Origin of the sequence: Streptomyces sp. AK02-01A (assembly GCF_033795305.1) — a bacterium.
Classification (GTDB): domain Bacteria; phylum Actinomycetota; class Actinomycetes; order Streptomycetales; family Streptomycetaceae; genus Streptomyces.
Map to the genome: position 1 here is coordinate 1 of NZ_JARBAE010000005.1, position 57269 is coordinate 57269.

Here is a 57269-nt window from a genome sequence, read left to right on the forward strand (position 1 = left end):
TGGGGCTACCTCACGCCCCACGAAACACGCCTGCGCTACCAGCAGGGACAGGCCCTCGCGGCATAACGGAAACGTGTCCATGATCACGGGGAAACTTCACGTCGCCGACAACGTCCTGGTTCTGGTCCGCATCGACCACGAGGAGCCCTACTGGGCCGAGGAGGCAGCCAAGCACCTGGCCGCCGAGGGCATCACCGTCGAGATCACCCCTCGACTCCGTGAGGCCATGGACGAGGAATGGACCTGGGCCAACTACCCGATGCCCTGGTGCACCCGCAGCGAAATCCGCGAGATAGCCAACGAAGCCCAGAAAATCCACGACGACATCCGCCACGGCCACCTCCTCATCCACGCCCACGCCCACGACGGCCACACCACCGTCGCGGTCGGCACCTACCTCGGCCGTCACGGCAAGTCCGTCTACCTCCACGGCGAGGACCACCTGCGCCAAGTCGCCGACACGTTCGACTCACCCGCTCAAGCCCTGCTCGCCTTCGAGAAGGTCCACGCCGCAGACCTGCGCCCCGGCCCGGCACCCCTGACCGACAGCGAACGCGCCGCCGCCGAAGCCCGCACCCCATTCGCCCTCACCACAGCCAAGCCCGAACCGGCCCGCCCGAAACCGGAGACCGTTCCGGCCTACCTGGCAAATGCCGGCGACCACGACGCCCTCCTCGACACCTTCCTCGATGCACACGGCGAGTGGGAGAAGTGGCGCACCTGGTCGGACGAGACAACTCACGCCATCCACGAGTCCCAGACCCTGCGCATCGAGCGCGTCCACGAAGCCCCGGCCCACGAGACCGCGTGGACCGTGGCCGCCTACGCGACACCCGTTTCCGACCGCATGTGGGTTCTCACCGCGACCGGCGCCGCCCCTGCTTCGGTGATTCAGGAGCTACTGGACCACCTCGCCGACGGCGACGGCTGGGACACGGCCATCGGCGCCCCGGTGGACGAGAAGACGGTCACCGCGGCCACGCAGCCTCTCAGCGACGCCGGATGGAAGCACACCATGGACGGGCGATGGATCCGCTGGACGTCCCCCACCGGGGACGCAGGCGTCCAGTTCGACGCCTTCACCGCCCAGCACCCGAGCCAGAACCTGGCCACCTGGACCGTCTGGGCCGGTCCGGACCCTGGCCGACCCACCTGGACCCTCACCGCGTCACCGCACACCCCGAGTTCGCTGCTGGCCGACCTCTGCGAGACCCTCGCCCACGAAACCGGCACCCGCCAGGTTCAACCCGCGGGCCGCGAACGCGGGACGATCCTCGTTACCACCCCGGCGGTCGCGGCCAACGCGGCTGCCAGCCGTTCACGCTGACCATCGGCACGCAAGAGCGGGGCAACATAGCCCGCGATCACCGGTTAGCCAAACCGGCGATCCCGCGCATCATTGATAGTCCACCGCCACAACCTGCCCGTACGTCGAAAGGCACTACCTGACGACCACAGACGAATCGCGAAACGCTCACAGCCAAGGTGCCGTCGAGCAATCACGCCGCTGCGTAGCTCGCCCGGAACAGATCCTGCGCACGCTCCACGTCCCTCGGCGTGCGGAGCTGCACCTCCAAGTCGCCCGTCCCGTGGTGGCCGAGCCCGGACACGTCCCGGGTGAACCCAGGAACGAGGTCGACGCGCTTCGGGTCGACCTTCAGGTAGACGAGGAGCTTGCTCCGCTGAGGCGGACAGACGCAGGCGAAGTTCCGCAGACGCTGATACGCCCGGTACTGCTTGCGCTCAACACGGTTCACGCCGTCCCCGAGACCGAGCAACTCCTCGTCGACCGCGTTCGCCAGCGCGACCATCGACGCACCCTGGACGCTGACGACCGCCCGGGCGACCGCCTGGCGACGTGCTCGCCTGGCTGCCTGCGTGCCGCCGCTCACGGACGCCACGGTCTCAAGCCCGAGCAGGTCGGTGCCGAAGAATCGGTAGCGGACCAGGTCGATCGACCTCCGGTGCTCGCGCACGGCGTGCACGTCGTACCGCGTGAAGTCGCCGGCGATACAGACCAGGCGCGGCCCGCTCCACCGCACCTGGGACGCCGCCGTAGCCCCGAGCCGGTCGCGGACCAGGTGCTCGAACTCCGCCCGGTGGTCCATCAGCCACGAGAGGTAGAACAACCCCTGGTGGATCACCCCCGCGTCAGTCGAACGCTTGTACTCAACGATGACCGGCGACCCGTTCTCGTCCAGCCCGATCGAGTCGATCCTGCCCCCGTGCACCGGCCCGGTGCCGTACTCGCTCACCAGAAACCGGACGCCCAACAGCGTCTCCATGTGCGTCTCGACAAGGCCCTGCACATCCGCCTCGACCTCAGCAAGACGCGGCGTGACCTCGGTCATGCCGCTTTTCATCGTGTGGAACAGCTTCAGGCCCGACACCTTCCCCTCCTCGATTCGGAGATCAACAACGTCGGGCGGGCGCGGATTTGTTTCCGCGAGGGCCTTCGGAGCCGTGAAGAAAATGTGAGCGCAAGCCGCTCGACGATACCCGCTTCCTCCCTTGCGAAGCTGCCGCCCACAAACCAGCACGGGGGCCTCACCGGCATCCCAACATGATCCCAGCACGGTAGGGGCGAGCAGGGGTGATGACGGGTGACGAGGGGTCAGGTTTCCCAGCACCATCCCAGCACGGGAAAAAACCAGGGGCCCACTCGGAAGAGTCGGACCCCTTCTGACCTGCACACTTGCCAGATCAGCGATGTGGTGCTATGTCACCCACTACACGTTGAAGCGGAACTCAATCACACTCGCCCGTCCGTCGAACGCACGATCAAAAAGATCGAGACCTGGCGAGGCGTCGCCACTCGCTACGACAAGACCCGACGAATGGTCACCCTCATCCCAGAGCCACGCGGGCTGGAAAGTGGGAGCGGGGTTCGGGCAAGAGACTTCGCTTCCGCTCGTCTCGCCGGGAGCTGGTGAAGAGTGGCCAGTACTGCCTCGCACTCCTCCTGTTGAAGCTTGGCCAGAACCGCAGTCATCACCTCGTAGGTGTGCACCATTATCCCTCTCGCCGGTAGCGCTCAGAAATTATGGCCACTGCCCCCAGGGGATCGCTAGCGATCTCCGTCGCCGAGAAGTAGATATTTCCCTTCACCTCTGGGTACTTCGCGCAAATGTCGAGGTGTCGGGATAGTTCGGCAGGGTTCTGCCAGCCCTTTGGCTGCGCTGGATCGCCCACCTTGTAGAGCGCTTCGCCCACGTAGAGGTCGACGCCAGTACCCCTCACAACGTCCGCCCACCAGTCGACCAGGACCGTGTAGTTCGCAGGAACCCGCAGGTCAAGCGGTTGTGCCAACCAGTACAGCTGAGGGACGATGTAGTCGATCCAGCCCTTCCTGACCCACTTCCGCGTGTCGGCGTGCAGATCGTCGTAGGTCTGCACACCGGCCCGGGTGTCCGAGCCGGCCGGGTCGGTGGCGGCGTTGCGCCACACTCCGAACGGGCTGACGCCGAACCGGACATGCTTCTTGATCTTCTTGATGCGTTCGCCCGTCTCGCGCACCAGCCGGTCGGTGTTGTCCCGCCGCCAGGCGGCCCGGTCCCGGAAGCGGCCGCCGTAGCGCGCGTACGCGGCGTCGTCTCCGAAGGCCTTTCCGGCGACCGGATACGGATAGAAATAGTCGTCCCAGTGCACGGCGTCGATGTCGTAGCGGCGGACGGCGTCCAGCATGGCGTTCTGGACGAAGCGTCTGACCTCGGGCAGTCCCGGGTTGTAGTACAGCTTGCCGCCGTACGGCACGACCCATCCCGGATGGACCCTGGCGGGATGGGTCCTGGCTAGCCTCGACCGGTCGGTGTGGTTCGCGACGCGGTACGGGTTGAACCAGGCGTGCAGTTCCAGACCGCGCGCGTGCGCCTCGCGCACCGCCGTGCCCAGCGGGTCCCAGCCGGGGTTCTTGCCCTGCGTGCCGGTCAGGCACTCGGCCCAGGGCTCGTACGGCGAGGGCCACAGCGCGTCGGCCGTCGGCCGGACCTGGAAGATGACGGCGTTCAGCCGGCGGGCCACGGCCGTGTCGAGATGCTTCAGCAGTCCGGCCCGCTGCCGGGCCGCCGTCAGCCCTCGTTGCGAGGGCCAGTCGCGGTTGGCGACGGTCGCGAGCCACATTCCGCGCAGTTCCCGGCGCGGGGCACCGTGCCCGGCGACCGCCGTGGCGGCGTCCGCCGCCAGCACCGAGGCCACCACGCCGGCCGCGGCCGTCACGAATCCTCTTCTGCCGATCCGGCCCACGCCGTGTCCCGTGTCGCGCATGCGCTGTCCCTTGTCAGGTCCGCGCGGCCGCCGAGGCCGACGGGCCGCCGTACCCGCTGATCCTTGCCCGCCCCGGACCCCGCTCCACACACCTCGGCGGAGTAACGTCGTGGCCCGGGCGGGCGCCGGAATCACCCGGGGGACCTGCCGGAACACGGACCAGCGAAAGGCACGATGTGACCGACTCCCTGACCGATATCGCCCGCGTAGGAGTGGTGGGCTGCGGCCAGATGGGCGCAGGCATCGCCGAGGTCGCCGCCCGTAACGGCCTGGAGGTGCGGGTCGCCGAGACCACCGGTGAGGCCCTGGAGATCGGCCGCACCCGCCTCCACAATTCCCTCTCGAAGGCCGCGGAGCGCGGCAAGATCACCGAGAAGGAGCGCGACGACGCGCTCGGCCGCCTCAGCTTCACCACCGACCTCGGAGAGTTCGCCGACCGCGATCTCGTCATCGAGGCCGTGGTCGAGAACGAGCAGGTCAAGACGGAGATATTCCAGGTGCTCGACCAGGTGGTGACCCGCCGGGACGCGATCCTGGCGTCCAACACCTCCTCGATTCCGCTGGTCAGACTGGCCGTCGCGACCTCCCGTCCCGACCAGGTCATCGGCATCCATTTCTTCAACCCGGCACCCGTGCAGAAGCTCGTCGAGCTGATCCCCGCGCTGACGACCTCCGAGGAGACGGTCAAGCGGGCCGAGGCCATGGTCACGGGAGTGCTGGGCAAGCACGCGATCCGTGCCCAGGACCGCTCGGGCTTTGTGGTGAACGCGCTGCTCATCCCGTATCTGCTCGCCGCGGTCCGGATGTTCGAGTCGGGCCTCGCGAGCCGTGAGGACATCGACAACGGCATGGAGCTGGGCTGCGCTCATCCGATGGGCCCGCTCAAGCTCTCCGATCTGATCGGCCTGGACACCGTGGCCTCGGTCGCCGACTCGATGTACGCGGAGTTCAAGGAGCCGCTGTACGCCGCTCCCCCGCTGCTCCAGCGGATGGTGGACGCGGGCCGGCTCGGCCGCAAGACCGGCGCGGGTTTCTACCCGTACTCCTGATCCGTACGAGCGCGCGAGGCGGGCGACCGGACCGGCGGGATCCGACCGGTCCGGCCACCGGCCGGCTCGGTCCCGGGCCGAACCGGCGTCAATAGCCGTCAGCCGAGCCGTATGTGATGCAGCATCATCAGCCCGGCCGCCATACCCGCGGCCGGGATCTCACCGCGGGCGATCATGTCCGGCACCAGCTTGAGCGGGATCCACTCCCGGCGCGAGGACTCGAAGTCGTCCTCGGGGTGACCGGTGTACGTGGCGTCCTCGGCCCAGTAGAGATGGTGCCGGGCGTCGGTCAGGCCGTTGGACGGCTCGACCGTGAGCAGATGCCGGAGCGGTCCGGGACGCCATCCGGTCTCCTCCTCCATCTCCCGCGCGGCCGCGCTCTCGATGTCCTCGCCGTCCTCGACGACACCGGCGGCCAGTTCCCAGCCCCAGGTGTCGGTGATGAAGCGGTGCCTCCAGAGCATCAGCACCTCATTGGCCGCGTTGACCGCGGTCGCCACGGCGACCGGGCGGAGCCGGATGAGGAAGTGGTCCAGATGCCGGCCGTCGGGGAGTTCGACGTCCGCCAGATTGACCCTGAACCAGCGATTTTCATACACGGTCTGTTCGCTAAGTTTCGTCCACTGCACGGTTCTGCCACCTTCCGACAAGTTGATGGCAATATCGCAGCAGTCGCTTACTCAGAGGAGGAGTCACACGGGGACTCACAGAGGCACGCGCAGCGCTCCGTCGATGAGTTCGGCCGTCTCCTCGGCGGCGCTGGATCCGCTGGCGATCAGTTGCTCGCTCACCTCTCTCAGCCGGTCCCGCAGCCGCCGGGACTCCATTCCCCTGGCCCGCTCGGCCATCTCCCGCGCCGTCCCGGCGGCGCGGTCCGCCTCGCCCTGCCGCAGTTCGACATGGCTGAGCATCGCGAGCCGGTGGACCCGGCCGCGGTCGTGCGCCGGTGTTTCCACGGCCGCCGCCGCGTGCGTACGCGCGGCCGCCAGCTCACCGAGGCTCAACAGGGCCTCCGCCACCTGGACATTCACCAGCCCCGGCTGGACATAGTCCGTCTCGTCCGGCTCATGTCCCGGACGGATGCGCTCCGCCGCCGTCTCGGCCCGGCGGATACATCCGAGCGCGCCGGCGCCGTCTCCAAGATGGGCATACGACTTGGCCTGCATCGCGTACAGGTCGGCGGCGAGCGCCGGAGTGATCTGGCGTCCCGCCGTACGCAGCGCGGCCTCCGCGAAGGCGACGGCCTGGCGGTACTCCCCCATGAACAGCGACTGATTGACGAGCAGCGCGATCACATACGCGCCGAATCCCCGGTCCCCGCTGGCCTTCGCCAGACGCAGCGCCTGGTGGAAGTAGCGCTGGGCCAGTCCATGCGCGTCGGAGTCGTACGCGCAGATACCGGCGACGGCGACCAGACCTCCGGTGGCCCGGTGCAGTTGACGGCCCAGCGAGTCGCTGTATCCGCCGCGCAGCAGCGGGGCCGTCTCGGTGTTGAGGAAGCCGACGATCCTGGCGCGGGTGGCGACACCGCCCGCCCTTCGGTACATCAGCTCGTAGTGCGCCCTGGCCGAGCGCAGCAGTTCGATGTCGGCGGGTCCGACGCTGGTCCCGCCGCCGCGCGAGACGTCGGAGTCCTCCGGAGGGTTCTCCCATTCCCAGACGGGCATCACGGCGGGCGTGCCGGTGACGGCGGGCGCGTCCACTATGTGCGGCCGCTGCTGTTCGTCGCAGCGCCAGAGCGCGGTGGCCCGCTCCACGAAACCGGAGAGCGGTGTGCCACCCGGTACGGGCGACTCGCCGGACACACCGAGCCCGATGTCGTCCAGGGTGAGCGGCCGGCGCAACCGGTCGCTCAGCACTCCGCAGATCAGATCGGGCACCTGGCCGCGTGGCCGCTGGCCCTTCAACCACCGGGCCACGGCGGTGTGTTCGTATCGCAGGGCGAGACCTCTGGCCCGGCCCGCCTGGTTGACCCGGGCGGCGAGACCGGCGTGCGAGACACCGGCTTCGTCCAGCAGGGAATCGAGCAGGGTGTTGGGCTGCATGTGCCCCTCCGGTGGCTCGGCCGAACCAGCGTAGTGCAACGGGAAACGCACGGGGTGTGAACGTAATGCCCGGATCCGCGCCATGTGCACCCTGCCGCCGGAGGCGCCCGGTCGGTTGACTGAAGCACCTCGTAAAGAGGCGGCCGGGCCGTCGGCTCCCCCTCGTACAGCTCGACGGCCCGCTACCGCGTCGTCTGTCCCGCTGACCTGCCCGCTACTCCGCGGCGGGGCAGGCGACGCGATCCGCGCAGCCGGACCGGCCGCCGCCGGAAGGACACCGGACACGGTCGTCCGGGCCCGGCTGCGCGAGGCTCCGATCGCGTCGATCGCTCGTGATCGCCGCTGTGCGTTCGCTCCGGCTTCTCACCTGAACGGATGAGGGGCGTCTCCGGAAGATCCGGAGACGCCCCTTCTCACAGCCTTTCGAGCAAGACGGTCACGCGCCGCGCAGGACCGCGCCGGTCCGGTCGGCGGCGAGTGCGACAGCCGCGTCACGGGCGGCCGTGGCCTCCTCGACCGTCAGCGTGCGGTCCGCCGCGCGGAAACGCAGCGCGTAGGCCAGCGACTTGTGGCCCTCGCCGATCTGCTCGCCCGCGAAGACGTCGAACAGCCGCAGAGACTCAAGGAGTTCACCCGCGCCCTCGCGCAGCGCCCGCTCCACCTCGGCGGCCGGCACCTCCCGCGGCACGACCAGCGCCACATCCTGGGTGGCGACGGGGTAGGCGGAGATTCGCGGCGCCTGGAGCGTGCCGGAGCCCGCCTGCTCCAGCAGGTCGAGTTCGACCTCCATCGCGCAGGTACGGTCCGGGAGTCCGAGCGCCTTGACGACCCTCGGGTGCAGCTCTCCGGCATGCCCGACGAGCGTCTCCTCGCCGTTCACCGTGGCGAGCAGCGCCGCGCTGCGGCCGGGGTGCCACGGCTCGTGCGGGTCGGCGCGGACGGTCAGCTCGGCGCCCGCCTCCCGGGCGACGGCGCGGGCCGCCTCGATGGCGTCCGCCCAGTCCGCCGGGCGGCCCTTGCCCCACCAGCCGGCCTGTTCGCGCGCTCCGGCCAGGACGGCCGCGACACGACGCGGCTGGCGCGGCAGCGCGGCGTTGAGCGCGGCCACCTCCTCGTCGGTCGGACGCCGGTCGACGGGCAGCCGCACCGGTACGGTCTCGTCGCCGGTCGGACGGAAGACCAGACCGGTCTCGAAGAGGGCCAGGTCGTGCGAGCCACGGCCGTCGTTGCGGCGCAGCGCCGTGAGAAGGCCGGGCAGCAGCGTGGTGCGCAGCGCGGGCTCCTCGTCCGAGAGCGGGTTGACCAGCTTGACCGTACGGCGGCGGGCGTCGTCGGCCGGCAGACCGAAGGCGTCGAGCACCGCGTCGCCGATGAACGGGTAGTTCAGTGCCTCGACATAGCCGGCGCCGGCCAGGGCGCGGCCGACGCGGCGGTGCAGCCGCTGCCGCTCGGTGAGTCCGCGGCCGGACGGCGGAGTGGGCAGGGTGGAGGGGAGGTTCTCGTAGCCCTCCAGGCGGATGACCTCCTCGGCGAGGTCGTTGGGCGCGCCGAGGTCGGGCCGCCAGGACGGGACGGTGACGACCAGTTCGTCCTGCCCGTAGACGTCGCAGCCGATCTGCTGGAGCCGTCGTACGACGGTCTCGCGGCCGTAGCCGACACCGGCGACCCGGTCGGGGTGGTCGGCGGGCATGGCGATGGTGTGCGGCGCGGAGGGCGCGATGATCTCGGTGACTCCGGCGTCGGCGGAACCGCCGGCCAGCAGCACCAGCAGATCGACGGTCCGCTGCGCGGCGGCGGCCCCGGCCTCCGGGTCGACGCCCCGCTCGAACCGCTTGGACGCCTCGGACGCCAGCTTGTGGCGGCGCGCGGTGCGGGCGATGGAGATCGCGTCGAAGTGCGCGGCCTCGATGACGACCTCGGTGGTGCCGTTGGCCTCGCCGGTCTCGGCGTCGGTGGCGAGGTCGGCGATCTCGGTGTTCGCGCCGCCCATCACGCCCGCGAGGCCGATCGGGCCGCGGTTGTCGGTGATGACCAGGTCCTGGGCGTCCAGGACCCGCTTCGCGCCGTCGAGAGTGGTGATCCGCTCGCCGGCCTGGGCGCGGCGGACACCGATCGGCCCGTCGAGCCGGGCGCGGTCGTACGCGTGCAGCGGCTGGCCCAGTTCGAGCATCACGTAGTTGGTGATGTCGACAGGAAGCGAGATCGGCCGCATTCCGGCCTTCTGGAGCCGGCGCCGCAGCCAGATCGGAGAGCACGCCTCCGGGTCGAGACCGGTGACCGTACGGGCCGTGAAGCGGTCGCAGCCCATCGGGTCGGCGACCTTCACCGGGTGGCCGAAGGAGTTCGGGGCCGGGACGTCGAGGAGGGCCGGGTCGCGCAGCGGCAGGCCGTACGCGATGGCGGTCTCGCGCGCGACTCCGCGCAGCGAGAGGCAGTAGCCGCGGTCGGGAGTGACGGCGATGTCGAGGACCTCGTCCACCAGCTCCAGCAGCGCGATGGCGTCGGTGCCGGGCTCGTACTCGGGCGGCAGCACGATGATGCCGCCGGAGCCGTCGTCGCCCATGCCCAGCTCGTCGCCGGAGCAGATCATGCCGTGCGAGGTCTTGCCGTACGTCTTGCGCGCGGCGATCGCGAAGTCGCCGGGGAGGACCGCGCCGGGGAGGACCACCACGACCTTGTCGCCGACGGCGAAGTTCCGCGCGCCGCAGACGATCTCCTGCGGCTCGCCGGTGCCGTTGGCCGTACCGACGTCGACGGTGCAGAAGCGGATGGGCTTCTTGAAGCCCTCCAGCTCCTCGATGGTGAGCACCTTGCCGACGACGAGCGGGCCCTTGAGGCCGGCGCCGAGCTGCTCGACGGTCTCGACCTCAAGACCGGCGGAGACGAGCTTGGCCTGGACGTCACGGCCGGTCTCCGTCGCCGGCAGGTCGACGTATTCCCGCAGCCAGGAAAGCGGGACGCGCATCAGATCTCCATCCCGAACGGCCGGGTGAACCGGACGTCACCCTCGACCATGTCTCGCATGTCTTCGACGTTGTGGCGGAACATGAGCATCCGTTCGATGCCGAACCCGAAGGCGAATCCGCTGTATTTCTGAGGGTCGACACCGCAGGCGACAAGCACCTTCGGGTTGACCATGCCGCAGCCGCCCAGCTCGATCCAGCCCTCGCTGCCGCAGGTGCGGCAGGGCCGGTCCGGGTTGCCGACAGAGGCACCGCGGCACACGTAGCAGACCATGTCCATCTCGGCGGACGGCTCGGTGAACGGGAAGAAGTTCGGCCGCAGCCGGGTCTTCATGTCCGCACCGAAGAGCGCCTGGACCATGTGGTCGAGGGTGCCCTTGAGATCGGCCATGGTCAGGCCCTCGTCGACGGCGAGCAGCTCGATCTGGTGGAAGACCGGAGTGTGAGTGGCGTCCAGCTCGTCGGTGCGGTAGACCCGCCCCGGGCAGACGACATAGACGGGCGGCTCGCGGTCGATCAGCGTGCGGGCCTGCACCGGTGAGGTGTGCGTACGGAGCACCACGCCGGACTCGTCGCCCTCGGTCCCGTCGGGGCCCTGGACGAAGAAGGTGTCCTGCATCTGGCGCGCCGGATGGTCGGGCACGAAGTTCAGGGCGTCGAAGTTGAACCACTCCGCCTCCGCCTCCGGGCCCTCCGCGACCTCGTAGCCCATGGCCACGAAGACATCCGCGACCCGCTCCATGAACGTGGTCAGAGGGTGCCGGGCACCGGCCGGGACGCGGTCGTACGGCAGCGTGACATCCACCGCCTCCTCGACCAGCACGCGGGCGTCGCGCTCCGCCTCCAGCTCGGTCTGACGGGCGGCGAGGGCCTTGTTGACGGCGCCGCGGGCCTGGCCCACGCGCTTGCCCGCCTCGGCCTTGGCCTGCGGCGGCAGGGCGCCGATCTCCCGGTTGGCGAGAGCGAGCGGCGAGGTGCCACCGGTGTGCGCGGTCTTCGCGTGGGCGAGCGCGTCGAGGTCACCGGCGGCGGCGAAGGCGGCGAGCGCCTCGTCCCGGATGCGCTCGATCTCTGCCGGTTTCAGTGCCTCGACCTCGACTGGGTCGTACGACTTGTTGGGTGCGGACATCTCTTCCCGTACTTCCGATTGGCTGGCGAAACGACCCTGCTCGATCACTTCGATCACTGAGGACGCAAAGGTGCCAAAGGTCGAGTCTAAAGGTCGAACGAAGGTGTAGAGGCCCGTGGGCCGCTCTGGCCCGCCCGCCACCGCCCTGCCTGACGCTTCGCGCCAGATCCTATTTCAAGTAGGCGGGGGCGCCGACGGGCAGGATAAACCGGAACTGGGCACCGCCGCCGGGTCCGCGGTCGACGGTGATCGTGCCGCCGTGCGCCTCGACGATGCCTTTGACGATATACAGGCCGAGGCCGGTCCCGCCGCGTTTGCTTCCCCGCCAGAAGCGGGTGAAGACACGGCCCATCGACTCCTCGGGGATGCCTGGGCCTTCGTCGCACACGGTGACGGCCGTTCCTTTCTCGTCGTTCTCGGCTGGGGCTGGTGCCACCTCGATGGTGACGGTTCCCTCACCGTGGCGCACCGCGTTTTCCAGCAGGTTGCCGAGGATCTGGTCGATCTTGTCGGGATCGGCCCACAGATCGGGCAGCGGCTGCTGGATCCGTACCAGGAAGCGGTCCGGCGACTGTCCCGAGGCGGTGTGCGACTGGACATGGCGGCCGACGGCCGCGCCGATGTCGATCGGCTGGCGGCGCACCTCCAGCCGGCCCGAGTCGATACGGGAGATGTCGAGCAGTTCCGCGATCAGCCGGGTGACACGGTTGGCGTCGGCGTCGACGGTCTCCAGCATCAGCCGTTTCTGGTCGTCCGTGAACCGCTCCCACTTGGCGAGCAGCGTGGCCGTGAAGCCCTTCACGGAGGTGAGCGGCGAACGCAGCTCATGGGCGACGGTGGCGATCAGTTCCGCGTGGCTGCGCTCGGTGCGGCGCCGTGCCTCGGTGCCGCGGACGCAGATCACCAGCCGGCGGACCGGTCCGGTCGGATAGGCACGCACATACCGGGCGGAGACCAGGACCTCACGGCCGCCGGGCAGCAGCAGATTGCGCTCGGGCTGGCCGACCCGGGTGGCGAGGCCGCCGTACGGATCGGTCAGCGCCCACCAGCGGTGGCCCTTCAGGTCCTCCAGCGGAAGCGCCCGGTCCAGCGGGTGGCCGAGCGCGTCCGAGGGCGGTACGGCGGTGATGCGCGAGGCGGCCGCGTTGAAGCAGATCACCCGGCCGGTCTCGTCGGCGACGACCAGCCCGTCGGGAAGGTCGTCCGGATCGATCCCGGCGTCACCGGCGCCGATCCCGACATCGCCGGCGCCGGTCCCGGAATCGCCTGACGCACACGGAACGGTTCCCTGGACAGCGGCGGGTCTGCTCGTCCCGGCAGTCATCCCCGTATCCCACCTCTTCCGCGTAGCTCAGTGGGCCCCCGAAGCCGCAACCCTACTAGCTGAACGTGACCGAGCGGACCCCCTCAGCGCGTATCACGCACTCGTTGGGCGCGCGCCGAGGCGTACAGACATACGGCCGCGGCCGTCGCGAGGTTCAGACTCTCGGCCTTTCCGTGGATCGGTACGCGCACCACCGCGTCCGCGAGGGCCCGGGTCTCGGCCGGCAGGCCCCACGCCTCGTTGCCGAAGATCCAGGCGGTGGGCCCGCCCATGGTGCCCGCGTCCAGCTCGTCGTCCAGGTCGTGCTCGCCCGCGCCGTCGGCGGCGAGGACGCGGATGCCCGCGTCCCGCAGCCCTTGGACGGCCTGCTCGACGGGGACGCCCACGGCGACCGGCAGATGGAAGAGCGAGCCGGCCGAGGCCCGGACCGACTTCGGGTTGTAGAGGTCGACGGAGGCGTCGGTGAGGACGACGGCGTCGGCGCCCGCCGCGTCCGCGCAGCGCAGCACCGTACCCGCGTTCCCGGGGTCGCGGACATGTGCCAGGACGGCGACGAGCCGGGGCCGGGCCCGCAGGATGTCCTCGAACGGAGAGTCGAGGAAGTGGCAGACGCCCAGCAGTCCCTGCGGAGTGACCGTCTGGGACACCTCGGCGAGCACGGAGTCGGGCGCGAGATGCACCCGGGCCCCGGTGGCCCGCGCCGCGTCGATGATGTCGGCGTACCGCTCGGCGGCCTCGGCGGTGGTGAACAGCTCGGTGAGCGTGGGCTCACCGCCGTCACCCCGGTGGGCCACGGCTTCGCGTACAGCCTGCGGACCCTCGGCGATGAACCGGCGTTCCTTGCCGCGGAATGCCCGCTTCGCGAGCCGTCTGGCTGCCGTGACGCGCGGTGAGCGCGGGGAGATCAGCTCGGGGGTATCCATGGGCGGTGGCTCGCTTTTCGTCTGTACGAGAAGGATCTGTACGAGAGGGATCCGCACCAGGACCCGGACGGCGGAGGGCGTCGTCTTCGCGCGAAGGGTCCGGGAACAGACCGGACCCGCAGGCGCGGTGCCTGCGGGTCCGGCGGGAAGGAAATGCGGCCTGACGGGATCAGGCGGCGGCCTTCGGGGCGTTGACATCGCTCGGGAGGGCCTTCTGGGCGACCTCGACGAGCGCGGCGAACGCGTGGGTGTCATTGACGGCCAGCTCGGCGAGGATCTTGCGGTCCACCTCGACGTTGGCGGCCTTCAGACCCTGGATGAAGCGGTTGTAGGTGATGCCGTTGGCGCGGGCAGCGGCGTTGATCCGCTGGATCCAGAGCTGACGGAAGTCGCCCTTGCGCTTCTTGCGGTCGTTGTAGTTGTAGACGAGGGAGTGGGTGACCTGCTCCTTCGCCTTGCGGTACAGGCGCGAACGCTGGCCGCGGTAACCGCTGGCCGCCTCCAGAATTGCCCGGCGCTTCTTGTGTGCGTTGACTGCCCGCTTGACGCGTGCCACGTTTAACTCCTTGTAGCGGGGCCGTGGTTGGACTCACACGGCCCGGAAACGAATGGGTCCCGGTCCTGTGCCGCGCCCCCGGTCACCGGGGGTCGCGACATCACTTGCCGAGAAGCTTCTTGATCTTCTTGGCGTCGCCCGGGGCCATCTCGGCGTTGCCGGTGAGGCGACGCGTCAGCTTGGACGACTTGTGTTCGAGCAGGTGGCGCTTGCCGGCCCGCTCGCGCAGCACCTTGCCGGAGCCGGTGATCTTGAAGCGCTTGCTGGCACCGCTGTGCGACTTGTTCTTCGGCATAGCGCCGTTCTCTCCTCGTCAGTGGCGCTCCCCACCGGTCGGTGGACCGGTGCACGGGAGCGTCAGATCTCTGGTATGTGATTCCGGACCGGAGCCGGGGGTGCCTGGATGGCACCCTCTCGGATCACGCTTCGGAAGGGGCCTCGGACGGGGCGTCGGCCGGAGCCTCCGCCTCCGAAGACTCCTCGGTCGCGTAGCCCTGACGCTCCGCCTTGCGAGCGGCCTGCGCCTCACGAGCCTCGGCCATGGCTTCGGTCTTCTTCTTGTGCGGGCCAAGAACCATGATCATGTTCCGGCCGTCCTGCTTCGGGTTGGACTCGATGAAGCCGAGGTCCTCGACGTCCGAAGCGAGACGCTGGAGCAGTCGGAAGCCCAGCTCGGGGCGGGACTGCTCACGACCACGGAACATGATCGTGATCTTGACCTTGTCGCCCTGCTTGAGGAACCGGACGACATGACCCTTCTTGGTGTCATAGTCGTGCGGGTCGATCTTGGGCCGGAGCTTCATCTCCTTGATGACCGTGTGCGCCTGGTTCTTGCGCGCCTCACGGGCCTTCATGGCCGACTCGTACTTGAACTTCCCGTAGTCCATGAGCTTGCACACGGGCGGACGGGCGTTCGCCGCGACCTCGACCAGGTCCAGGTCGTACTCCTGCGCAAGCTCCAGGGCCTTGGCGAGCGGCACAATGCCCACCTGCTCGCCACTGGGACCGACAAGTCGCACTTCGGGAACGCGAATCCGGTCGTTGATGCGGGGCTCGGCGCTGATGGATCCTCCTCGGTAGCACCACACGACTGTCTGGCAGACAGCCGCGTTACGTCTGTTTACTCAGACCAACCGCGGCGGAACATGGAAAATGCCCCGGACGGGACACAGGCGGGAGCTCCTTGAAATACCGGAGCACCGCCGCGTCAACCGCGGGGCGCATCGGGCGGCTCCATCGTCCGTACGGAACGATGGGCACCACCTGACCGGTGACCCGCCGCCCCGAAGGGGCAGCCAGGTGGGAGATCGGAGCCTCCACTTGTGAACAGGGCACGCACGCGCCCTGCTGGTCCGTTACACAAGGTTAGCAGCTCCGGCCCACAGGGGCTAACGGACGGCAGGGACCGGTCTCCGGGCGGCGGGGCCTATCGTGTGGTCCATGAGTGACGCGACCTCCCCCCAAGAGTCTCCCGACTTCGACGCCATGACCCGCGACATCGCGGAAGTCCCCGCCGTCGAGGTGATCGTCACGGTCGCGGTGAATCTGATGAGCGCCGCCGCCGTGAAGCTCGGCCTGACCGAGGAGGGCGAGGAGCACAAGGACCTGGACGAGGCGCGCAAGCTGGTCCAGGCGCTGGCCGGGCTGCTCGACGCGAGCGTGACGGAGATCAGTTCGTTCCACGCGGCGCCGCTGCGGGACGGGCTGAAGTCGCTTCAGCTCGCGTTCCGCGAGGCGTCGGTCGTACCGGACGAGCCGGGACAGGGCCCCGGTGAGAAGTACACGGGCGCCGTCTACGGCTGACCGGTCCGCCGCGCTCTTCCTCCGTCGCGTACGGCCTCAGTCACGTACGACCTCACATCACGTACGAATATCAGTCACGCGCAACCTCAGTCACGTACGAAAAAGGGCTCGCCGGGCGGCGTGGCCTCGGCCGGCAGCAGTGCCAGGTCGAGCCCGCGCACCAGGCGGGCCCTCAGCACGTCGTCGGCCGCCAGCGACTCGGCGACCCGGCGCACCGCCTCCGCCGGAAGCGCGCCCGGCGCCGGCACGAGCGCGAGGGTTCCACCGGCGCCGCCCCGGACCAGATGAGCCCGGACCACCGCGGGCTCGGCCGCGACGGCCGAGCGCAGCGCCGCGACCACGGCCGGGTCGTCGAGCGGATCGGTGCTGGTACGGCCCTCGGCGAGGGCGAGCAGTGCGGCGCCGGTGAGCTGGTACGCCACGGGCCCGGCGAGATCCAGCACCACCGTGTCGGCCCGCTCGTGGGCGGCCGCCTGGAGCGCCTGGTGCAGCGGTACGGCGACGGGGCGCGCGTCGGGATCCCAGCGGGCCAGCGCCGCGACCGAGGTGAAGGCGGGCAGCGCGCGGCGGTCGCCGGCCTGGAGCGTGGGGACGGCCATGTCGCTGGTCTTCTCCCGGCGCAGGCCGTTCTCGTCCTCCTCCGTCTCGCCGAGAACCGCGACGACGGGCACCAGCAGCCGGGCGCCGCGCAGCGCTGTCAGGACCTGTCCTTCGGCCGACCGGTCCTCGGCCCAGGCGGCGAGGGCCGCCGTCAGCGCGGGGTCGGCGGTGCCGTCGTCGTCGGAGAAGCCGGAGTCCGGGATGTTCTTGAGCGCCACGGGTCGAGCCTAGCCTCGCCCGCGCGACGTACGGTCGTGGGGTGGATCTCTCCTTCGCGGTGTACGACACGGCCGGCGGGCGCGAGACGGCGTACGGCGAGGACCGTACGTATGTCACCGCCAGCGTGGTCAAGGTGGCCATTCTGGCCGCGCTTCTGCTGCGGGCGGCGGACAGCGGCCGGTGGCTGACGGGCGAGGAGGAGCGGCTGGCCGAGGCCATGATCGAGCGCAGCGACAATGACGCGGCGACGGCGCTGCGGGCGGCGGCCGGCGGCCCGGCCGGGCTGGACGCTGCGCACGCGCGGCTCGGCATGACACGGACCTCGGCGGCGTCCGCCTGGGGACTGACCCGGACCACCGCGCGGGATCAGCTCACGCTGCTGAAGGCGGTGTTCGGCACGGACTCGCCGCTGGACGGAAGAGCGCGCGGCTTTCTGGCCGGACTGATGGGACGGGTCGTGGCCGGACAGGACTGGGGTGTGTCGGCGGCGGGCGACGACTGGGCGCTGAAGAACGGCTGGCTGCCGAGGTCCGGCAGCGGCCTGTGGGTCGTCCACTCGGTGGGACGGGTGCGGGGCTGTCTCGTGGCGGTGCTGTCCGACGGCCACGGGACGCGGGAGGAAGGGATCGCGCGGGTCGAGGAGGCCGCCGTCCGCGCGGTGCGGCGGGTCGTCCGGCTACCGGCGTGAGCCCTGGCGGCGCGCGCCGCCACGCCACAGCATCATCGCGCCGGCCAGCAGCAGGGCGCCGGTTCCGGCGGCCGCCGGGGCCAGCCAGCCGGCCGGCCGCGGTTCCTCGGCCGGGACGTCCGGGCCGGTGCCGAAGTATTTCCCGCCGTAGTCGGCGGCCTCGCTCCGCGGACTGGCGGGAGGCAGCTTCGCACCGGCGTCGATCGCCGCCGCCGGGTCGACGAAGCCATAGCCTTTCGCGTCGTCCCTGCCGCCTCGCGGCGCGTCCCGCGCGGTGTCCGCGAGAAGCTTCTTGATCTGCGCGGGTGTGAGGCCGGGATGGGCGGAGCGTACGAGGGCGACGGCTCCCGAGACGAACGCGGCGGCGGCGCTGGTGCCCCATCCCTCGTAGTAGCTCCGGTCGGGGTCGGCGATGACGACATCGACGCCCGGCGCGCTGACCGTGGCGTACCAGCGCCTGGTGGAGAAGGCGGCGTGAGTGCCGTAGCGGTCGACGGCCGTCACCGCGATCACACCGGGATAGGCCGCGGGATACGAGATGTGGTCGCCCTTCTCGCCGCCGTTGCCGGCCGAGGCGACGACGACGGCGCCCTTGGCCAGCGCGTACTGGACGGCCGCGTCCTCGGCGGGTTCGGGGTGCGCGGACTCGCTGTCGTCGCCGAGGGAGAGATTGATGACGTCGGCGCCATGGTCGGCGGCCCAGCGGATGCCGTCGGCGAGAGCGCTGCCCCGGGAGGTACGAGCCTTGTCGCGGGCCGGGTCGGTGCCTTCGAGGATCACGCGGACGGGCAGTATCTTCGCCTCGGGCGCGACGCCGAGGACTCCCTCGGAGCGGTCGAGTCCATGGCCGTGGCCCGCGATGATGCCGGCCATGGCGGTGCCGTGCCGCGCCCAGGGCCGGTCGCCGTCGGTGGCGCCGAAGCCGACGAGGTCCTTGCCGGGAAGCACCTGTCCCGCGAGATCGGGATGGGTGTCGTCGACGCCGGTGTCGAGGACCGCGACCGTGATGCCCTTGCCCTGGGTGGTGCGCCAGGCCTGCTGGGTGTGCATGGCGTCGAGGGCCCACTGCTGGACACGGATCGCGTCCGCGTGCGCCGCCGTGCCGGACAGCAGCACGGAGGACACGGCGGCGAGAGCCGCGAACGCCGCGGCGAATCTGTGACGGCGCCTTGAGGTCATCGGGTCCTCGGCCTCATCGGGATGCTGGTCAGCACCGGGAGCGTGGGGGTCACCGGGGGCTCGGGAATCACCGGGGCGCCACCGTGGCGACGCTGACGGTCTTGCGGAGCCCTCGTTCGACCCGGTCCGCGATGCCCTTCGCCTCATGGCCGAGACCGGCCTGCGCCGGCGCGGTCGTGGCGCCCGCGGCCATGGCCTTTCCGGCGGGCTGAGGAGTGGTGACGGCCCGTCCGTCGGCGAAGCCGGAGACGGCGTAGACGACCACGGGCGCGTCGGTGAGGACGTTCACCGTCCAGCTCGCGCGCTGCGCGTCGCCGAAGCCGGCGGCGAGTGTGCCTCCGACCGGGAAGGTACGGGGCATCAGACCGGCGCGGTCGGCGAGCCGCTCCTCCCGGAAGCGGGCGCGCAGGGCGTACATCGCGGCCGGATCGCCCTGCGTGAAGACAAGCCCGACGGTGGTGACGCTGCTGGAGGTGGCGTCCGCGTAGGTGGCGCGCAGCACTCGCGCGCAGCCGGTCTGGCGCAGTACTTCGAGGAACCGGGCGTCCAGGACGGTGGCGCAGCCGCTGTCGGGCGCGACGCCGATCCGGGTCCACTCGCGGTCCGCGCCTCCGGGCCCGGCGCCGTCTCCGCTGAGCGTGCGGGGAAAGATGCTGTCGACGGGCACGCTGTGCCAGAGGGCGCGGGCCGTGGCGTACCCGTCATGGGCGGCGGGCTCGGCGGCCGAGTCCCCGGTCAGCCAGCTACCGGTGGCGGCGCCTCCGATCAGTCCGAGTCCGAGCACGACACACGCCGCGGCGGCGGCGACCCTGACGGGATGGCGGGCGGGCACGGGCCGTAGCCGCGTGGTGGTCTCCGCGGGCGTCTCCGGAGGCGCGTCCGTCCAGGGACGGCGGGCGCCGGACGTGCCGGGCCGGGACGTATGACCGGCGGCTCCGGCGGGCCGGTGCCCAGCGGGCCGGGACGGAGCCTCGCCCGGCCGGGCCGTGGGCACCGGCGGCAGCCGGGGATCCGGCGGCACCGCCCTCAGCCGCGTGGTGATCTCGGACGGCGGCGGATCCGCCGGGGGCACCCGCCTCAGCCTGGTGGTGATCTCCGACGGCGGCGGATCGGACGCGGGACCGCGGTCACCGCCGGGGCGCCGCTCGAACGACCGCTGCTCGCCGATCCGCCGGTCGTCCGGGCCCTGGTCACGGCCGGTTTCGGGCCGGTGCTCTTCGGGTCGGTGCTCTTCTGGCTGGTGGGCTTCGGGCCGGTGGGCTTCGGGCCGGTGCGCACCGGGCGGCGGTCCTGACGGCCGCGGAGGTATGCGCGCAGGCCCGGCGGGAAGCAGGGCCTCGGTGATGCGTGAGCCCGGTGCGCCCGGCGGATCCGCCGCCGCGTCGGGCTCGCCCGTACCGGGCGGAGACGGCGGGCGGCGGGGCGGTATCGGAGCGTTTCGTGCTTCGGTGTTCATCCGCCCCCCGTCCTGCCCTTACGGACTGGTCCACCCGTATGCCGGCCGCCTTGCGGGACAGGCCCCTTCGTCGCGTGGGCGTCACTCTACGGGCTGGAGCACACCCGACGGGAACGAGAACACGGGCACGGGTGGATCTGCCCAAATCATCCCCCTACCCCTCGGTAATCGTGTCTGGCAAGCTCGGTCCATGAATCCGCGTGCCACTGACCGGGCCCGGTACGACCGGGCCACCGCCCATCTCGACGCTCCGCTCGCCCTGGTCGATCTCGACGCGTTCGACGCCAACGCCGACGATCTCGTCCGGCGGGCCGGAGGCAAGCCGATCCGGGTCGCCAGCAAGTCGGTGCGCTGCCGGACGCTGCTGGAGCGGGTCCTCGGCCGTGCGGGCTTCGCCGGGATCATGTCGTTCACTCTGGCGGAGTCGCTCTGGCTGGCGCGGGCCGGATTCGAGGACGTACTGCTCGCCTATCCGTCGGTGGACCGCGCCGCCTACGCGGAGCTGGCCGCCGATCCCAAGTCGGCCGCCGCCGTCACCGTCATGATTGACAGCACGGCTCATCTCGATCTCATCGACGCGGCGCGCGACGGCGGCCGCGAGGAAATCAGGATCTGTCTGGAACTGGACACGGCGCTGCGGCTGTTCGGCGGCCGGATACGGATCGGCGCGCTGCGCTCGCCGCTGCGTGAGCCGGCCCAGCTCGCCGAGCTGGCCAGGTCGGTCGCCCGGCGTCCCGGCTTCCGGCTGGTGGGACTGATGGCGTACGAGGGCCATGTGGCCGGAGTGGGCGACGCGCTGGCCGGACGGCCGGTGCGCTCGCGGGCGATCCGTCTGATGCAGTCGGCGGCCCGCAGGGAGCTGGCGGAACGGCGCGCGGCGGTGGTGCGTGCGGTACGGACGGTGGCGCCGGAGCTGGAGTTCGTCAACGGCGGCGGTACGGGCAGCGTCCAGCACACGGCCGCCGAGGAGGCGGTGACCGAGATCGCGGCCGGTTCCGGACTCTATGTGCCGCGTCTCTTCGACAACTACACGTCGTTCTCGGGCCGTCCGGCCGCGCTGTTCGCCCAGCCCGTGGTGCGCAGGCCGGGTGTCGGTGTGGTGACGGTGCTGGGCGGTGGTTATCCGGCGTCCGGCGCTGCGGGCCCGGACCGGCTGCCCGTTCCGTATCTGCCCGAAGGGCTGCGCTACGACGGTCAGGAGGGCCCCGGCGAGGTGCAGACGCCGCTGCTCGGCTCCGCCGCCGACGATCTGCTGATCGGTGACAAGGTGTGGTTCCGGCACGCCAAGGCCGGTGAACTGTGCGAGCGCTTCGACACCTTGCAGTTGGTCGAGGACGACCGCGTGGTGGCGACGGCGCCCACCTACCGCGGCGAGGGCCGTACCTATCTCTGAACCGTGGAACTCGAAGCCCTCCACCGCGGTGGAGGGCTTCGAGCGATCCGTCAGCAGCCTCCGCGGACAGGAGAGTCAGAGCGGCGTGACATAGGCGCCGGAGATGCCGCCGTCGACCAGGAAGTCCGTGGCGTTGACGAACGACGAGTCGTCGCTGGCGAGGAACGCGACGGCCGCCGCGATCTCGTCCGCCTCGGCGAACCGGCCCACCGGGATGTGCACCAGCCGGCGCGCGGCCCGCTCCGGGTCCTTCGCGAACAGCTCGCGCAGCAGCGGGGTGTTGACGGGACCCGGGCACAGCGCGTTCACCCGGATTCCCTCGCGCGCGAACTGCACTCCCAGCTCACGGGACATCGCCAGCACTCCGCCCTTGGAGGCGGTGTACGAGATCTGGCTGGTGGCCGCGCCCATGACGGCGACGAAGGACGCGGTGTTGATGATGGAGCCCCGTCCCTGCCGCCGCATATACGGGATGGCCGCCTTGCAGCAGAGGTAGACCGAGGTGAGGTTGACCTCCTGGACGCGCTTCCAGGCGTCCAGCCCGGTGGTGAGGATCGAGTCGTCGTCGGGCGGCGAGATGCCCGCGTTGTTGAAGGCGATGTCGACGCTGCCGTAGGTCTCGTAGGCGGTCCTGAACAGCGCCTCGACCTCGTCGGCGTCGGTGACGTCGACCCGTACGAATGTGCCGCCGGCCTGCTCGGCGGCGAGCTTGCCTGATGCCTCGTCGATGTCGCCGCACACGATGTGCGCGCCCTCGGAGGCCAGTCGGCGGGCCGTGGCGAGACCGATGCCGCTGCCGGCTCCGGTGATGACGGCGGTACGGCCGACGAGCCGGCGGCAGACGATGGGGTCGGTCATGGGTTCGGTCAAGGTGCTCAGGCCTCCGTGCTGATGAAGACGTTCTTGGTTTCGGTGAAGGCGGCGAGGGCGTCGGGGCCCAGCTCGCGGCCGAGTCCGGACTGCTTGTAGCCGCCGAACGGTGTCCCGTAGCGGACGCTGCTGTGGGAGTTGACGGAGAGATTCCCGGCGGCGACGGCGCGCGAGACCCGCAGCGCGCGGCCCACGTCACGGGTCCAGATCGATCCGGCGAGCCCGTAGTCGGTGGCGTTGGCGAGCCGGACCGCGTCCGCCTCGTCCTCGAAGGGCAGGACGACGGCGACCGGGCCGAAGACCTCCTCGGTCGCGACCGGCGAGTCCGCGTCGGCGTCGGTGAGCACGGTCGGCGGAAACCAGAAGCCGGGGCCGTCCGGTGCGCTGCCGCGGATGCCTTTCACACCGTCCGGGACATAGGACCGTACGCGTGCGAGCTGGGCCGCCGAGATCAGCGGACCCATCTGCGTCCGCTCGTCGGACGGATCGCCGACGACGACCGACTCGATCGCGGGCGCGAGCAGTTCGAGGAACCGCTCGTGGATCTCGCGCTGGACGAGGATGCGGGTGCGGGCGCAGCAGTCCTGGCCGGAGTTGTCGAGGAAGGCCATCGGCGCCGCGGCGGCCGCCTGTTCGACGTCGGAGTCGGCGAAGACGATATTGGGGCTCTTGCCGCCGAGTTCGAGGGTCACGCGCTTCACCAGTGCGGCGCCGCGCGCCATGATCCGCTTGCCGACCCGGGTGGAGCCGGTGAACACGATCTTCGCGACGCCCGGATGCTCGACCAGTGCGTTGCCGGCGACCTCGCCGGCGCCGGGCAGGACCTGGAAGAGATGCTCGGGAAGCCCGGCTTCCAGGGCCAGTTCGGCCAGCCGCAGAGCGGTGAGCGGAGTGGTCTCGGCCGGTTTGAGGAGGACGGCGTTACCGGCCGCGAGGGCCGGGGCCGTACCCCAGGCGGCGATCGGCATGGGGAAGTTCCAGGGAGCGATCACTCCGACGACGCCGAGCGGTTCCAGCAGGGTGATGTCGAGGCCGCCGGCGACGGGGATCTGCCGGCCGCTCAGCCGCTCCACTCCGCCGGCGCAGTAGTCCAGGAGATCGCGGACATTGCCCGCCTCCCAGCGGGCGTTGCCGAGGGTGTGGCCCGCCTCGCGGACCTCCAGCCCGGCCAGTTCCTCGTTGTGCGCGTCGACCACCGCGGCGAAGCGGCGCAGCAGCCGGGCGCGGTCGGCGGGAGCGGCGGCGGCCCAGCCGCGCTGGGCCTCGGCGGCGCGCCGGACCGCCGCGTCGGCCTGCGCGACGGTGGTGGCCGCGACGGTGGCGACCAGCTCGCCGGTGGCGGGGTTGAGGACCTGATGTCCGGCTGCGGGTGGCTCGTGCACGTCGTTCCTCACAGGCGTTCGAAGGAGCGGCGAAGCTCCCAGTCGGTCACCGCGGCGTCGAAGGCGTCCACCTCGACCCGCGCCATGTTGCGGTAGTGCGCGACCACGTCGTCGCCGAAGGCCGCGCGGGCGACGGGGCTGTTCTCCCAGAGCTCCGCGGCTTCGCGCAGGGTGGTGGGGACGTGCTCGTACTCGGCGGTGTAGGCGTTTCCCGCGCAGGGCTCGGGAAGTTCCAGGGCGTTCTCGATCCCGTACAGCCCGGCGGCGATCATGCCGGCGACGGCGAGATGCGGATTGACGTCTCCGCCGGGCAGCCGGTTCTCGAAGCGCAGGGACCGGCCGTGGCCGACCACTCGCAGCGAGCAGGTGCGGTTGTCGTAACCCCAGGCGACGGCGGTGGGAGCGAAGGAGCCGGGCTGGAAGCGCTTGTACGAGTTGATGGTGGGCGCGTACAGCAGCGAGAAGTCCCGCAGTACGGCGAGCTGGCCGGCCAGGAAGTGGCGCATCACGGGAGACATGCCGCCGGGCCCGTCTCCGGCCATGACGCCGGCGCCCTGTTCGTCCCGGAGCGAGAGATGCACATGGCAGGAGTTGCCCTCGCGCTCGTTGTACTTGGCCATGAAGGTGAGCGAGACGCCTTCCTGCGAGGCGATCTCCTTGGCGCCGGTCTTGTAGATGGCGTGCTGGTCGCAGGTGACCAGGGCCTCGTCGTACTTGAAGGCGATCTCGTGCTGGCCCGGGTTGCACTCGCCCTTGGCCGACTCGACGGTCAGTCCCGCGGCGGCCATCTCGTTGCGGATCCGGCGCAGCAGAGGTTCGATACGGCCGGTGCCGAGGACGGAGTAGTCGATGTTGTACTGGTTCGCCGGGGTCAGACCGCGGTAGCCGCTGTCCCAGGCCTGCTCGAAGGTGTCCTTGAAGACGATGAATTCGAGTTCGGTACCGACGTGCGCGGTGAGGCCGTGTCCGGCGAGGCGTTCGAGCTGGCGGCGGAGGATCTGGCGGGGCGCGGCGACGACGGGTGAGCCGTCGCTCCAGGCGAGGTCGGCGATGAGCAGTGCCGTGCCCTCGTTCCACGGCAGACGGCGCAGGGTGGAGAGATCGGGACGCATCACGAAGTCGCCGTAGCCGCGGTCCCAGGAGGACATCTCGTATCCGTCGACGGTGTTCATGTCGGTGTCGACGGCGAGGAGGTAGTTGCAGCCTTCGCTGCCGTGCTCCAGGACCTCGTCGAGGAAGAAGGCCGCGGCGAACCGCTTGCCCTGGAGCCGGCCCTGCATGTCGGGAAAGGCCAGAACGACCGTGTCGATCTCGCCGCCCTCCACGAGGATGCGCAGCCTGTCGATGGCGAGCGGGGGTGTGCGGTCTGCCACGGGATTACTCCTCCTTCGGTCAGCCGGAAGCCATAAGGTATTCCTGGAGACCTTTGTTGGGAAGGGGGAAACGGCGACGTGGCGAAGAAGAACCAGCCGATGGACCCGCTGACTCCGGTACTGCGTCCCGTGCGGGCGGGAAACGGTTTCGAGGAGGCACTGGAGCAGATCCTCCAGGTCGTACGGCTGGGCCTGGTGGCGGCCGGTGAGCGGCTGCCCGCCGAGCGGGAGCTGGCGGAGCGGCTGCGGATCAGCCGCGTGACGCTCCGCGAGGTGCTCAAGGTCCTCCAGGACCAGGGTCTCGTGGAGAGCCGGCGGGGCAGGTACGGCGGGACTTTCGTCCGGTCCCGGCCCGGCACTCCGGCCGGGAGCGCCGAGGAGGAGCTGCGGCGGCGGGTGGCCGGTGTGGACATCGAGGACATCCTCCTCTTCCGCGAGGTGCTGGAGGTCGGCGCGGCGGGGCTGTGCGCGGCGCACGGCCTGTCCGGAGAGCGGGCGGAGCGGCTGCGGTCGGCGCTCACCGCGACGCGGGACGCGCCGCTGGCGGAGTACCGCAGGCAGGACACGCTGCTGCATCTCGCGCTCGCCGAGCTGTCCGGCTCCGCGACGCTGACCGCACAGTACGCCGCCGTGCGCGCGACGGTGAACGATCTGCTGGACTGCATCCCGCTGCTCGTACGGAATCTGGAGCACTCGCAGCGGCAGCACACCGCGCTGGTGGAAGCGGTCCTCGACGGGGACGCCGACGGAGCGCGGGAGATGATGCGCGAGCACTGCGGCGGTACGGCCGCGCTGCTGCGGGGATTTCTGACCTGAGAGCCGGGCGGGACCGGGGCCGGCGGACCGGGAGAGCCGCGGCCGGCCGGCGGCGATCCGTAACAGCCTTTTGACATACGGGTCTTGCGCATGGCGGTCGCGGCCGTAATGGTGTGGCGTCACACCATTGCCCAGAGGCAGGAGCTGCTTATGTCCGACGGCACCGACTCTCGCGTCCCGCCCGCCACCGCGCCCGACGGCGCCACACCCGATGACACCGCGCCCGACGGCGCCGCGCGGGATGCCGTCTACCTCCAGCGGCGGGCACTGCGCCGCGGCAGCGCCGGCTGGCTGCTGCTCACCGGTCTGGGAGTCGCCTATGTCGTCTCCGGAGATTTCTCCGGCTGGAACATCGGTCTCTCCGAAGGCGGCTTCGGCGGTCTCGCGATCGCCACGCTGCTGATGGGCGTGATGTACGCCTGTCTCGTCTACTCGCTCGCGGAACTCTCCGCCATCCTGCCGACCGCCGGCGGCGGTTACGGCTTCGCCAGGCGCGCGCTCGGCACCTGGGGCGGCTTCCTCACGGGTACGGCGATCCTCATCGAGTACATCCTGGCGCCGGCCGCGATCTCGATCTTCATCGGCGAGTATGTCGAGTCGCTCGATCTCTTCGGTCTGACCGCCGGCTGGCCGGTGTATCTGGCGTGCTTCGTGATCTTCATCGGGATCCATCTGTGGGGCGTGGGCGAGGCGCTGCGCTTCAGCCTGGTGGTGACGGCCGTCGCGGTGGCGGCGCTGCTGATCTTCGCGGTCGGCGCCTTCACCGAGTTCGACGCGAGCGGCCTCAATGACATCCCGGCCGACAGGGACGCCTTCGGCTCGGGCTCCTGGCTGCCGTTCGGCGTGCTGGGCATCTGGGCGGCCTTCCCGTTCGGCATGTGGTTCTTCCTGGGCGTCGAGGGCGTACCGCTGGCCGCCGAGGAGGCCAAGGATCCGGTCCGTTCGATGCCGAGGGCGCTGTCGATCTCCATGGGTGTGCTGGTGCTGCTCGCGCTGATCACCTTCTTCGCCGCGACGGGCGCGCGCGGCTCGGCCGCCGTCCAGGACGCGGGCAACCCGCTGGTGGTCGCGCTCCAGGGAGACGGCGATCCGACCGCGCTGAGCCGGTTCGTGAACTACGCCGGTCTGGCCGGTCTCGTGGCCTCCTTCTTCTCCCTGATCTACGCGGGCTCCCGGCAGCTCTTCGCGCTCTCCCGGGCGGGCTATCTGCCGCGCTTCCTCTCGCTGACCAGCGGCCGCAAAGCCCCCTATCTGGGTCTGCTGATCCCGGGCGCGATCGGCTTCGCGCTCGCGGCGGGCAGCGGCGACGGCGGACGCATGCTGAATGTCGCGGTCTTCGGCGCCACCATCTCGTATGCCCTGATGGCGCTGTCCCATCTCGTGCTGCGCCGCCGTGAGCCGGGACTTCCCCGGCCCTATCGCACGCCCGGCGGCATGCTCACCTCCGGTGTGGCCTTCGTACTGGCGCTGTCGGCGCTGGTCGCGACCTTCCTGGTGGACAGGGACGCGGCGTTCATCGCGCTGGGTGTCTATGTCGTCGCCCTCGCCTACTTCACGTTCTACAGTCGGCACCGGCTGGTCGCCGCCGCTCCCGAGGAGGAGTTCGCGGCGCTGGCCGAGGCCGAGGCCGAACTCGAACGCGACTGACCGGCGTCAGCACAAGCACCAGCACGACGGAGGACCGACCTGTGAAGCCGCTCATCGGTGTCAGCACCTATCTGGAGGCATCGGCCGCCTGGGGCACCTGGGACATGCCGGCCGCGCTGCTGCCCGCCGGCTATCCCCGGCTCGTCCAGCGGGCCGGCGGACTGGCCGCGCTGCTGCCGCCGGACCATCCGGCCGCGGCGGCGGAGGTGGTGGCCCGGCTCGACGGCGTGGTGATCGCGGGCGGCCCGGATGTGGAGCCGGTACGGTACGGCGCCGAGCCGGACCCGCGCACCGGGCCGCCCGCCCGGGAACGGGACGCCTGGGAACTCGCCCTGATCGGTGCGGCGCTGGCCTCCGGCACACCGCTGCTGGGGATCTGCCGGGGCATGCAACTGCTCAATGTGGCCCTCGGCGGGACGCTGCTCCAGCATCTCGACGGGCACACCTCGCCGGTCCTCGGCACCTTCGGCCGGCATCCGGTCAAGCCGGTGCACGGCACCCGCTACGGGAATCTGGTGCCGGAGGAGTTCGAGGTGCCGACGCACCATCACCAGACGGTCGACCGGCTCGGCGCGGGACTGACCGTCTCGGCGTTCGCGGCGGACGGCACGGTGGAGGCCGTCGAGCTGCCGGACCCGCGGTGGGCGCTGGGCGTCCAGTGGCATCCGGAGATGGCCGAGGACACCCGCGTGATGCGGGCGCTGGTCCTGGCCGCCTCCTGACCGGGCCGGGACCGGCCGCCGGTCAGATCCCCTGGTGCCGGGTCAGCGACAGCAGGTCACGGGCCGGGCCCGCGGGCCGGGCACCGGTCGGCCACACCGCGCGGAGATCACGGCGCAGCCGTATGCCCTCCACCGCCACTCTGACCAGGCGGCGGGCCGCCAGCTCCTCGCCCACCGCGAGTTCGCTCAGGACACCGGGCCCGGCGCCGCTGACCACGGCGGCCTTCAGCGCGGTGGTGGAGGCCAGTTCGAGCAGCGGCTCGGCGAGCCCGCCGTACGCGGCGAGCCCGGCGTCCAGCACCTGCCGCGTGCCGGAGCCGGGTTCGCGCAGGATCAGCGGGGTCCCGGCCAGCTCCGAGGGATCGAGCGGCGCACGGCGGCGGGCCCAGGGATGTCCCGGGGCCACCACCACGAGCAGCCGGTCATGGCCGATGACGGCGGAGTCGAGTCCGTCCGGCGTGGACAGGCCCTCCACGAAGCCGAGGTCCGCGTCATGCGCGAGGAGGCGCTCGGCGACGGCGGCGGAGTTGCCCGCGTGCAGCGAGACCGCGGTGTCCGGCCGGCCCCGGCGGAGCGCTATCAGCCAGCCCGGCAGCAGATACTCGGCGATCGTCATGCTGGCCGCGACGCGCAGCCGTGAGTCCCGGCGACCGCGCAGCGCCTGCGCTCCCGCGTCGAGGACCTCGGCCGCCTCCACCACGCGCCGCGCCCAGTCCGTGACCAGCGTCCCCGCGTCGGTGAGCCGGGAGCCGTGCGGTGAGCGGTCCACCAGGGCCACGCCGAGCAGCCGCTCCATGGCCCTGACCCGGCTGCTGGCGGCGGGCTGGGAGATGCCCATCTCGCGGGCGGCCCGTCCCAGGCTGCCGAGCCTGGCGACCGCCAGCAGCAGCTCCAGTGCGCCGAGGTCGGGCACACGGTGGGCGAGCGGGGCTCCTGCGGAGGCATCGGTCATAAATTCAGGTTATGACCTCATAGGGACAACGGGGCTGGTGGGGGCCGTGCCGGAGCGTGAGGGTGAGGACATGGCCATCCTCGCGCACACTCCGGCGGACTCGCCCGCACGCGTCCCGGCCGCTCCGGCCGGGACGCGGCTGCCGTCACTCCGGCACCTCGGACCCAACTGGTACGCCACGGTGATGGGAACGGCGATCGTCGCGAGCGCGGGCGCCGGACTCCCGTTCGCCGTTCCGGGACTGCGGGCCGTCTGCGTGGTGGTGTGGGCGCTGTCGGCGGCGCTGCTCGCCGTCCTGCTGACCGCCCGCGCCGGGCACTGGCTGTACCACCGCGACCAGGCGCGCGCCCATCTCCTGGACCCGGCGGTGGCGCCGTTCTACGGATGTCTCGCGATGGCGCTGCTGGCCGTCGGCGGCGCCACGCTCGTCGTGGGCCGTGATGTGCTCGGCGAGCGGACCGCGGTCGCCGTGGACGCGGTGCTGTTCGGGACGGGCACGCTGATCGGTCTGGTGATCGCCGTGCTGATTCCGTATCTGATGGTCGTACGTCACCGGCTGGAGCCGGCCGACGCTTCGCCGGTCTGGCTGCTGCCGATCGTGAGCCCCATGGTCTCGGCGGCGGTCGGCCCGCTGCTGGTGCCGCATCTGCCGGCCGGACAGGGCCGCGAGGCGCTGCTGCTCGGCTGCTACGCGATGTTCGGGCTGAGTCTGCTCGCCACGCTGACGATGCTGCCGCTGATCTTCGGCCGGCTGGTGTCGTACGGCCCGCTGCCGCTCGCGCTGACCCCGACGCTCTTCCTGGTACTCGGCCCGCTGGGACAGTCGACCACCGCGGTCGGTCAGCTCGCCGGTGTCGCGCCCACGGCGGTCGGTGGCTCGTACGCGCGCGCCCTGGCCGCCTTCGCCGTGGTGTACGGCGTGCCGGTGATGGGCTTCGCGCTGCTGTGGCTGGCGCTGTCGGCGGCGCTGGTGGTGCGCGCGCTGCGGCGCGGGATGCGGTTCACGATGACCTGGTGGGCCTTCACCTTCCCGGTCGGTACCTGTGTGACCGGCGCGGAGGTGCTGGCGCGGCACTCCGGTCTGGTGGCGCTGGAGTGGCTGGCGGCGGGACTGTTCGCGCTGCTGCTGACGGGCTGGTCGGTGGCGGCCTGGTACACGCTGCGCGGGCTGTTCAGCGGAGCGCTGCTCGCAGCGCCGCGGGTGCCTCGGCCAGCGACGGCCCGTACCAGGTGAGGTGACGTCCGTCGACAAGTGCGGCGGGCAGCCCGGGAAAGGCCTCGGGGCCGTCGTCGGCGGTGAAACGGTACGGCTCGTCGGGCAGGACGACCAGATCGGCGCCCGCGGTCCGCAGCTCGTCGAGCGGGACGCGCGGATAGCGCTCGGGATGATGCGCGTACACATTGACCACGCCCAGCCTGGCGAGCAGGTCTCCGGCGAAGGTGTCGCGTCCGAGCACCATCCAGGGCCTGCGCCACACCGGCACGACGGCCCGCCGCGGCCCGTCCGGAGGCGGCAGTGACGCCCAGGCGGCCCTGGCCTCGTCCAGCCAGCGCGGCCGGGCCAGTCCACAGCCGGTCACCAGCACTCGCTCCAGCTCGGCGAAGCCCTGCGGCAGGCTTCTGACCTCGGTGACCAGCACATCGAGCCCGGCCGCCCGGAGCGCGGCGAGATCCGGGGCGCGGTTCTCCTCCTCGTTGGCGAGGACCAGGCCGGGACGGAGCGCGACGACCGCCGCGATGTCCGGGTTCTTCGTGCCGCCGATCCGTACGACGTCGAGACCGGCCGGACGGCCGCACCAGTCGGTCGCGCCCACCAGCAGGCCGGGCGCGCTGACGGCGACGGCCTCGGTGAGCGAGGGAACGAGCGAGACGACACGCGGACCTCGCGCGGCCGGACGCGGCACGGCCCCGGCAGGGAGCGGCACAGCCTCGCCGCCGCTCTCAGCGCCGCGGGTCGACGGTCGCGTCGATGTGTTCGGCGACGCCGACGACCAGGATGCGGGTGCCGGGCTCGGTGGCGCGCCAGCGGTGCCGTACGCCACCCGACAGATACAGGGTGTCGCCGCGCTCCAGCCGGTACGCCCGTCCCTCCGCCTCGACCTCGGCGGCGCCGTCGGCGATGTACATCACCTCGTCGTTGCGGTGCTGGTACTCCCGGCCGGTGTCCTGCTCGCCGGTGAATTCCTTGGCGTTGAGCTGGTGTCCGCCGCGCGCCACCCGGCGGACGCCGGGACCGCCGTCGCCGGCCCGTACGACATCGACCGTGCGCGCGGAGTCGGCGGCGGCGTGCAGTTTGGCCGGTGTGGTCTCCAGGGCCTCCGCCACCCGCTCCAGTGAGCGGGTGCTGGGTCTGGCACGTTCGTTCTCGATCTGGCTCAGAAAGGGCACGGACAGTCCGCTGCGGGCGGCGACCGCCGCCAGGGTCAGGCCCAGAGACCTGCGCCGCCTGCGGACGGCCGCGCCCACCCTGAGCGCTTCCTTGTCGTCCATGTCTGGGCTCCCTCCCGGCCGGATCGTCATCTTCTCAGAGTTGACGCCGGTACAAGAGCTGTCCTGCCTCACCCGCTGCCGAACCCTCAATAGTACGAACAGAAGGACGAGAAGGGCAGTGCCGCCCTCGGTATCAATGATGCGCGCCGCAGCGGCATTCACGAAGGAGCGGGCGCCGCGACCCGGCGACGCCCGCACCTCCCGCAGAGCGCTCCGCTACAGCGGAGCCATCCTGTCCGCGATGCCCGGATTCTCTCCCATCCAGGCGCTCACGGCCTCCTCCTCGTGTCCCGTGCCGCTTTTCTGGATCTCGTTCTCCAGACCGGCGAGCTGCTGCTCACTCAGTTTGAAGTTCTTGAACCATGTGGTGAGCCGCGGATAGTTCGCCGGGAAGTCCTTGGCGGCGACGGTGGTGATCCGGTCGCCCTCGCCGAAGGCCTTCCTCGGGTCCTTGAGTTTGGTCAGGCCGTATTCGTTGTAGGCCCAGTGCGGGGTCCACAGCATGACCGCGACCGGCTCCTTCTTCGCGTACGCCCGCTTGAGCTCGGAGAGCATGCCGGGCGTGGAGCTGTCGACGACCTGGTACTCCTTGTCCAGCCCATAACCCGGCAGGACCTTGTCCTTGAGGATGTTCATGGTCTCGGTGCCGGGCTCGATACCGATGATCCGGCCCTTGAAGTCGGAGCCCCTGCCCTTGAGGTCGTCCAGGGAGTCGATGCCCTTCACATACGAGGGCACGGAGAGCTCCAGCGAGGTCGGGCCGTACCAGGACCCGAGGTCGGTGAGGTCGTCGTGGTACTTGTCCCAGTACCTCTTCTGCGTGTTGGGCAGCCAGCCGTCGAACTGGACATCGATCTGGCCCCGGGACATCGCCGCGTACATCGGACCGACCTCGAACTGCTTGAGGTTCATCGTGTAGCCGCGTTCCTCCAGGACGGCCTTCCACAGATAGGTGGCGGCGATGTCCTCCTCCCACGGAAACCACGCGACCTCCAGCGGACGCTTCCGCTCGTCCGGGCCGCCCGCGGCGCCGGCCGCCTGGCCGACCGGGGTCCACCGGTCGGCGGCACCGGGGTTGTCCTTCAGCCAGGCGCGGACGGCCTCCTGCTCCTTGCCCTTGCCGGTCGACTGGATCCTGGCCTCCAGGCTGGTGAGCTGCTTCTCGCTCATCGTGAAGTTCTTCAGCCAGGACGCGACGCGCGGGTTGTCGGCGGAGAATCCCTTACGGGTCAGCGTGTGGATGCCGTCGCCCTTGCCCCAGATGCCCTTCGGGTCCTTCAGCTTGGTCAGGTCGTAGGTGTTGTACGCCCAGTGCGGCGACCAGAGCACCACGACGACGGGCTCCTTCTTGTCGTACGAGCGCTTCAGCTCGGCGAGCATGCCGGGCGTGGAGCCGTCGACGACCTTGTACTCCTCGTCCAGCCCATAACCCGGCAGGACCTTGTCCTTGAGAATGCCCATCTCGCCGGCGCTGGGCTCGATGCCGATGATCCGGCCCTTGAAATCGGAGCCCTTGCCCTTGAGGTCGTCCAGGGAGTCGATGCCCTTCACATACGAGGGCACGGAGAGCTCCAGAGACGTCTGGTCGTACCAGGACCCCATGTCCTCCAGGCTGTCCTTGTACGTGGCCCAGTACGTGGCGTGGGTGACCGGCAGCCAGGAGTCGGTCTGGATGTCGATCTGGCCGCCCGCCTGGCCGGTGTAGAGCGAGCCGGCCTCGTACTGCCTGGCGTCGACCTCGTAACCGCGCTGTTCCAGCAGTTCCTTCCAGAGGAAGGTGGAGGCGATGCCCTCGTCCCACGGGATGTAGCCCATGCTGATCTTCTTGCCCTGGCCGACATCGGCGGCGTCCGAGGTGGTGCCCGCCGGTGATCCGGCGAACACACCCATGCCGCCCGCGGCGAGCGCGAGCACGACCATGCCGGCCATCGCGACGACGGGCGCCGGACGGTGGTTCCAGATCTTCGGTCCGCCGGTCAGCTCCCGCGCCTTGGCCAGCGCACGGCGGCCGAGCGGGGACACCTGGAGGCTGAGCGCGCCGGTGATCCGGTCCAGATACATCGCCAGGATGACGACGGATACACCCGCCTCGAAGCCGAGGCCGATGTCGACATTGCCGATGGCGCGGTAGACGGCGCCGCCGAGGCCGCCGCCGCCGACCATGCCGGCGATGACCACCATGGACAGGCCCAGCATGATCACCTGGTTGATGCCGGCCATGATCGTCTGGAGCGCCAGCGGCAACTGGACGCGCAGCAGCGTATTGCGCGGACTGGTGCCGAACGCCTCGGCGGCCTCGACCAGTTCACCGTCGACCTGGCGGATGCCCAGCTCCGTCATGCGGACACCGGGCGGCAGCGAGAAGATGATCGTCGCGATGATCCCGGGAACCACACCGACGCCGAAGAAGAAGACTCCGGGAATCAGATAGACCATCGCGGGCATGGTCTGCATGAAATCGAGCACCGGTCGGGTCATGGAACTGACCGTCCTGGAGCGCGCGGCCCAGATGCCGAGAGGCACCGCGACAAGCAGCGTCACGATCGTCGCGACCAGCACCAGCGAGAGCGTCGCCATCGACTCCTCCCACAGCTCGATGGCATCGATCAGCGCGAAGCCGGCGAAGGTGAGGACACCCGCGATCAGGCTGCGCAGCCACCAGGCGAGTACGGCGAGGATGCCCGCGAGAAGGAGTGGCTCCGGCGCGGAGAGCACCGCGTCGATGCCGTCGTACATGCCGGAGACGATCGAGCCGATCGCGTCGAACAGCCAGGAGAGATGGCGCTGGAGGAAGTCGACCGCGCTGTCGACCCAGTCTCCGAGAGGGAGCCTAGGCACTGGCCACCGCCTTGTCCGCGGAGACCGTGATCTCCTCGGGCGCGCTCGTCCGGGCGGACGGCTTCATCGGCTCGCCGAGGACGGCCAGCAGCCGGGCGCGCGGTACGACGCCGACGAGCTCGCCGCCGTCGTCGGTGACGGCGACCGGCACTCCGCTGGTGGAGGAGGGCGTGAACAGCTCGATGATCGGAGTGGACTCGGCGACGCTGGCGGGCGCCGCCGCGAGCACGTCGGCGGCGGTACGGATCTCCTTGCCGCCGTCCGTCCTGCCGCCGAAGGCGGTCTCCGGTTCGGCCATGATCGCACCGGCGGTGAGCACCCGGGAGCGGTCGACATCCTGTGTGAAGGACGCGACGTAGTCGTTTGCCGGTGTGACGAGGATGTCCTCGGCGGTGCCGAGCTGGACGATCTCCCCGTCGCGCATCACGGCGATCCGGTCACCGAGGCGCATGGCCTCGTTGAGGTCGTGCGTGATGAACACGATGGTCTTCTTCAGCCGCTTCTGGAGCTGGAGGAGCTGATCCTGCATATCGCGCCGGATCAGCGGGTCGAGCGCGCTGAAGGACTCGTCCATCAGGAGCAGACCGGCGTCGGTGGCGAGCGCGCGGGCCAGGCCGACACGCTGCTGCATACCGCCGGAGAGCTCGTCGGGCCAGGACTCCTCCCAGCCGCCCAGGCCCGTGAGCTCCAGCGCCTCGGCGGCGCGCTTCTCGCGTTCGGCGCGCGGGACGCCCTGCACTTCGAGGCCGTACGCGGCGTTCTCCAGGACGCTGCGGTGCGGGAACAGCGCGAAGTGCTGGAACACCATGCTGACCTTGGTGGAACGCACGTCGCGCAGCTCGCGCGGGCTCAGCGCGGTCAGGTCCTGACCGTCGAAGAGGACCCGGCCCGAGGTCGGTTCCAGCAAGCCGTTGAGCATGCGCAGCAAGGTGGACTTGCCGGATCCGGAGAGACCCATGACGACGAATATCTGGCCGGGCTCGACCGAGAACGAGGCGTCGATCACCGCCGCGGTCGTACCGTCGGCGCGAAGCGCGTCACGGTCCGTACCGTTGGCGAGCTTCGTCATGGCTTCGTCTGGTCGTCTGCCGAAAACCTTGTACAGGTGTTCGGCTTGCAGCCTGGACACATACACCTCACGCGTTGAACGGAAACCGGCCCGCCACCCCCGCGGGCGGGCCGGGAAGTGGTGCGGGTTCGGCCCGCTTTGCCCTGGCGCACAGTGTTTGGAACTGCAAACCTGGTCCACTCCGGGTGCGCGCCTGCCCTCACTTACGCAGGCCAAACAAGTAAGTGATCCAGCTCACTCCGGAAGGAAAGTCGCCGCCGCGAAAAGCCGCCATGCCACCGGGCGGCGGCCCTCGCGTGAGCGCCGGCCGGCGCGACAGACCCGAGGGCGCTGTCAGTGGAATGGGGCATCATCGGGCGGGTGACGCGACGCCTGATGCTCCTCGACACCGCCTCCCTCTACTTCCGGGCCTACTTCGGAGTCCCCGATTCCGTCCGCGCCCCTGACGGCACACCGGTCAACGCGGTGCGCGGCCTGCTCGACTTCATCGGGCGCCTGGTCCAGGACCACCGTCCCGACGAGCTGGTGGCCTGCATGGACGCCGACTGGCGGCCTCAGTGGCGAGTGGATCTGATCCCGTCCTACAAGGCCCACCGGGTGGCCGAGGCGCACGCGGAGGGCCCGGACGAGGAGGAGACCCCGGACACGCTCGCGCCGCAGGTCCCGGTGATCGAGGAGGTGCTCGACGCGCTGGGCATCGCCCGGGTCGGTGTCGCGGGATACGAGGCGGACGATGTGATCGGCACGCTGGCCGGCCGGGCGGCGGGCCCGGTGGACATCGTCACCGGGGACCGCGATCTGTATCAGCTCGTCGACGACGCCCGAGGCGTGCGGGTGCTGTATCCCGTCAAGGGAGTGGGAACGCTCCAGCTCACGGACGAGGCGGCGCTGCGCGAGAAGTACGGTGTCGACGGCCGCGGGTATGTCGATCTGGCCCTGCTGCGCGGTGACCCGAGCGACGGGCTGCCCGGCGTGCCCGGAATCGGCGAGAAGACCGCGGCCAAGCTGCTCGACGCCTTCGGCGATCTGGCCGGGATCATGGCGGCCGTCGACGATCCGCGCTCGAAACTCACTCCTTCGCAGCGCAAACGGCTCGACGAGGCCCGTGCCTATGTGGCGGTCGCGCCGACGGTCGTACGGGTCGCCGGCGACGTACCTCTGCCGGACTTCGACCCGGCGCTGCCCTCCGCGCCTCGTGATCCGGCCGCGCTCGACGCGCTGGCCGCGCGATGGGGACTCGGCGGAGCGGTGCGACGGCTCCTGGCGACGCTCCAGCACTGAAGTGCTAGCTTAGGTAAGCCTAAGCATCGCGCGCGAGAGTCAGGGGAGACCGCCGTGGCAGAACAGCAGGCCCGCAGGACACCGAAGGCCCGCGTGGCGCAGGTCGTCACCACCGAGTGGATCACTCCGCACATGGTGCGGCTCGTCCTGGGCGGTGAAGGACTGGCCGGTTTCGAGGCCGGTGAGTTCACCGATCACTACATCAAGGTGCTGTTCGCGGCCGAGGGCGTGACCTATCCGGAGCCGTTCGACATGGAGCGGATCCGCGCGGAGTTCCCGCGCGACCAGTGGCCCACCACCCGTACGTACACCGTGCGCGGCTGGAATCCGGCGGCCCTGGAGATCACCGTCGATTTCGTGGTGCACGGCGACGAGGGTCTGGCCGGCCCGTGGGCGGCGCGCGCACAGCCCGGCGATACCGTACGGTTCCTCGGCCCCGGCGGTCTGTACGCACCGGACCCGGCGGCGGACTGGCATCTGCTGGCCGGTGACGAGAGCGCTCTGCCCGCGGTCGCCGCGTCGCTGGAGCGGGCCCCGGCCGGCGCGGTCGTACACGCCTTCGTCGAGATCTCCGGCCCCGAGGAGGAGCAGAAGATCGCGACTCCGGACGGGATCGAGATCACCTGGCTGCACCGCGGCGACCGGCCGGTGGGCGAGGCGCTGGTGGCGGCGGTCCGCGGGCTGGACTTCCCGGCCGGTGATGTCTGTGCCTTCGTGCACGGCGAGGCCGGTGTCGTGAAGGAGCTGCGCCGTCATCTGCGGCTGGAGCGGAACATCCCGCGTGAGCGGCTGTCGATCTCCGGCTACTGGCGGCTCGGCCAGAGCGACGAGGCGTGGCGGGCCGTCAAGCGCGAGTGGAACGAGCAGGTGGAGCGCGAGCAGGAAGCCACCACCGTCTGAGGACGCGGCCCAGGTTTTCCGCGGCTCCTGGAATCCCGGCGAGAGCGTGTGCCCTCGCCGGGATTCCGTTGTCCGGCGGGACGACGCGTGCCGCGGGCCCGCTGGACCCCACGGCCGGCTCGGATGCCGTACTGATGGCCGGCTCCGTTGGCGCGGCCCCGGGCATGGGCATCACTGTGGAACCGGCGGGCGGCTCCTCGCGGCCCACCTCCGACCCGTTGGTTCCGCTGAGGTTCCCGACCGCGTAAGGACACGCACATGAGCGTTGCGGTGGCGCTCTTCACCTCCGATCTGCGCGTGCACGACCAGCCGGTGCTGCGCGCGGCCCTGCGCGGCGCGGACGAGGTCGTGCCGCTGTTCGTCCTCGATCAGGGGATCACGGCGGCGGGCTTCGACGCGCCCAACCGCCGGGCCTTTCTGGCCGGCTGTCTCGGCTCGCTGGACGCCGGGCTGCGCGAGCGCGGCGGCCGGCTCGTCATCCGTACGGGCGCGGTCGTCGAGCAGGTCTGCCGGGTGGTGCGGGAGTGCGGCGCCCAGCAGGTCCATGTCGCGGCCGGAGTCAGCCGGTACGCGGCGCGCCGGGAGGAGAAGCTGCGCACGGAGCTGGCGAGCGCCGGATGCGCGCTGGTGGCGCACGACGCGGTGATCACCGCTGTGCCGCCGGGCCATCTCACTCCGTCGGGCGGTGACCACTTCGCGGTCTTCACTCCCTACTTCCGCCGCTGGGAGGCGGCCGGCACGCGCGAGGTGATGGCCGCGCCCAGGACGGTTCGGGTCCCGGCGGTCGACGGCGATCCGCCGCCTTCGGCGACGGCGGTCGACGGTGTCTCTCCCGGCCTCGCCGAGGGCGGTGAGCACAGGGCGCGCGAGCGGCTGGCGTCGTGGCTCGCCGACGGGATCGACGCGTACGAGGACCGCCACGACGACCTGGCAGGCGACGCCACCTCCCGGCTCTCTCCGTACATCCACTTCGGCTGTCTCTCCCCGGTGGAACTGGTCCAGCGGGCCCGGCGCCGGGGCGGGGCCGGCGCGGAGGCGTTCACGCGCCAGCTCGCCTGGCGGGACTTCCACCATCAGGTGCTCGCGGCCCGCCCGGCCGCCGCGTGGTCGGACTATCGCGCGCGCGGCGACCGATGGCGCACGGACGACAAGGAGATCGCCGCCTGGCGGGAGGGGCGTACCGGATATCCGGTGGTCGACGCCGCCATGCGCCAGTTGCTGTACGAGGGCTGGATGCACAACCGCGGGCGGCTGCTGGTGGCGAGCTTCCTCACCAAGACCCTGTACGTGGACTGGCGCGTCGGCGCGCGTCACTTCCTGGATCTCCTTGTCGACGGCGACATCGTCAACAACCAGCTCAACTGGCAGTGGGTGGCGGGCACCGGCACCGACACCCGTCCCAACCGGATCCTGAATCCGCTCGTCCAGGCCAGACGGTTCGACCCGCGCGGCGACTACGTTCGGCGCTGGGTCCCGGAGCTGGCCGGCCTGGAGGGCGCGGCCGTCCATCAGCCCTGGAAGCAGGCTGGCCAGAACCGGGCGCGGTTCCGCTATCCGGATCCGATCGTCGATCTCGGCGAGGGCCGGGCACGCTTCTCCCTGGCCCGGGGACTCGGCTGAGCCGCCGTCTCTGATGGTGGGCCGCGCGGGTCCGGCGATGCGTTCTTCGTGCGGGATTCGCCGGTCAGCGGGGCATGCGGCGATCCAGCTCCCGTGCCTTTTCGCGCAGTTCCGACCGCCAGGCCGCGCCGTCCGCCGGTGCGGACATCCCGGTGCGGACCGAGACCTGCACATCGTCGAGCGGGCCGCTCGGGTCGGCGCCGAGCCGCGTCCAGTCCACGGTGATTCCGGCGCGCTCCGCGAGGACCAGCACGATGGCGGTGAAGCCTTCGGAGAGGGCCAGCACAATGGCGTGGCTCGTTCTTCGGTGCCGCGCCAGCAGGGCGTTGACGAAGGTCTCGAAGGCGATCGGGTCGATCTGGCACTCGTCGTTCTCCATCGGCCCGATGCCCGAGGAAAGGTCCAGCTCCGCCTCGAAGACCGCCACCTGGCGCAGGAACAGACGGGAAGCGCCGTTGGACGGGTTCCACAGGGTCTCGTCGGCTATCTCGAAGTACTGGCTCATCGCGGCACCTTTCGGTTGATCATGGCAGGCCAGCGGATGCGGCCGGCTCGACACAGCGGTGACGGGCAGGGGTCGCCACGCGACGTGGCCGTTCCGGGCCCGCGAGGATTAGATTGGTTGAGGTCATACAAGTAATTCCCGATGGGAGTGAGAGCCCGTGGGAAGCGACATCGCCGGACCGGCCATCACACGGCCGGCCCGTCCCCGGCGACCTGGGCCGCACTACAAGTGGATCGCGCTGACCAACACCACACTGGGCGTGCTGATCGCGACGATCAATATGTCGATCATGCTGATCGCGCTGCCCGACATCTTCCGCGGGATCGGTGTGGATCCGCTGCGGCCGGGCAACACGAGCCTGCTGCTGTGGCTGATCATGAGCTATCTGGTGGTCACCGCCGTGCTCGTGGTCAGCTTCGGCCGGCTGGGAGACATGTTCGGCCGGGTGCGGATGTACAACATGGGCTTCGCGGTCTTCACCGTGTTCTCGGTGCTGTTGTCGGTGACCTGGACGCATGGCACGGCGGGCGCCCTCTGGCTGATCGGTATGCGGGTCCTGCAAGGTGTCGGCGGGGCCATGCTCATGGCGAACTCCAACGCCATCCTCACTGACGCCTTCCCCGCCCGTCAGCGCGGTCTCGCGCTCGGTCTGAACCAGGTGGCGGCCATCGCCGGGTCCTTCATGGGTCTGATCCTCGGTGGTCTGCTCGGTCCGATCGACTGGCATCTGGTGTTCCTGGTATCCGTGCCCTTCGGCGTGTTCGGCACGATATGGGCGTATCTGAAGCTGCACGACACGGGCATACGGGCACCGGCCCGGCTGGACTGGTGGGGCAATCTCACCTTCGCCGTCGGCCTGATCGCCGTGCTGGTCGGCATCACGTACGGCATCCAGCCCTACGGCGGCCACACCATGGGCTGGGCCAACCCCTGGGTGATCGGTGCCATCGCGGGCGGCATCGCGGTCCTGATCGTCTTCTGCGTGGTGGAGACCAGAGTCCCCGCGCCCATGTTCCATCTGTCGCTGTTCAAGATCCGCGCCTTCACCGCAGGGAACGTGGCCAATCTGCTGGCATCGCTGGGCCGCGGCGGCCTGATGTTCATCCTCATCATCTGGCTGCAGGGCATCTGGCTGCCCCGACACGGTTACGACTTCGAGCGAACCCCGCTGTGGGCCGGTATCTACATGGTTCCGCTGACCGTCGGGTTCCTGATCGCGGGTCCCTTCTCCGGCTGGGCCTCGGACCGGTTCGGCGCCCGGACCTTCGCCACCGGCGGCATGGTGCTGGCCGCCGCCACCTTCGCCGGGCTGGAGGCGCTGCCGGTCGACTTCGGCTATCCGGTGTTCGCCCTCATCCTGCTGTTCAACGGGCTGGCCATGGGCCTGTTCGCGTCGCCCAACCGGGCAGCCATCATGAACAGCCTGCCGCCGGACCAGCGTGGTGTGGGCGCCGGGATCAGCACGACCTTCCAGAACACGGCGACGGTGCTGTCCATCGGTATCTTCTTCTCCCTGATGATCGCGGGACTGGCCGGTTCGCTGCCCGCCGCGCTCACTCACGGCCTGACCGCTCAAGGGGTTCCCGCCGCCGACGCCGCCAAGGTCGCCGCTCTTCCGCCGGTCGGCGTGCTGTTCGCCTCGCTCCTCGGCTACAACCCGGTCCAGAGCCTGCTCGGCCCTCATGTGCTCGCCGCGCTGCCGCCGGGCCACGCGGAGTACCTCACGGGCCGGGCCTTCTTCCCCGAGCTGATCTCCCGGCCGTTCTCCGACGGCCTCTCCGTCGCCTTCGACTTCGCGATCGCCGCCTGTCTCGTGGCGGCAGTCGCCTCGCTGCTCCGGGGTGGCCGCTATATCCACGACGACCAGGCCGGTTCCCGGCCGGACACCCCGCCTGACCGGCTCCCGGCTTCCGCACCGCGGGCGTCCTCGCCGGCGCCGCCGGACCCGTCCAAGGGATCCTGATGACGGCGTCCGAAGCGGGTGCGACGGAGCCGACGCAGCTCGCCGGCCGGCTCCGTACGGCGATCCAGCACCTTGTGCCCGTACTGCGTGACCAGAGCGCCCAGCGCGATCTCACGCCGAGCCGACGGGCCGCGATGGCCACGCTCGCCGCGCACGGTCCACTGCGCGTCAGCGACCTCGCCGCGCGCATGGGCATCACCGTGTCCACCGCCTCCCGCATGGTGGATCTGCTCGACGGCTCCGGCTGGATCGAACGCGGCCCCGATCCGCTGGACCAGCGGGCCAGCCTGATCAGGCTCAACGAGACCGGCCGGGCCCTGCTCGACTCCCTGCGCCGTGAGGCCACCAGACTTCTCGCCGAGCGGATCAACCGACTGACCGAAGCCCAGCGGCACTCGCTGGGAGCCGCTCTGCCCGCGCTGGAGGCGCTGTCCGAGCTGGAAACCCTGTCCGTACCGGAGGGTCCACCCGTACCGGAGGCCGTGCCGGAACGCGCCACCGGGCTCTCGGGCGAACCCGGGCCTCCATGACGCGCGGAGCCAGGCACGGGATTCCGCGGCCTTCGACCGGCGCGGCTTTGTGATCGCCGCGACGCCGGGACTTCCGGTCGGCGGGAGCCGAGGACCGACGGGAAGTCCCGGCGGGCGGCCGTCAGCCGACCGAGCTGTACGCCACCACTCCCCGCAGCACCGCGTCGACCGCCTTGCGGGCGTTCTTGGTGACCGTGCTGCCCTCGCGCGGCGCGGCCGCCGCGATCTGGCCCAGTACATCGATGACCTGCTTGCACCAGCGCACGAAGTCTCCGGCCGGCATCTCCGCCTCGCGCAGCACCTCGTCGAGGCCCTTGCCCGAGGCCCACATGTAGACCGCCCAGGCGAAGCCCGGATCGGGTTCGCGCTGGCCGACACCTTCCGTCTGGCTGATCTTCAGGTCCTCCTCCAGGGCGTCGAGCCGGCCCCAGATACGGACCATCTCGCCCAGCGCCGCCTTGGCCGCGCCCGACGGGACCTTGGGCACCACCGCGTCGTCGGCCTGCCTGGCCTCGTACACCAGGGCCGAGACACAGGCCGCGAGCTCGGCCGGGCCGAGCCCTTCCCACACTCCGTCGCGCAGGCATTCACTCGCCAGGAGATCCAGCTCGCCATAGAGCCGGGCCAGCCGCCTGCCGTGCTCGGTGACCTCGTTGCCGCGCAGATAGTCCAGCTCGGTCAGGAGAGTGACGATCCGGTCGAAGGTGCGGGCGATGGTGTTCGTCCGGCCCTCGATGCGCCGTTCGAGCTGGCGGGTGTCCCGCTGCAGCCGGTAGTAGCGCTCCGCCCAGCGCGCGTGGTCCTCGCGCTCGTCGCAGCCGTGGCAGGGATGGGCCCGCAGCTCCGTGCGCAGCCTGGCGATCTCCCGGTCGTCGGCGGCGGCGGCGCGCTCCTTGCGGTGCCGCTCGGGCACGATGTGCCCGGCCTTCGTGCGCAGCGCGGACGCCAGATCGCGGCGCGACTGCGGCGAGCGCGCGTTGAAGGACTTGGGGATCCGCATCCGCTCCAGCGCCTCGACCGGGACCGGGAAGTCCATCGACGCCAGCCGTTTGACCTGGCGCTCCGCGGTCAGCACCAGCGGGCGCGGCCCTTCCTGGTATTCGAATCCGCGGTGTCCGTTGGAGCGTCCGGCCGGCACACCGGGGTCGATGACCAGCGCGAGACCGGCGAACTTCCCGGTCGGCACATGGATGACATCGCCCGGCTTGAGCTTCTCCAGCGACGCGGCCGCCGCGGCCCGGCGCTGCGCCGCGCCCTGCTTGGCCAGATCGGTCTCGCGGTCCTTGAGGTCGCGGCGCAGCCGCGCGTACTCCTCGAAGTCCCCGAGATGGCAGGTCATGCCCGCGCGGTAGCCGTCGAGCCCTTCCTCGTTCTTCTGCACCTGCCGGGAGATGCCGACGACCGACTTGTCGGCCTGGAACTGGGCGAAGGAGGTCTCCAGCAGCTCGCGGGAGCGGTGCCGGCCGAACTGCTGCACCAGATTGACGGCCATGTTGTACGAGGGCCGGAAGCTGGAGCGCAGCGGATACGTCCGGGTCCCGGCCAGTCCGGCGAGCGCGCCCGGATCCATGCCCCGCTGCCACAGCACCACGGCGTGGCCTTCGACATCGATGCCGCGCCGACCGGCCCGGCCGGTGAGCTGCGTGTATTCGCCGGGAGTGATGTCGGCGTGCTGCTCGCCGTTCCATTTGACGAGCTTCTCCAGCACCACGGATCTGGCCGGCATGTTGATGCCGAGCGCCAGCGTCTCCGTGGCGAAGACCGCCTTGACCAGTCCGCGTACGAACAGCTCCTCGACGACCTCCTTGAAGGTCGGCAGCATCCCGGCGTGGTGCGCGGCGATGCCGCGCTCCAGTCCTTCCAGCCACTCGTAGTAGCCGAGGACATGGAGATCCTCACCGGGGATGGAGGCCGTGCGCTCCTCGACGAGCTCGCGCACCTGCCGGCGCGCGTCGTCGTCATTGAGCCGCAGCCCCGCGTACATGCACTGCTGTACGGCGGCCTCGCAGGCGGCCCGGCTGAAGATGAAGGTGATGGCGGGCAGCAGGCCCTCGGAGTCGAGCCGCTCGATGACCTCGGGGCGGCTGGGCGTCCAGATGCGGCTGCGCTGTCTGCGCTCGCGCTCCCGGTCGGCCTCACGCACCATTTTGCCGCGCCGGCGTTCGCGCGGGTTGTATGTGCGCTGATTCTCCATCCGGGCCATCCGGACCAGGTCGGGGTTGACCTCCCGCCTGGCGCCGCCGCGGCCGCCGTGGTCGGTCTCCTCCTCGAAGAGGTCGTACATCCGGCGTCCTGCCAGCACATGCTGCCAGAGCGGCACGGGCCGGTGCTCGGAGACGATCACTTCGGTGTCGCCGCGGACGGTGTCCAGCCAGTCGCCGAACTCCTCGGCGTTGGAGACGGTCGCCGAGAGCGAGACCAGGGTGACCGACTCGGGGAGGTGGATGATCACCTCTTCCCAGACGGCGCCACGGAACCGGTCGGAGAGGTAGTGCACCTCGTCCATCACGACATAACCGAGACCCAGGAGGGAGCGGGAGCCCGCGTAGAGCATGTTGCGGAGCACCTCGGTGGTCATGACGACCACCGGAGCGTCGGCGTTGACGCTGTTGTCACCGGTCAGCAGGCCGACCTTGTCGGCGCCGTAGCGCTTGGCCAGGTCGGCGTACTTCTGGTTGGACAGCGCCTTGATCGGCGTGGTGTAGAAGCACTTGCGGCCCTCGGCGAGCGCCAGGTGCACAGCGAATTCGCCGACGATCGTCTTGCCCGAGCCGGTGGGCGCCGCGACCAGCACGCCTTTTCCGGCCTCCAGGGCCTGGCAGGCCTCGATCTGGAAGGGATCCAGGCCGAATTCGTACATCTCCTGGAAAGGAGCGAGCGCCGTGGCCTGCTCTGCGGCGCGGATCCGGGCAGCGGCGTACCGCTCGGCTGGTGAGAGGTCCTCTGTCATCTTGTTGTCGAGCCTACCCGTCACCTCTGACAGTCAGCCCGATCTTTAATCTGCTTTGCAGAGCACGCGCACCGCGCCCGGCACGCACACGGCGGTGAGGGGCAGCGGGCCGAGCTGTTCCCCGTCGGCGTAGGCCGTGACGCCGGGCGCGGCCAGACTGACGCCGGCCGCGCGGTGGACGGTCACCTTGGGATGGCTCAGATGGGTGCCCCGGTAGACCTTCGGGAAGACCTTCAGCAGGGTCGTACGTGAGCACTCGCCGACGACGGTCACGTCGAAGAGTCCGTCGTCCAGCTCCGCGTCCGCGCAGATCCGCATTCCGCCGCCGTAGGAGGTGCCGTTGCCGACGGCGACGAGGGTCGCCTCGATCTCCCGCTCGGCGCCGCCGTCGAGGGTCATCCGGTACGGGAACGGCCTGAGCGCGGCCAGCTCGGCCACCATCGCCAGGTCGTACCTGAACCGCCCGGGCAGGCGCATCCGGTTGCCCCGGTCATTGACGCGTGAGTCGAAGCCGGAGGCCAGCACGGTCCCGAACCAGGTCCCGCCGACCCGGCCCAGGTCCACGTCCCGGACGCCGTCCTCCTTGAGAGCCCGCGCGGCGAGCCGTCCGGCGGCGGCCGGGTCGCGGACGGGCAGTCCGAGGGTGCGGGCGAAGTCGTTGCCGGTGCCCACGGCGATCACACCGAGCGGGGTCGGGGTGCCCGCGACGGCCTGCAGAGCGAGGGAGACCATGCCGTCTCCGCCCACGGCCATCAGCGCGCCGGTACCGCCGTCGACGGCCTCGCGGGCGCGCCGCAGAGCGTCGCCGGCGTCGGAGCCGAGGACCGTACGGACGGAGAATCCCGCGTCCCGCAGCGCGGCGGCGGCCGGCCGCGCGGCACGCGCGCCCCGGCCGCGCCCCGCGGTGGGATTGACGAGGAGGGTGATCTCGCTGGCCACCCGCCGGACCCTACAAGGTCAGGTGATGTCGTCGTAACCGTTCAGCCGGTTCCCGCGGCCGCCGTCGGACTGCTCGGGAAGGGAGGACGGCGGGGAGACGGGTTCGATCGCGCCGACGGCTTCCGGCGTCAGGTCCAGATCGGAAGCCTCGTCGTCGTCGAGGCCCGCGTCCGGGTCATTGCGCCTGCGCCGCCGGTCGTTGAGCATGCAGACGCCCAGCGCGATGAAGTAGAGCAGGACGATCGGGGCCGCCAGCGTCAGCATGGTGAGCGGATCGCCGGTCGGGGTCGCGAAGGCGGCGAAGAGCGTGATGCCCAGCACCATGGCCCGCCACCAGGAGCCGAGGCGCTTCGCCGTCAGCACTCCGGTGAAGTTGAGCAGGACGAGCAGCAGGGGCAGCTCGAAGGCCATACCGAAGACGATCACCATGCGGACCACCAGGTCGAGATACTCGTCGACCGGGAGCAGGTTGCGGGCGTTGTCCGGGGTGAAGTCGAGCAGGATCGTGGCGGTCTGAGGAAGGATCTTGTACGCGAGGACGGCACCGGCGAGAAAGAGCGGTACACCGGCTCCGACGAAGGAGAGCGCGTACTTCTTCTCGTGGCTGTGCAGACCGGGTGCCAGGAAGCCCCAGAGCTGGTACAGCCAGACCGGTGTGGACAGCACGACGCCCGAGACGAGAGAGACCTTCAGCGCGATGGAGAAAGGAGCGATCAGACCGTTCACGGTCATGTCCGCGCAGGGTGCGCCGTTCTTCTGCTTCAGTGCGCCGTCGACACAGCCGACCGAGTCGAGGATCGGCTTCAGCATGAAGTCGATCAGGTCCTTGTAGTAGAACGCGGCGACAATGGTGATGACCATGATCGCCAGGACTGATTTCAGCAGGCGGTTTCGCAGTTCACGCAGGTGCTCGGCGAGGGGCATACGCCCCTCCACATCTCTCTCCTGCTTGCGGGCAGACTTGAGCAACCCACGTCCCTCGTCTCGTTACAGCAGCCGTCGGTGGAGTACGTCAGCTCTGGGGGGTGCGGTTCTGCTCATTGACCGGGCGGGCGCTGGTGACATCGCCGGGGGCGGCCTGGATCGTACGCGGAGCCGCCTGCGGCTGAGCGGTCGTGTCGGCCGTCTGGTCCGCGGCGGGAGCCGGGGTGTCGTCGTCCTTCTTCATGGCCTTGGCCTCGCTCTTGAGGATGCGGGCCGACTTGCCGAGGGAGCGGGCCATGTCGGGAAGCTTCTTGGCACCGAACAGGAGCAGGATGACAACGATGATCAGAACGATCTCAAGGGGCTTCAGATTGCCGATCATATGCGGCTTCCTTCTCACTGAGGCGGCTGGGGCTGTAGGTGCCCGTACAACCGGACGGGTGTCCGGCCATGGTGCTGGCAGCGATCGTAACCCGGAGGAGTAAACGCGGGGCAATGCCTGTGCATACTCCCAGCGGCGCCCAACACCTCCATGTCCGGCGCCGCGATCATCAGCGTACCGTCCGGACAGCGGGCGGAGGAGGGTGCGTCAGCCACCACTCCGCGCGACCGCGCTACCGCAGCGTGTGACCCGTCTCGGCCAGCCGCTCGGCCGCGCGCTCAAGATCCTCGGCGGCCCGGTTGATCCGCTCCGCGGTGGCGGCGACCTGCCGTCCGAGGCGCTGCGCCGCGAGAAAGACACGGACCGCCAGGACTCCGAGCACGGCGATGCCGCAGAAACCCAGGGCGATGGCGAGCATGGGCCAGAACATGGGCTGAGACTAGACCGTTCCAGGAGTCGAGTGGAGGCGCAGCGTCCGCACTCCGGCGCCCGTGAGGAGTTCGACTATCCGCTCACCGGCCGGCTTGCGCACCGCCTTCTCGCACTCGGGACAGGTGAAGGAGTAGAAGGTGGTGCGGCGGCTGGCTCCGATCGCCAGGCACAGCGCGCCCGCGGACAGCTCGAAGCGGGCACGGCACTCCGGACAGGCCGCCTTGAAGAGGACCGGGACGACCGTTGAGAGTTCCGACAGCTCAGACATAGCCGACATATTCGTTGGTTCTCCCTGTCCTCTGATGGTCATTCCCGGCCGTTCCCGCTGCGCTGTCCGCTCTTCGCCGTTCACCCGTGGCTGTCAGTGGCTGTCATAGGCCGCGAGGGCCTCGTCCGCCGCCAGCCGCGCGCTCTCCGCCAGATCCCGCGGTGAGACGATCCGGCCGTCTCCGCCGAGCCGCAGCGCCAACCGCCGCAGCGAGGCCGGCGCGGGCGTACGCAGTGTGATCCGCAAACCGCCGTCGGGAAGTTCGACCGCGCTGTCGTGCGGGTAGTATTCCGCGACCCACCGGCCGCCGGGACCGACCTCGACCACCACCTCGGGATCCTCCGCCGACGGCTGCACCAGCCCTTCGGACAGATCCCGGAGTTCGAGTTCCGGAGGTGCGGCCGGCGCGTCCAGCAGCCTGACCTCGGCGACCCGGTCGAGCCGGAACGTACGCCGCGCCTCGGAGAGCCGGCACCAGGCCTCCATATAGGTGTGGCCCACGGCGAACAGCCGGATCGGGTCGACCTCGCGCTCGGTCAGTTCGTCGCGCGCCGGTGAGTAGTAGCGCAGCCACAGCCTGCGCCGCTCGGAGATGGCCCGGTCGACCTCGGCGAACACCCCGCCCTCCGACTCGAAGGTCACCGAGAGCCGGGAACTGGCGCCGGCGGCCTCCCCGGCCGCGGTCTCCAGCTTGGCGGTGGCCCGCAGCAGCGCCTGCCGGTCGCCCTCACGCAGGCCCGGCAGAGTGGCGACCGCGCGGGCCGCGACAAGCAGGGCCGTCGCCTCGTCGGCGGCGAGCCGCAGCGGCTCGGCGACATCGTCGGCGTTGTGCCACCAGATGCGGTCACCGTCGGTGTCGATGTCGAGCAGATCACCGCCGCGGAAGCTGGTCCCGCACATGGGCAGGACATCGAGGTCGGAGATCAGCTCGTCCTCGCTGATGCCGAAGGCCCGGGCGACATCGCTGACATGCGCGCCGGGGCGCTCCCGCAGATACGTCACCAGCGAGAGCATCCGCCGGGTCTGGTCGATGGCGTTGGCTGCCATGGTGTACGCGTCCCCTCAGCCCTTGGCCACGGCACGCAGCCGGTCGACGACATCGGCCCGCAGATCCGCGGGTTCCAGCACGACCACGTCCGGTCCGAACTCCACCAGCCAGGCGTCGAGGCCGTGCCCGTACGGCACCTCCAGCTCGTCCCAGCCGCCGCCCAGCTCCCGCGACGACAGCGCCCTGGAGCGCAGCGGATAGCCGCATCCCGAGCGCAGCCTGATCAGCGCGGAGCGGGTCGCGGTCTCTCCCGCCCAGCTCTCCACCGTCTCCCGCACGGTGACCACGTCCGGTACGGGCGCGCTGAAGGCCCCGGCGCGGGAGCGGACCCGGCCGGTGATGCGGGAGAGCCGGAAGACCCGCTCCGCTCCTCGGTCACGGTCCCAGCCGGCCAGATACCAGTGGCCGCGCCAGCACTCCAGCGTCCAGGGTTCGACCTGGCGCTGTTCGGGCCGGGCGGCATTGGCCTTGCGGTAGTCGAAGACGACGGCCCGCCGGTCGCGGCAGGCGAGCATCAGCGGTTCGAAGGCGGCCTCATGGACGGGGATGCGCGGTTCGAGGGCGCTGTGGTGTGCCTCGTAGGTGTCCTCGGCCTCCGGCATCCCGGCCGCGCGCAGCTTCTGCAGGGCTCCGCTGGCCGCGCCCGCCAGCCGCGCCTGCTGCCAGACCTTGGCGGCGAGGCCGAGGGCCGCGGCCTCCTCGGCGTCGAGCGTGATGGCGGGCAGCCGGTTGCTGTCACGCCGGGCGAGATAGCCGGTCTCGGCGTCGAGGTTCTCCACCGTTTCGATGACCAGGCCGAGCTCGCGCAGATCGTCTTTGTCCCGCTCGAACATCCGGTTGAACGAGTCGTCGGTGCCCGCTTCCAGATATGCCTCGATGGAGCCGCGCAGCTCGCGCTTGCTCAGCGGCCGCCGCGTCCCGAGCAGGCACAGGGCCAGGTTCATCAGTCGCTCGGCTTTGGCAATCGCCATCGATGCCCTACCCCCTTGATCGTGCCGCCTCCGCCTGTTGACCGTACCGCCCCGGGGTGTCACGGGCCAAAGCCGAGGGCCCATGCCGAACAGCATGGGCCCTCGGGTGTCCGGATGTGATCAGACAGCGACCAGATCGCAGACGAAGATCAGCGTCTCGCCCGGCGCGATGGCACCGCCACCGGCGCCGCGCTCGCCGTACGCGAGGTGCGAGGGGATGGTGAGCTGGCGGCGTCCGCCGACCTTCATGCCCTGCACGCCCTGGTCCCAGCCGGAGATGACCTGGCCGACACCGAGCTGGAACTGGAGCGGGGTGCCACGGTTCCAGGAGGCGTCGAACTCCTCGCCGGTCGAGAAGGCCACGCCCACGTAGTGGACGGAGACGGTGTCGCCCGCCTTGGCCACCGCGCCGTCGCCTTCCCAGATGTCCTTGATCTCCAGGTCGGCCGGCGGCTCGCCACCCGGGAAGTCGATCTCGGGCTTGTCGATGCTCACTGAACTGCTCCTCCACATGATGAACTGCGCAACCGGGACAGTCTTACACCTTCGCCAGGATGTCCACGGCGAACACCAGCGTGGAGTTCTTCGGGATGCCCTGCTGCTCCTGGTTGCCGAAGGCCTGGTCCGGCGGGATCACGACAAGGATCCGGCTGCCCACCTTCTTGCCGACGATGCCCGTCTTGAGGCCCTTCAGCGTCAGTTGCGGCAGCGGGAAGGTCACCGTCTTGCCGGCCTTGTACGTGCTGTCGAACTGCTTGCGGTCCTTCCAGAGGAACGCCGAGTAGTTCAGCACGACCGTGTCCGTGTCCTTGACGACGTCGCCCTTGCCCTCCAGCACGTAGTTGGAGACCAGCTTCTTGGGCGGATCGGCCTTGGGAACCGTGACCGTCGGCTCCTTGCCGTCGGTGTTCGTCCCCACCTTGGGCAGGTCGATGTTGTCCTGGGCGACCTTGGCGCCCTCGGCGGACTTCGGAACGGTGGTGGCCTTCAGGATGTCGACGACGAAGACCAGAGTGGCGTTGGGCTTGATGTCGCCCTGGCCCTGGGCGCCGTATCCCAGCTCCGGCGGGATGCCCAGCTCGACGCGGCTGCCGACCTTCTGGCCTTCGAGGCCCTGGTCCCAGCCCTTGATGACCATGCCGGCGCCGAGGGTCAGATCGAAAGGCTGCTTGCGGTCGAAGCTGTTGTCGAACGGCTTGGTCGAGTCCCAGCTCTGGCCCAGGTAGTTGACCTGGACCGAGTCACCGTTCTTGACCGTCGCGCCGTCACCCTTGCTGAGGACGTCGACCTTCAGCTCCTTGGGCGGGGTCCCCTCCCCCTTTTCGAGGGTCGGCTTCTGACCGAACTTGTCACCCGCGCTGATCGCGGGAAGTCCGTTCTTGGACGAGGTGGAGTCGGAGCCTCCGTCGTCGCCGCACGCCGCTGTCGACAACAGCAGCAAGGGGACGACGATCAGGCCGGCAAGTCGGCGCACGTGTTCCTCAGATCTCAGACGGCACAGTAGTTGCCCGACACTCTAGGGCGTGCCGAGGGCCCCGTACGAGATACGTACGGGGCCCGGGTCGCATTCGACCGGCGCGTGTCACATACCGGCGATCAGCTTTTCCACCCTGTCGTCCACGGACCGGAACGGGTCCTTGCAGAGAACGGTGCGCTGGGCCTGGTCATTCAGCTTGAGATGCACCCAGTCGACGGTGAAGTCCCGGCGCTGTTCCTGGGCCCGGCGGATGAAATCGCCGCGCAGCCGCGCTCTGGTGGTCTGCGGGGGCACGGACTTGCCCTCGAAGATCTTCAGGTCGTTGCAGATCCGGGCGGCCTGTCCGCGCTTCTCCAGCAGGTAGTAGAGACCGCGACGGCGGTGGATGTCGTGGTAGGCGAGGTCTATCTGGGCGACCCGTGGATGAGACATGGTCATGTTGTGCTTCGCCCGGTAGCGCTCGATCAGTTTGTATTTCATGACCCAGTCGATCTCGGTGCCGATACGGTCGAGATCCTCCGCGTCGATCGCGTCGAGCGTGCGGCCCCAGAGTTCGAGGACCTGGTCGACGGTGCCGGTGCGGATGCCCCGGCGCTCCACGAAGTCCACTGCCTTCTCGTAGTACTCCCGCTGGACCTCCAGGGCGGAGGCCTCGCGGCCGCTCGCCAGCCGGACCTTGCGCTGGCCGGTGAGATCGTGGCTGACCTCACGGATCGCGCGGATGGGGTTCTCCAGGGTGAGGTCGCGCATCACCGTGCCGGCTTCGATCATGCGCAGGACAAGATCGGTGGCACCGACCTTGAGCAGCATGGTCGTCTCGGACATGTTCGAGTCGCCGACGATGACATGCAGACGGCGGTAGCGCTCCGCGTCGGCGTGCGGTTCGTCACGGGTGTTGATGATGGGACGGGAGCGGGTGGTGGCGGAGCTGACGCCCTCCCAGATGTGCTCGGCGCGCTGGCTGACGCAGTACACCGCGCCTCGCGGGGTCTGCAGCACCTTGCCGGCGCCACAGAGGAGCTGCCTGGTGACGAGGAAGGGGATAAGGATGTCCGCGAGCCGGGAGAACTCTCCATGGCGTGCGACGAGATAGTTCTCGTGGCAGCCGTAGGAGTTTCCCGCCGAGTCGGTGTTGTTCTTGAAGAGATAGACGTCGCCCGCGATTCCCTCCTCGTGCAGGCGGCGTTCGGCGTCGACGAGCAGGCCTTCGAGAATGCGCTCGCCCGCCTTGTCATGGGTGACCAGCTCGGTCACGTTGTCGCATTCGGGAGTTGCGTATTCCGGATGCGAACCCACGTCGAGGTAGAGACGGGCGCCGTTCCGCAGGAAGACATTGCTGCTGCGGCCCCATGAGACAACACGGCGGAAGAGGTAGCGCGCCACTTCGTCAGGTGACAGTCGGCGCTGTCCCCTGAACGTGCACGTGACGCCGTACTCGTTCTCCAGCCCGAAAATGCGGCGGTCCATGTCTGAACATTACGCCTGATGACCAGAGCTGAAACCGGGTTCGGCCGCACCGCTTCGATCATTTTCCGTCCGGATGGTGGCATCGGAAGGACCGCTGGGAGCCGCGAGTACCCGCTGGGTGGCCAGCAGTACCAGCAGCGCGGCGATGCCTCCGGCTCCCGCGACGGCGAAGCTCGCGGAGGTACCGCCGATCTCCACGGCCGGGCCCGCCGCGGCCGTACCCAGTGCGGCGCCGACACCGAAGGTGGTGACGAGCCAGGAGAACGCCTCCGTGACGGTGCCGCGCGGGGCGTGCCGGTCGACGACGATGAAGGCGCAGGCGATCGCGGGCGCCAGGAAGATCCCGGCGACGGCGGCGAGCGCGGTCATCGCGACCACGCCGGGCGTGAGCGTCAGCGGCAGATAGCAGAGCGCGAGCAGGGCGACGATGCCGCGGAGTCTGCGCTCGGGAGCGCCGGTCCACCGCCGTGCCCCGTAGACCGTGCCGCCCGCGAGAGCGCCGAGGCCGAGCGCCGCCATCAGCCAGCCGTACACGGACTCACGGCCGTGGTCGTCGGCGTAGGCGACACCCGCGACGGTGATCGAGCCGAGTGCGATACCGACGAAGAGGAAGGCGCCCAGCAGGGCGAGCAGCCCGGGTGAGCGCAGGGCGCCGAGCCAGTGCGCCTCGCGGGGCGCGGAGCGCCAGACGCGTGAGGGCTCGGAGAGGACGACGGAGAGCGCGCCGAGCACGCCGATCGCGTTGATGACGAGCAGCGCGGCGGCCGGGGACCAGAGCGCGACCAGCAGGGTGACGAGCAGCGGGCCGACCGTGAACATGACCTCCTGGGCCACGGCGTCCATGGCGTACGCCCGGTGCACCCGCTCCTCGCTGCCGAGGACATTCGGCCACAGCGCCCGCAGCCCGCCCTCCAACGGCGGAGTGAACAGGCCCGACACGGCCACGGCCGCGTAGGCGAGCAGCGGCGAGCCGGTCCCGGCGACCACGAGCAGCACCGCTCCCAGGGCCGAGACGACGGCGGCGGGGAGCTGCACCCTGGGCTGGCCGTACAGGTCCACGGCCCGGCCGAGCAGCGGCTGTCCGACGGCGTTGGCCACGCCGTACACCGCCGCGAGCGCGCCCGCGAGGCTGTAGCTGCCGCCGCCGGCCCGGACGAGCAGGACGATGGCGATCGGGCCGGTGGCGTTCGGCAGCCGGCCCACCAGCGTGCCGGTGAGCAGCCGCGCCGCGTGTGGCGCCTTGAGGATGTCAGCGAATCCGGTGGCCCCGGTGGCCTCTGCGGCCATGTCCCGCCCCTCTCCCCCGGCGTACCGAGGTTTTACGTATAACGTCGCCGTCATACGTACCATGTGCGCAGTCCGCAGGTCCACCGCCCGGCGCTGCGGCGGATGCCCGGACAACGCGATGGAGAGCGGCAGCCATGACAGAGCAGCCCGTCAGGCCCATCACGAGCAGGGACGTGGCGCGGACCGCGGGTGTGTCCCAGGCCACGGTCTCCCTGGTGCTCGGCGGCAAGTGGCGCGGACGGGTCTCGGAGCGGACCGCCGGGCTGGTGAGGGACGCGGCACGCGAACTCGGCTACCGGCCCAATCTCGCGGCCCGCAATCTGCGGCTGGGCCGCACCAGGACGGCCCTGCTGGTCGTCCCCGCGCTCACCAACGAGTTCTTCGCCCGGGTCTACACGGGCGCGGCCGAGGTCGCCGCCGAGCACGGCTTCGGCGTGGTCCTCTATCCGTCACCCGAAGGGATCGGCCCCGCCAGGGACCCTTTCGCCTCGGCGCGGGCCGCGCTGGACGGCGTGATCGCCTCCTCGATGGCCACCGGCGCGCTGGACGCGATCCGCGGTGACGACGGCGCGGATCTGCCGCTGGTGATGCTGGACAGCGATCCGGCGGCGCCGGGGGCCGCCGCCCGGGTGAATCTCGACGTCGCCGACGGCATGCGGCAGGTGACACGGCATCTGCTCGGTCTCGGCCACCGCCGCCTCGTCCATCTCGCCTCCGCCGTCGACTCCTGGACGTTCGACGTACGGGCCGGGGCCGTCGCCGAGGCCGTACGGAGGGTGCCGGACGCGGTGGTACGGACGGTGTCCGCGCCGCTGGAGGTGGAGGCCGGACGAGCCGCCGCGGAGCGTGCGCTCACCGGCCCCGGGCCCCGGCCCACCGCGCTGGTCTGTGACGGCGACATCCTGGCCGCGGGAGCCTGCAAGGCGGTACGGCGGCTGGGACTGCGGGTGCCCGAGGACATCTCCGTCACCGGCTTCGACGATCTGGCGCTCGCGACGGCGGTGGAGCCGGAGCTGACCACGGTGCGGCTGCCGGCCGAGGCGGTGGGCGGGCGCGGCATGTCGGCGCTGCTGGCGGTCCTGGACGGCCGCGCTCCCGAGACCGGCGACCTGCCGGTGTCCCTGGTGGTCCGGGGCTCCACGGCGCCTCCGGCCGCCGTCCCGGGCCACTGAGGGCTTGAGCCCGGGGCGGGCCTCGTCCGGCTCCCGGGCGCCATGGGCCGACCTGGCCGCGCCCGGACATGACCGTGCCCCGGCCGCGCGGGCCGGGGCACGGTCAGGGCGCACCGGTCACGTGTCGGTGTCGTCCGCCTCTTCGGTGTCCGAGGGCGCGTCCGTGGGAGTGGAGGCCGCGCCGTCCGCCTCAAGCAGCCGGGAGAGCTGGCGGCCGACGATCCGCTTGAACTTGCGCTGCTGTGGGCGGGTACGGTCCAGGACCGCCACTTCCAGCCGCTCCGCGGGGATCTCCCGCTCGCCGCCGTTGGTGTCCCTGGACAGCGCCTGGACGGCCAGTTTCAGCGCCTCGGCGAGAGACATGCCCTCGCGGTGCTGCTGGTCGAGGAATGTGCTGATCTGCTCCGAGCTGCCGCCGACCGCCACCGAGCCGTGCTCGTCGACGATCGAGCCGTCGTGGGGCAGCCGGTAGATCTGGTCGCCGTCCGGAGTGGCACCCACCTCGGCCACGACCAGTTCCACCTCGTAGGGCTTCTCACCGGCGCTGGAGAAGATGGTGCCGAGCGTCTGGGCGTAGACGTTGGCGAGGCCACGCGCCGTCACATCGTCACGGTCGTAGGTGTACCCGCGCAGATCGGCGTAGCGGACACCGCCGATGCGCAGATTCTCGTACTCGTTGTACTTGCCGGCGGCCGCGAAGCCGATCCGGTCGTAGATCTCGCTGAACTTGTGGAGCGCGCGGGACGGGTTCTCGCCGACGAAGACAATGCCGTCGGCGTATTGCAGCACAACCAGGCTGCGACCGCGGGCGATGCCCTTGCGGGCGTATTCCGCCCGGTCGGCCATGGCCTGCTGGGGTGAGACGTAGAACGGCGTCGACACCGGCTATCCGTCCCTTTCTGTCAGTGGCATATCGGTTCAGAAGAGGGAGGCGTCAGAGCAGCGCGGCACGTGGGCCGTCGGGCTGCTCCATCCGGCGCTCCAGGATCTGGCGGGCGATCTCGGAGGATTCCGCGTCGGTGAGCCTGCGGAAGCCGTCCTCGGTGATGACGGTGACGATCGGATAGATCCGCCGGGCCACGTCCGGGCCGCCCGTCGCCGAGTCGTCGTCCGCGGCGTCGTAGAGCGCCTGGACGACCAGCGTGGTGGCCTGCTCTTCCGTCAGGTCCTCGCGGAAGAGCTTCTTCATCGCGCCACGGGCGAAGATCGAGCCGGAGCCGGTGGAGGCGTAGCCCAGCTCCTCGGAGCGGCCGCCCGTCACGTCGTACGAGAAGATGCGGCCCCGCTCGCGGTCCACGTCCCAGCCCGCGAAGAGCGGCACGACGGCCAGGCCCTGCATGGCCATGGCCAGATTGCTGCGGATCATCGTGGAGAGCCGGTTGGCCTTGCCCTCCAGGGAGAGCT

General features: G+C 70.4%; 52 protein-coding genes and 1 pseudogene (1 of these 53 running past the window's edge). 16 read left to right on the top strand and 37 right to left on the bottom strand.

Annotated features, from left to right (window positions below; all coding sequences use genetic code 11):
* The first annotated feature begins 79 nt into the window (after positions 1-79).
* Positions 80-1327: a DUF317 domain-containing protein gene (locus PV679_RS07335; RefSeq protein WP_319679247.1), complete on the top strand. Its 1248-nt coding sequence runs from the start codon at positions 80-82 to the stop codon at positions 1325-1327.
* 172 nt (positions 1328-1499) lie between these two features.
* Here PV679_RS07335 and PV679_RS07340 read toward each other — a convergent pair whose 3' ends face one another.
* Positions 1500-2390: a DUF5655 domain-containing protein gene (locus PV679_RS07340; protein WP_319679444.1), complete on the bottom strand. Its 891-nt coding sequence runs from the start codon at positions 2388-2390 to the stop codon at positions 1500-1502.
* Between the two features lie 622 nt (positions 2391-3012).
* Positions 3013-4263 (bottom strand): glycoside hydrolase family 10 protein, encoded by a 1251-nt coding sequence (locus PV679_RS07345; protein ID WP_319679248.1) that lies wholly within the window; start codon positions 4261-4263, stop codon positions 3013-3015.
* Positions 4264-4451: 188 nt separating this feature from the next.
* Between PV679_RS07345 and PV679_RS07350 the strand changes: the two genes are divergently transcribed.
* Positions 4452-5312 (top strand): 3-hydroxybutyryl-CoA dehydrogenase, encoded by an 861-nt coding sequence (locus tag PV679_RS07350; protein ID WP_319679445.1) that lies wholly within the window; start codon positions 4452-4454, stop codon positions 5310-5312.
* 98 nt (positions 5313-5410) lie between these two features.
* Here the strand turns inward: PV679_RS07350 and PV679_RS07355 are convergent, their stop codons facing one another.
* The 9 genes from PV679_RS07355 to infC form a co-directional block, all read right to left on the bottom strand.
* On the bottom strand, positions 5411-5941 hold the full coding sequence (locus tag PV679_RS07355) for an NUDIX hydrolase (protein WP_319679249.1): 531 nt from the start codon (positions 5939-5941) through the stop codon (positions 5411-5413).
* A 75-nt stretch (positions 5942-6016) separates the two neighbouring features.
* Positions 6017-7357, bottom strand: coding sequence for a transcriptional regulator (locus PV679_RS07360; RefSeq protein WP_319679250.1), 1341 nt, complete (start codon positions 7355-7357; stop codon positions 6017-6019).
* Positions 7358-7793: 436 nt separating this feature from the next.
* The gene (gene pheT / locus PV679_RS07365) at positions 7794-10322 is read right to left on the bottom strand and encodes a phenylalanine--tRNA ligase subunit beta (RefSeq protein ID WP_319679251.1); all 2529 of its coding nucleotides are present in this window, start codon (positions 10320-10322) and stop codon (positions 7794-7796) included.
* Positions 10322-11449, bottom strand: coding sequence for a phenylalanine--tRNA ligase subunit alpha (gene pheS, locus PV679_RS07370; protein WP_319679252.1), 1128 nt, complete (start codon positions 11447-11449; stop codon positions 10322-10324). The genes pheT and pheS overlap by 1 nt, the downstream gene beginning before the upstream one ends.
* 169 nt (positions 11450-11618) lie before the next feature.
* Positions 11619-12773, bottom strand: coding sequence for an ATP-binding protein (locus PV679_RS07375; RefSeq protein ID WP_319679253.1), 1155 nt, complete (start codon positions 12771-12773; stop codon positions 11619-11621).
* Between the two features lie 83 nt (positions 12774-12856).
* The gene (locus PV679_RS07380) at positions 12857-13696 is read right to left on the bottom strand and encodes an RNA methyltransferase (RefSeq protein WP_319679254.1); all 840 of its coding nucleotides are present in this window, start codon (positions 13694-13696) and stop codon (positions 12857-12859) included.
* Positions 13697-13865: 169 nt separating this feature from the next.
* Entirely contained in the window at positions 13866-14252 is a 387-nt protein-coding gene (rplT, locus tag PV679_RS07385) for a 50S ribosomal protein L20 (protein WP_319679255.1), read from the bottom strand.
* A 100-nt stretch (positions 14253-14352) separates the two neighbouring features.
* Positions 14353-14547 (bottom strand): 50S ribosomal protein L35, encoded by a 195-nt coding sequence (gene rpmI / locus PV679_RS07390; RefSeq protein WP_030754426.1) that lies wholly within the window; start codon positions 14545-14547, stop codon positions 14353-14355.
* Between the two features lie 124 nt (positions 14548-14671).
* A complete protein-coding gene (gene infC / locus PV679_RS07395) occupies positions 14672-15340 on the bottom strand; it encodes a translation initiation factor IF-3 (RefSeq protein ID WP_319679256.1) in 669 nt (222 codons plus the stop codon).
* A gap of 352 nt (positions 15341-15692) precedes the next feature.
* Between infC and PV679_RS07400 the strand changes: the two genes are divergently transcribed.
* The gene (locus PV679_RS07400) at positions 15693-16055 is read left to right on the top strand and encodes a DUF1844 domain-containing protein (RefSeq protein WP_319679257.1); all 363 of its coding nucleotides are present in this window, start codon (positions 15693-15695) and stop codon (positions 16053-16055) included.
* An 86-nt stretch (positions 16056-16141) separates the two neighbouring features.
* On the opposite strand, the gene PV679_RS07405 is transcribed toward PV679_RS07400, so the two are convergent.
* On the bottom strand, positions 16142-16873 hold the full coding sequence (locus PV679_RS07405; RefSeq protein WP_319679258.1) for an SseB family protein: 732 nt from the start codon (positions 16871-16873) through the stop codon (positions 16142-16144).
* Between the two features lie 41 nt (positions 16874-16914).
* On the opposite strand from PV679_RS07405, the gene PV679_RS07410 reads away from it, so the two are divergent.
* Complete coding sequence (locus PV679_RS07410; protein ID WP_319679259.1) at positions 16915-17562, top strand: serine hydrolase; 648 nt, start codon at positions 16915-16917, stop codon at positions 17560-17562.
* On the opposite strand, the gene mycP is transcribed toward PV679_RS07410, so the two are convergent.
* Both mycP and PV679_RS36160 read right to left on the bottom strand, forming a co-directional pair.
* The gene (mycP, locus tag PV679_RS07415) at positions 17551-18741 is read right to left on the bottom strand and encodes a type VII secretion-associated serine protease mycosin (protein ID WP_319679260.1); all 1191 of its coding nucleotides are present in this window, start codon (positions 18739-18741) and stop codon (positions 17551-17553) included. The genes PV679_RS07410 and mycP overlap by 12 nt on opposite strands.
* 67 nt (positions 18742-18808) lie before the next feature.
* A complete protein-coding gene (locus tag PV679_RS36160; RefSeq protein WP_416069667.1) occupies positions 18809-20197 on the bottom strand; it encodes a hypothetical protein in 1389 nt (462 codons plus the stop codon).
* Positions 20198-20387: 190 nt separating this feature from the next.
* Here PV679_RS36160 and PV679_RS07425 point away from each other — a divergent pair, with 190 nt between their 5' ends.
* Positions 20388-21590 carry an amino acid deaminase/aldolase gene (locus PV679_RS07425; RefSeq protein ID WP_319679261.1) on the top strand — a complete coding sequence of 401 codons (1203 nt, stop codon included), beginning with the start codon at positions 20388-20390 and terminating at the stop codon, positions 21588-21590.
* A gap of 75 nt (positions 21591-21665) precedes the next feature.
* On the opposite strand, the gene PV679_RS07430 is transcribed toward PV679_RS07425, so the two are convergent.
* From PV679_RS07430 to PV679_RS07440, 3 genes are read right to left on the bottom strand one after another with little or no spacing between them, the layout of a single operon-like run.
* Entirely contained in the window at positions 21666-22448 is a 783-nt protein-coding gene (locus PV679_RS07430) for a 3-oxoacyl-ACP reductase (protein ID WP_319679447.1), read from the bottom strand.
* Between the two features lie 17 nt (positions 22449-22465).
* Positions 22466-23842, bottom strand: coding sequence for an aldehyde dehydrogenase family protein (locus PV679_RS07435; protein WP_319679262.1), 1377 nt, complete (start codon positions 23840-23842; stop codon positions 22466-22468).
* Between the two features lie 8 nt (positions 23843-23850).
* Positions 23851-25215, bottom strand: a complete 1365-nt coding sequence (locus PV679_RS07440; protein WP_319679263.1) for a glutamine synthetase family protein — start codon at positions 25213-25215, stop codon at positions 23851-23853.
* Between the two features lie 99 nt (positions 25216-25314).
* Here PV679_RS07440 and PV679_RS07445 point away from each other — a divergent pair, with 99 nt between their 5' ends.
* The 3 genes from PV679_RS07445 (at position 25315) to PV679_RS07455 (ending at position 28400) form a co-directional block, all read left to right on the top strand.
* Positions 25315-26031 carry a FadR/GntR family transcriptional regulator gene (locus PV679_RS07445; protein ID WP_319679448.1) on the top strand — a complete coding sequence of 239 codons (717 nt, stop codon included), beginning with the start codon at positions 25315-25317 and terminating at the stop codon, positions 26029-26031.
* Between the two features lie 150 nt (positions 26032-26181).
* Entirely contained in the window at positions 26182-27678 is a 1497-nt protein-coding gene (eat, locus tag PV679_RS07450) for an ethanolamine permease (protein WP_319679264.1), read from the top strand.
* Positions 27679-27719: 41 nt separating this feature from the next.
* The gene (locus PV679_RS07455; protein ID WP_319679265.1) at positions 27720-28400 is read left to right on the top strand and encodes a gamma-glutamyl-gamma-aminobutyrate hydrolase family protein; all 681 of its coding nucleotides are present in this window, start codon (positions 27720-27722) and stop codon (positions 28398-28400) included.
* 22 nt (positions 28401-28422) lie between these two features.
* Here PV679_RS07455 and PV679_RS07460 read toward each other — a convergent pair whose 3' ends face one another.
* The gene (locus PV679_RS07460) at positions 28423-29352 is read right to left on the bottom strand and encodes a LysR family transcriptional regulator (protein ID WP_319679266.1); all 930 of its coding nucleotides are present in this window, start codon (positions 29350-29352) and stop codon (positions 28423-28425) included.
* A gap of 70 nt (positions 29353-29422) precedes the next feature.
* On the opposite strand from PV679_RS07460, the gene PV679_RS07465 reads away from it, so the two are divergent.
* A complete protein-coding gene (locus PV679_RS07465; protein ID WP_319679449.1) occupies positions 29423-30586 on the top strand; it encodes a TDT family transporter in 1164 nt (387 codons plus the stop codon).
* On the opposite strand, the gene PV679_RS07470 is transcribed toward PV679_RS07465, so the two are convergent.
* The 4 genes from PV679_RS07470 to PV679_RS07485 all read right to left on the bottom strand — a co-directional run bounded on the left by PV679_RS07470 (position 30525) and on the right by PV679_RS07485 (position 35749).
* Positions 30525-31277: a helical backbone metal receptor gene (locus tag PV679_RS07470; protein ID WP_319679267.1), complete on the bottom strand. Its 753-nt coding sequence runs from the start codon at positions 31275-31277 to the stop codon at positions 30525-30527. The two genes, PV679_RS07465 and PV679_RS07470, sit on opposite strands and share 62 nt — an antisense overlap.
* 16 nt (positions 31278-31293) lie before the next feature.
* On the bottom strand, positions 31294-31842 hold the full coding sequence (locus tag PV679_RS07475; protein ID WP_319679268.1) for an XRE family transcriptional regulator: 549 nt from the start codon (positions 31840-31842) through the stop codon (positions 31294-31296).
* 216 nt (positions 31843-32058) lie between these two features.
* A complete protein-coding gene (locus tag PV679_RS07480; protein ID WP_319679269.1) occupies positions 32059-34680 on the bottom strand; it encodes an ABC transporter permease/substrate binding protein in 2622 nt (873 codons plus the stop codon).
* A complete protein-coding gene (locus PV679_RS07485; RefSeq protein WP_319679270.1) occupies positions 34673-35749 on the bottom strand; it encodes a betaine/proline/choline family ABC transporter ATP-binding protein in 1077 nt (358 codons plus the stop codon). The genes PV679_RS07480 and PV679_RS07485 overlap by 8 nt, the downstream gene beginning before the upstream one ends.
* Before the next feature lie 375 nt (positions 35750-36124).
* Between PV679_RS07485 and PV679_RS07490 the strand changes: the two genes are divergently transcribed.
* From PV679_RS07490 to PV679_RS07505, 4 genes and pseudogenes are all read left to right on the top strand, one after another.
* Positions 36125-37030, top strand: coding sequence for a 5'-3' exonuclease (locus PV679_RS07490; RefSeq protein WP_319679450.1), 906 nt, complete (start codon positions 36125-36127; stop codon positions 37028-37030).
* A 54-nt stretch (positions 37031-37084) separates the two neighbouring features.
* A complete protein-coding gene (locus PV679_RS07495; protein ID WP_319679271.1) occupies positions 37085-37930 on the top strand; it encodes a siderophore-interacting protein in 846 nt (281 codons plus the stop codon).
* Positions 37931-38007: 77 nt separating this feature from the next.
* Positions 38008-38178 (top strand): annotated as a pseudogene (locus PV679_RS07500) (anti-sigma factor); the annotation flags it as partial.
* 10 nt (positions 38179-38188) lie between these two features.
* Positions 38189-39550, top strand: a complete 1362-nt coding sequence (locus PV679_RS07505) for a deoxyribodipyrimidine photo-lyase (RefSeq protein WP_319679272.1) — start codon at positions 38189-38191, stop codon at positions 39548-39550.
* Between the two features lie 64 nt (positions 39551-39614).
* Here the strand turns inward: PV679_RS07505 and PV679_RS07510 are convergent, their stop codons facing one another.
* On the bottom strand, positions 39615-40055 hold the full coding sequence (locus PV679_RS07510; RefSeq protein ID WP_319679273.1) for a DUF6086 family protein: 441 nt from the start codon (positions 40053-40055) through the stop codon (positions 39615-39617).
* Between the two features lie 157 nt (positions 40056-40212).
* Here PV679_RS07510 and PV679_RS07515 point away from each other — a divergent pair, with 157 nt between their 5' ends.
* Complete coding sequence (locus tag PV679_RS07515) at positions 40213-42018, top strand: MFS transporter (protein ID WP_319679274.1); 1806 nt, start codon at positions 40213-40215, stop codon at positions 42016-42018.
* On the top strand, positions 42018-42548 hold the full coding sequence (locus PV679_RS07520; RefSeq protein ID WP_319679275.1) for a MarR family transcriptional regulator: 531 nt from the start codon (positions 42018-42020) through the stop codon (positions 42546-42548). Before PV679_RS07515 ends, PV679_RS07520 begins: the two co-directional genes overlap by 1 nt.
* 121 nt (positions 42549-42669) lie before the next feature.
* On the opposite strand, the gene PV679_RS07525 is transcribed toward PV679_RS07520, so the two are convergent.
* From PV679_RS07525 to PV679_RS07580, 12 genes are all read right to left on the bottom strand, one after another.
* Entirely contained in the window at positions 42670-45498 is a 2829-nt protein-coding gene (locus tag PV679_RS07525; RefSeq protein ID WP_319679276.1) for a DEAD/DEAH box helicase, read from the bottom strand.
* A 45-nt stretch (positions 45499-45543) separates the two neighbouring features.
* Entirely contained in the window at positions 45544-46437 is an 894-nt protein-coding gene (locus PV679_RS07530; RefSeq protein WP_319679277.1) for a diacylglycerol kinase, read from the bottom strand.
* An 18-nt stretch (positions 46438-46455) separates the two neighbouring features.
* Positions 46456-47406: a twin-arginine translocase subunit TatC gene (gene tatC, locus PV679_RS07535; protein WP_319679278.1), complete on the bottom strand. Its 951-nt coding sequence runs from the start codon at positions 47404-47406 to the stop codon at positions 46456-46458.
* A gap of 43 nt (positions 47407-47449) precedes the next feature.
* Complete coding sequence (tatA, locus tag PV679_RS07540; RefSeq protein ID WP_319679279.1) at positions 47450-47743, bottom strand: Sec-independent protein translocase subunit TatA; 294 nt, start codon at positions 47741-47743, stop codon at positions 47450-47452.
* Between the two features lie 232 nt (positions 47744-47975).
* Positions 47976-48173, bottom strand: coding sequence for a hypothetical protein (locus tag PV679_RS07545; protein ID WP_319679280.1), 198 nt, complete (start codon positions 48171-48173; stop codon positions 47976-47978).
* 9 nt (positions 48174-48182) lie between these two features.
* Positions 48183-48443 carry a hypothetical protein gene (locus PV679_RS07550; protein WP_319679281.1) on the bottom strand — a complete coding sequence of 87 codons (261 nt, stop codon included), beginning with the start codon at positions 48441-48443 and terminating at the stop codon, positions 48183-48185.
* A 93-nt stretch (positions 48444-48536) separates the two neighbouring features.
* Positions 48537-49490, bottom strand: a complete 954-nt coding sequence (locus tag PV679_RS07555) for a WYL domain-containing protein (RefSeq protein ID WP_319679282.1) — start codon at positions 49488-49490, stop codon at positions 48537-48539.
* Between the two features lie 15 nt (positions 49491-49505).
* Positions 49506-50462: a helix-turn-helix transcriptional regulator gene (locus PV679_RS07560; RefSeq protein ID WP_319679283.1), complete on the bottom strand. Its 957-nt coding sequence runs from the start codon at positions 50460-50462 to the stop codon at positions 49506-49508.
* A 120-nt stretch (positions 50463-50582) separates the two neighbouring features.
* Entirely contained in the window at positions 50583-50957 is a 375-nt protein-coding gene (locus PV679_RS07565) for an FKBP-type peptidyl-prolyl cis-trans isomerase (protein WP_319679284.1), read from the bottom strand.
* Positions 50958-51000: 43 nt separating this feature from the next.
* Positions 51001-51936: an FKBP-type peptidyl-prolyl cis-trans isomerase gene (locus PV679_RS07570; RefSeq protein WP_319679285.1), complete on the bottom strand. Its 936-nt coding sequence runs from the start codon at positions 51934-51936 to the stop codon at positions 51001-51003.
* A gap of 108 nt (positions 51937-52044) precedes the next feature.
* Complete coding sequence (gene pafA / locus PV679_RS07575; RefSeq protein WP_319679286.1) at positions 52045-53406, bottom strand: Pup--protein ligase; 1362 nt, start codon at positions 53404-53406, stop codon at positions 52045-52047.
* Between the two features lie 9 nt (positions 53407-53415).
* Complete coding sequence (locus PV679_RS07580) at positions 53416-54693, bottom strand: MFS transporter (RefSeq protein WP_319679287.1); 1278 nt, start codon at positions 54691-54693, stop codon at positions 53416-53418.
* 134 nt (positions 54694-54827) lie between these two features.
* Here PV679_RS07580 and PV679_RS07585 point away from each other — a divergent pair, with 134 nt between their 5' ends.
* Positions 54828-55865 (top strand): LacI family DNA-binding transcriptional regulator, encoded by a 1038-nt coding sequence (locus PV679_RS07585; RefSeq protein WP_319679288.1) that lies wholly within the window; start codon positions 54828-54830, stop codon positions 55863-55865.
* Between the two features lie 117 nt (positions 55866-55982).
* Here the strand turns inward: PV679_RS07585 and prcA are convergent, their stop codons facing one another.
* Entirely contained in the window at positions 55983-56747 is a 765-nt protein-coding gene (prcA, locus tag PV679_RS07590) for a proteasome subunit alpha (protein WP_319679289.1), read from the bottom strand.
* Between the two features lie 52 nt (positions 56748-56799).
* A protein-coding gene (gene prcB / locus PV679_RS07595) for a proteasome subunit beta (RefSeq protein ID WP_319679290.1) crosses the window boundary here: on the bottom strand, positions 56800-57269 show its 3' portion. It continues 376 nt past the right edge of the window; 470 of the gene's 846 nt are visible here — the last part of the coding sequence; its start codon lies beyond the right edge, outside the window — the gene reads right to left on this strand; its stop codon occupies positions 56800-56802.

Coding starts and splice junctions, on each gene's coding strand:
- PV679_RS07380 (WP_319679254.1), bottom strand. CDS start 13,696: ATGGATACCCCCGAGCTGATCTCCCCGCGCTCACCGCGCGTCACGGCA.
- rpmI (WP_030754426.1), bottom strand. CDS start 14,547: ATGCCGAAGAACAAGTCGCACAGCGGTGCCAGCAAGCGCTTCAAGATC.
- PV679_RS07505 (WP_319679272.1), top strand. CDS start 38,189: ATGAGCGTTGCGGTGGCGCTCTTCACCTCCGATCTGCGCGTGCACGAC.
- PV679_RS07425 (WP_319679261.1), top strand. CDS start 20,388: ATGAATCCGCGTGCCACTGACCGGGCCCGGTACGACCGGGCCACCGCC.
- PV679_RS07550 (WP_319679281.1), bottom strand. CDS start 48,443: ATGTCTGAGCTGTCGGAACTCTCAACGGTCGTCCCGGTCCTCTTCAAG.
- PV679_RS07555 (WP_319679282.1), bottom strand. CDS start 49,490: ATGGCAGCCAACGCCATCGACCAGACCCGGCGGATGCTCTCGCTGGTG.
- tatA (WP_319679279.1), bottom strand. CDS start 47,743: ATGATCGGCAATCTGAAGCCCCTTGAGATCGTTCTGATCATCGTTGTC.
- PV679_RS07335 (WP_319679247.1), top strand. CDS start 80: ATGATCACGGGGAAACTTCACGTCGCCGACAACGTCCTGGTTCTGGTC.
- PV679_RS07400 (WP_319679257.1), top strand. CDS start 15,693: ATGAGTGACGCGACCTCCCCCCAAGAGTCTCCCGACTTCGACGCCATG.
- PV679_RS07485 (WP_319679270.1), bottom strand. CDS start 35,749: ATGACGAAGCTCGCCAACGGTACGGACCGTGACGCGCTTCGCGCCGAC.
- mycP (WP_319679260.1), bottom strand. CDS start 18,741: ATGACCTCAAGGCGCCGTCACAGATTCGCCGCGGCGTTCGCGGCTCTC.
- pafA (WP_319679286.1), bottom strand. CDS start 53,406: ATGGACCGCCGCATTTTCGGGCTGGAGAACGAGTACGGCGTCACGTGC.
- PV679_RS07545 (WP_319679280.1), bottom strand. CDS start 48,173: ATGTTCTGGCCCATGCTCGCCATCGCCCTGGGTTTCTGCGGCATCGCC.
- PV679_RS07465 (WP_319679449.1), top strand. CDS start 29,423: ATGGCCATCCTCGCGCACACTCCGGCGGACTCGCCCGCACGCGTCCCG.
- PV679_RS07445 (WP_319679448.1), top strand. CDS start 25,315: ATGGACCCGCTGACTCCGGTACTGCGTCCCGTGCGGGCGGGAAACGGT.
- PV679_RS07475 (WP_319679268.1), bottom strand. CDS start 31,842: ATGGACGACAAGGAAGCGCTCAGGGTGGGCGCGGCCGTCCGCAGGCGG.
- pheT (WP_319679251.1), bottom strand. CDS start 10,322: ATGCGCGTCCCGCTTTCCTGGCTGCGGGAATACGTCGACCTGCCGGCG.
- PV679_RS07430 (WP_319679447.1), bottom strand. CDS start 22,448: ATGACCGACCCCATCGTCTGCCGCCGGCTCGTCGGCCGTACCGCCGTC.
- PV679_RS07580 (WP_319679287.1), bottom strand. CDS start 54,693: ATGGCCGCAGAGGCCACCGGGGCCACCGGATTCGCTGACATCCTCAAG.
- PV679_RS07525 (WP_319679276.1), bottom strand. CDS start 45,498: ATGACAGAGGACCTCTCACCAGCCGAGCGGTACGCCGCTGCCCGGATC.
- PV679_RS07345 (WP_319679248.1), bottom strand. CDS start 4,263: ATGCGCGACACGGGACACGGCGTGGGCCGGATCGGCAGAAGAGGATTC.
- PV679_RS07510 (WP_319679273.1), bottom strand. CDS start 40,055: ATGAGCCAGTACTTCGAGATAGCCGACGAGACCCTGTGGAACCCGTCC.
- PV679_RS07560 (WP_319679283.1), bottom strand. CDS start 50,462: ATGGCGATTGCCAAAGCCGAGCGACTGATGAACCTGGCCCTGTGCCTG.
- PV679_RS07520 (WP_319679275.1), top strand. CDS start 42,018: ATGACGGCGTCCGAAGCGGGTGCGACGGAGCCGACGCAGCTCGCCGGC.
- PV679_RS07375 (WP_319679253.1), bottom strand. CDS start 12,773: ATGACTGCCGGGACGAGCAGACCCGCCGCTGTCCAGGGAACCGTTCCG.
- PV679_RS07360 (WP_319679250.1), bottom strand. CDS start 7,357: ATGCAGCCCAACACCCTGCTCGATTCCCTGCTGGACGAAGCCGGTGTC.
- PV679_RS36160 (WP_416069667.1), bottom strand. CDS start 20,197: ATGAACACCGAAGCACGAAACGCTCCGATACCGCCCCGCCGCCCGCCG.
- pheS (WP_319679252.1), bottom strand. CDS start 11,449: ATGTCCGCACCCAACAAGTCGTACGACCCAGTCGAGGTCGAGGCACTG.
- eat (WP_319679264.1), top strand. CDS start 26,182: ATGTCCGACGGCACCGACTCTCGCGTCCCGCCCGCCACCGCGCCCGAC.
- PV679_RS07585 (WP_319679288.1), top strand. CDS start 54,828: ATGACAGAGCAGCCCGTCAGGCCCATCACGAGCAGGGACGTGGCGCGG.
- PV679_RS07460 (WP_319679266.1), bottom strand. CDS start 29,352: ATGACCGATGCCTCCGCAGGAGCCCCGCTCGCCCACCGTGTGCCCGAC.
- PV679_RS07490 (WP_319679450.1), top strand. CDS start 36,125: ATGCTCCTCGACACCGCCTCCCTCTACTTCCGGGCCTACTTCGGAGTC.